The sequence below is a fragment of the Paenibacillus sp. LBL genome (genome assembly GCF_029893715.1).
Taxonomy (GTDB): domain Bacteria; phylum Bacillota; class Bacilli; order Paenibacillales; family Paenibacillaceae; genus Paenibacillus_AQ; species Paenibacillus_AQ glucanolyticus.
This window is the reverse complement of record NZ_JARXYU010000010.1, coordinates 114303-171973: the sequence shown is the minus strand read 5'-3', so window position 1 is coordinate 171973 and position 57671 is coordinate 114303. Positions and strand designations below refer to the sequence as shown.

Sequence of the window (57671 nt, the reverse complement as noted above, 5' to 3'; positions counted from 1 at the left end):
CAACCGGTCAACGTTGACCGTCATCGTATTGGTTGGTCGGGAACCCACCTGGACCGTAGCCATCCCGTTCTGCTGATCCACATGCTCGATCCACACCGACTCCCCTTCCAGGTTGACCTTATGCGTATCCTTCGAGTTGAAAATTTCTACTGCGCGTTGTACATCCATTCGTTAATCCCCCTTCTCCGTCTCTCTTGGCGACTCGTCCACGACCTCCATTGTATCGGTCGTCGAAGGACCAATCAGCCCGTTGTCCAGCGTGACATTGCCTCCGCCAAGACCTTCGTTGATCATCCGGTCAATATCGAACATTGTAGATTCCCGAGATAGCTCGCTCTCCTCCGAGGTCAGGCTGTTCCAATCCACCATTTCACCGTTGACCGGCTGCGCAGCGGAATGATCAGAAGCCCGGTCCTTCTGTATCTCTTCTGACGTATTGGTTTCATTAGGCTCCATCATGATGAAGATTACCTCCTTATGCGGGCAGAGTTCATCGTCAATATGCCTCAAAACAGTTCTAATTATGCAATCCGGGGCTATAACTCATACTAGAGTCTTTTTTTGGGCACACTAATAGAGGTAATTCAAAAAGTCATCTTTTGATCACGAAGCAGCACATGAAGCTTAATCGACATCGAATTTTGAATTCAGACGGGCCTTCCGGTGCTCACGTAGGTTTTGCCTACGCTCCGCTCCTCAGTCCCTACCTTCATCCAACCTTCTCGGTGCTGAAAACCTGACTTTTTGAAACACACCATTTATAGTCGGCGTAAATAGCGTTTACTACACGGTCATACTCAAACATATTAGAATTTGATAGGAGGTTTCATAGAATGCATACGGTATGGAAGGGCGCTATCAGCTTTGGTCTGGTGCATGTGCCTGTCAAGATGTTCTCGGCCACAGAAGACAAGGATATTTCGATGCGTTACATTCACAAGGAATGCGGCAGCCCGCTCTCTTACATTCGTAAATGCCCTGTATGTGAAGAGGAAGTGGCCTGGGAGGAGATTACGAAGGGGTACGAGTATGAGAAGGGCAAGTTCGTGCTCTTCGAAAAAGAGGAGCTGGATCAGCTCGCGGAACAGAACAGTAAAAACATTACCATTCTGGACTTTGTGGATTTGACCGAAATCGACCCGATTTACTTTCAAAAAACCTACTACCTCTCGCCGGACCAAGCCGGCGCCAATGCCTATCGGCTGCTGCTGGAAGCGATGAAGCAGTCTGGCAAGATCGGCATCGCCAAAATCGCCATCCGCTCGAAGAGCAGCCTTGCCGCGATTCGGGTGCTGGACGAATGTCTTTCGATTGAGACCATATTCTATCCCGATGAAATCCGCCCGATATCCCAAGTACCGAACTTGCCTGAGAAAACCGAGGTCAATTCCAAGGAGCTGGATATGGCCAAACTGCTGATTGATCAGCTATCGACTCCCTTCGATCCTGAGAAATATACCGATGATTATCGAGAGCGTCTGCTGGATCTTATCAACAGCAAAGTATCCGGCGAAGAGATCAAGATAGCTCCTGCCCGTCAGGAGACCAATGTCGTCGATCTGATGGCTGCCCTTCAGGCCAGCATCGAAGCTGTGAAGCCGATCGGAACGGACCCCGGCACGAAACCGAAACCGCGTAAGTCCACCCGGAAAACCGCGGCCAAGGAGCCTGCCGCCAAGGTCAGCGGCGGTGAAGCGGATACGGATGCACCGAAGCCGAAGCGCCGGAGCACTAAATCCAAGAAATCCGATTCTGATTCCTGATCGGCATGGGACAGCTGCAGAATATGCTGCCTAAGGAGCCAATGGCCCCAATCTCGACGGAACAGATCACCACGGGTGAGGAGTGGGGATACCAATTGAAATGGGACGGCGTGCGAATTCTGGCCGGAGTAGACCCTAGCGGCGTATCCCTGTACTCCCGTAAGCTGTTGGATAAAACCTCCCTGTATCCCGAAGTCGTTCAGGCATTATCCGGGCTGAATGAACGGCGTCTTCTCCTGGATGGTGAGGTTGTCTACTTTCATCCGGAATTAGGTCGACCCGTGTTCCAGAAGGTTCTCCAGCGGGAGCGATCGCGTGCCATCAGCACGCACGCTCCTCTGTTCACGTATGTCTTGTTCGACATTCTGGTGGACGGCGATCAGGACCTGCGCAAGCTTCCTTATCTTGAACGCCATCACCGGCTGAAGGAAGCCGTTTCCGCCACGCCGGGTCTGCTGATCGCAGATTTGTTTCTTGAGGGCGAGCATTTATGGAATTGGGCCGAGGAACGAGGCTGGGAAGGCATTGTAATGAAGCGCCTCAGCTCTCCATATCGCGAAGGCAAGAAGCATCGGGATTGGTACAAAAAGAAAATTGCCGTTAACATGACAGCCACGGCTGTTGGACTCATCATGAGGGAGGGCCGCGTAGCCAGCCTGGTTATTGCCGATGACGAGGGCAGCTATATCGGCAGAGCATCCCTCGGGCTTAATGAACAGACCAAAAAAAAGCTGCTGCAGTATGCGGAAAGCCACCAGGCTGGGGCCGCTTGGCACGCACTCCATAATGACCTAAAAAAAGAACAGCTTGCCTGGCTCAGTCAGCCGCTGACGGTGCAGGTTACATTTCTCGAGTGGAGTCAGGACGGCATGATGCGCCATCCCAAACTTGTCTCGATTGAGGGGGTGTAAGCAGCATGGCCCGTACCGTCAAAGGAACCTTGAACATTGAAGGTCAGGAGATTCAAATTACCAATCCGGACAAACCGCTGTGGCCGGAGGTCGGCATTACCAAGGCCATGTATCTGCAAAAACTCGCAGCGATATCGCCTTTCCTGCTTCGATATTGCCAGGGAAGGCTGCTGACTACCATCCGATACCCGCATGGGGTGCAAGGCGAATCGTTCTATCAGAAAAATGCGCCGGAGCCGCTGCCTCCTTTTGTGCACACCTATGTGCATGAGAACATTAATTATGTGCTGCTGAATGGATTGCCCGAGCTGCTCTGGCTCGGGAATCTGGCTGCACTTGAGTTTCATCCGTCGCTGCATTTGGCAGGCAGCGATCAGCCCTGCGAATGGATGATTGATCTGGATCCGACCCTGCCAGAGGAACCCCGGATCATGGAGGCAACTGCAATCGTTGGCAATGTGCTGAACTCCTTGGGGCTGAACTCTGTGCCAAAAACCTCCGGCGCAACCGGGGTTCAGATCATCGTCCCGATTCCGGCAGGCGTAACTTTTGATGAGCTTCGCGCAGTCGGTCAATTCGTAGGCCAATATGTGACGGAGAAATTCCCTAAGCTGTTCACCATCGAGCGGCTTAAGAAAAATCGCGGGGATAAAATCTATTTCGATTATCTACAGCACTATAGCGGAAGAACCCTTGCTGCTCCTTATACACCTCGGGCGCGCAAGCTTGCGACCGTCTCTACCCCGCTGACCTGGGAAGAGGTCCATCGGGATGTTTCGCCTACAGAATTCCACCTGCTGAACATTGTAGAGCGTCTGCAAGAAAAGGGGGATCTGCTGCAAGCATTGCCTCCGCAACCGATCGAAAATGTCATCCGTCACCTGACATCCCAAGGAAAGAACGCGTCAAAAAGGAAAGGCTAGCTGCTCAATATCCGGCATCAGTTCCTCCCGGGAAACTGGCACAGCCGGTTGGGGCAGCTTTTTCGGCTTTGGAGATCTAGCCATGTCTGGCTGTGGCAGATGAAGATTATGACCCCCTTCGTCCGATATTTCGAATGGTTGAGAAAAGCCGGAATTCGTCCCATTCGCACCCGTGATGGCAGCAGGCTCCCGCTTGCTCTGACCGCTCAGATCATATTCGCTGAGCAGTCGGGCCGCCATCGACTTAAAAGCATGAACGTAGTGTTCTTCTGCATAGGCGCCTTGCCTATATAATTCGCGATAAGACTGAACCACATCGGGGAACTGGTGTTTAAGCGTCTCGATATACCATTTCTTCACATCGCGAGACAGCCTCAGCAATGAGATCATGGCAAAAGAAATGCCCCTCTCCTTCGACTGGGACAAAAGCTCCTTCAACTCTGATTCATCATCCGTCAGAAAAGGCAGCACGGGTGCAACAAACAGTCCTGTCGTTATGCCGGCTGCCGATAAAGCGCGCATCGCTTCAAGCCTGCCCCCTGGGTGCGGTGATGCAGGCTCCAGCTTCCGGATGATGTCCCCGTTCAGCGTATTCAAACTGATGTTGACCGACACATTCTCCATCCGGGTCAAAATGTCCATGTCCCTCAGCACGAGTGGAGAGCGCGTTGTAATGCTGGTAGAGATACGGTATTTGGCGAGCAGCTTCAAGCATTCCCGCGTGATTCCCTCTTTGCCCTCGATCGGCTGATACGGGTCCGTTGCCGTACCGATCGTAACCTGTCCAATGGATATGCGCATCGCTTCAATATCATGATCAAACTTCCTCGCCGCGCTCAATAGCTGCTTCTCCAGTGCTTCGGCCGCATTTGCCTTCATAAAGATATGATGCTGGAATTCGTCCTCTGCCCCCTTGCCGATAAACGATTGAAAAGCACGGGCATAACAAAAACTGCACCCATGTCCGCAACCACGATACGGATTAATGGACCAATCGAAGGGCATCCTCTCTTCTTTCACCCTGTTTAATGTTTGTTTAGTGGTTATGCGTTCGTATTGCGTATGAGCCATTCCTCTTCCTCCCCTCGGATACTGCCATGATAAAGGTTGGGTATATCCTTAATTTTATCAAACATATGTTCCTATTATAAGTGGAACTTACTGGATTTACAAATAAAACTCCAGTTCACATCGTCAATAAAAAAACGTTAACTGAATTCTCATACTCGCTAAATAAAAAAAGTTCCACCCGCTGTTAAACAACACGGGTGAAACCTATATATCGGTACCATATTAATGGATTGCCTTCTTCTTAAAGCGACCGCCCTTCACATCATGGATGTTGCCGATAGCAACAAAGGCTTGGGAGTCCCAGTCTTCCACAATGGATTTCAGCTTCGCTTCCTCCAGACGGGTAATTACAACAAAAATGACCTTCTTGCTATCGCCCGAGTAAGCACCCTCTCCATCCAGATAGGTAACGCCACGTCCCAATCGCTGGGTCAATGCATCACCAATCTCCTTATGCTTGTCACTGATAATCCAAACCGATTTGGATTGATCAATACCTTCAATCGTAATATCAATCAGTTTAAACGCCAGGTAATAAGCAATGAGTGAATACATGGCATGATCCCATCCGAAAACAAAACCTGCACTGCCCAGAATAAACACGTTGATGAACATCACGATTTCACCGACAGAGAACGGTGACTTCTTGTTGATCAGGATAGCCACGATTTCCGTTCCATCCAGGGAGCCTCCGGATCGGATAACTAAGCCAACCCCAATACCGAGGAGAACGCCACCGAACACGGCAGCAAGCAGCGGATCGATCGTAAGCGGGTCGACTGGATGAAGGAAATAAGTGCCAATGGACATGACCAATACGGCGTATAGCGTGGATAGAGCAAACGTTTTTCCGATCTGTTTATATCCTATAAACAAAAACGGAAGGTTGAACAAGGTCAAGAATATCCCCAGCGGAATTTCTGTGATATGAGAAACCATAATGGATACCCCGGTAATTCCTCCGTCAATAATCTTGTTCGGCACCAGAAATATTTCGAGCCCTATTGCCATCAATACCGCACCGAAAGTTAAGAACACCAGACGGCGGAGAATCTTCAAAGTTGCTGAGCCTGCTTTGGGATTCTCCGGCTTCTGCTGCTCCGCTTTCACTTGTGCAAGAATCTTCACATCAATTGACATAAATCTCCCCCGTTCAACTTATGGAAACTAAGTTAATATATATTTATAAGTGGAACTTATATAAATATTCTATCATATAAATAAAAGCTGGACATCCAAATTTCAAAGTTCTTCCTCCTTTTTACTTGCTTTCTATTAAATATGACATTCGATGTAATATATTACAGTTATAGAAGTGGCGACAGCATGCGGCATAATATTTCCGCTGCTTTCTGCCATCTTCCCCGCTGCCGAAATGCCTCCGCATCAATAGGGCGGCTCTGTCTCAGGTCCTCCCTGAAGTCCGATACCAAGCGCTCTATGGGCTGCTGATCAAACAGCACGGCAGTCAGCTCAAAATTACAGAAGAAACTCCGCATATCCATATTTGCCGTACCTACCGAGCCCAGAAGCTCGTCTACGATCAATACCTTGGCATGAATAAAGCCTTTTTCATACTCATAGAAGGTAACTCCCGCTGCCAGCAGCTCTTCCACGTAAGACAAGCTTGCCATCTTGACCAGACGGGAATCGGCACGATCCGGAATAATGATCCGTACATCAACGCCGCTCACCGCAGCCGTCTTCAGCGCTTCATATATCCCCTCATCGGGAATGAAATACGGGGTTGTGATCCATATCCGTTCTTTGGCTACAGAAATCGCCCCAAAACACATCTCCTGGATGGCATTCCAGTTCATATCCGGTCCACTGCTCAGGATCTGGACTTGCTCATTTCCGGTGCATTCATGCTCCGGATACAGGCCAAAATCAGAAATGCGCTCGCCGGAGGCAAGCTTCCAATCGTGCAGAAATACATTTTGCAGAAAATAGACCGCGTCCCCTTTGACCTCCAGATGCGTATCCCGCCAAAAGCCCATTTTCGGGTACTCGCCCAGATAGTCATCCCCGACGTTGATCCCGCCAAGAAACCCGACCGTTCCATCCACAACAACGATTTTGCGGTGATTCCGGTAATTGATTCTGCGGCTGAACATCGAAACCATGGCAGGCAGAAAGAAATAGAACTCCACCCCCGATTCTTTGAACCGTTGAATGAACGTTCTCTTAAGCTTATAACTTCCCAATCCGTCGCAAACCAGACGTACCTTAACGCCTTCTTTTGCCTTGCGAATCATTACATCCTGAAACCGGGTACCGATCCGGTCGTGGCGAAAGATATAGAACTCCACATGAATGTGTTCCTTGGCCTGTTCCATAGCATTCAGCATCGCATCGTATGTCTCTTCCCCATCCGTCAGCACCCGGCTCTGATTACAGCCTGTGATGGGACTCTCCGACAGGTGATTGAGCAGATTAAACAAACGGTCATTGTGATGAAATCCGGGATTATTCATATCCTCTTTACGCTTAACAACGGCGGCTCGATCCCACAGATGCCCTCTGATTTCCTGGAATAGCCTGGAGCCCCGCTTACGAATCTTCAACCGCTTCTGATAATCCTGCGCCACAAAGAAATAGAGTACGAAGCCGATCAAGGGGAGGCAAAATAAAATAAACAGCCATGCCACAGCCTTGGACGGGTTTCGGAACTCAAGCAGCAGCACCGCGGCCATCTGCAAAATAAAGGTGATTAGTGCAAGCAGAAGCCACACCATATCGGCAGCCTCCTCACGATGAATAATAGTGGTTATTGAATAGAAATGACAATGCACTGGAATGCGAGACCTGCAAAATAACTACACTACATCATTGACCAATTCCTTATGTATTTATTCAATTACCCAATCTGGCACCATAGTGAATAAGTTCTCTTATCTCATCATTTTTGACATAGTTTTCGAAAGAATAGAATACATACTAGATAAGGGGCTGGCCAAGTCTAGCGGATAGCCATTAAGATCCATTCATTATGTAGGGAAGGGAGATGCCATGAAAACCGCACACCGTAAACAACGCTTAACCCTGCTGGTGCTTCGGGATGCCCAGCATTCAGTCAGACAGATCCAGCTGTCCAGACCTCTGATGATAGCGGTGCCTGCGGCCGCTATTTTGTCAATCGCCGGATTGATTGTTTCCTTGCAGATCCAATCAGCCCAAACGATCATGGGGCTGGAGAAGCAGTTAACCCTGAAAAGCCTGGAAGCCATCAAGATGGAAGTAACGGTCACAGACAAGGATGAAGCCATCGAACGCCTCAATAAAGCCATCATTCAGCTATCGGGCGAAGCAGAGCAAACGAAGGTCCAGATGGAACGCGTGCAGCAGCTGGAACAGGAACTTCAGCAGTTCATTCAGAAGCACGGCAGCTTGTCCGGACAGACCTCCTCCATTCCGGATGATAACGACCAACATGTCGGCGGGGAATTCATTGCCGTTCATGAGAATGAAATGCTGAGCCTCGCCCAAGAGACCCAAGATGATTTTGTGGAAATTCAGCAATTGATAGCCAGCATGGAACGTCATATTCCACGCACGCTGGACCAGGCGCAAGAAACCCAGGAAAAACGGGAAGGGACGCCTTCACTGTGGCCGACAGCGTCCAAGCGTCTGACATCAAACTTCGGTTATCGTAGCGATCCTTTCACCGGGCGCTCGGCCTATCACGCAGGCATCGATATTGCCGGCAAAATCGGTGATCCGGTTTATGCCGCAGGCGCCGGTGAAGTAACTGCTGCCGAACGCAGCGGAGCCCGTGGCCTTTATATCATTGTGAAACATCCCAATGGCCTGGAAACCTGGTACATGCACCTGGACAGTCTGGATGTATCGGTAGGCGATCATGTTAATCAAGGAGAAACCATTGGCAAGCTGGGTTCCTCGGGAAGAAGCACAGGGCCTCATCTTCATTTTCAGGTTGTCAAAAACAATCAGACGGTTGACCCGATACCTTACCTGCAATAAGTCCCATCCATTTATTATTCATTAATAGGAGGAATGTAGTATGAAGAAGAAGAACAAGCGACCATCCCACCGGACTGATACGCTGATTGGACCAGGGAGCGAAGTTGAGGGTGTTCTGCAATGCGAGGATAATTTACGGATCGACGGACGCTTTAACGGCTCCATCGAGAGTCAGGGCTGCGTTACCATCGGGGAGAACGCTGTTGCGCGCTCCAGCATCTCGGCCCGGGAGGTCATTGTGGCTGGCAAGATCTACGGGGATGTAACAGCGGAGAATAAGCTGACCATTACGCCTACCGGACAAATGTATGGAGATGTGTGTGCCAATTCCCTCGTCATTATGGAAGGCGGACTCCTTCATGGCGCGAGTGTAATGGAACATCAAGCCGCAAACACCGCTCCTTCAGAATCAACCGAAACCCCACTGCCGCTTCAGCGTCCGGAAGCAGGTTAACCCCGCATATGGACGAATGCCCGAACCCGGCAGTTTTATATAGACCGGCTGCTGCATTCTGCCGGCACAATCAAAGAGCCCCTTCTAAAACCATGTGATCACACGGCAGAAGGAGCTCTTTTCTTATCCTGTCGTTCCCGCTATGCGGCTACATCTCTCTTGGTAAAGACTAACCAAGAGATGAGCATAAACACTAGGCAATAGGCAGCCAGAACGGAAACGGAGAAGCCGATACCCACTCCTCCCGGTCCGATAGGAGACTGGATATACCCGCTCAGATCGGTATGGAGAAAGAGCAAGTATTTGGCCCATTGAAACCGTTCCGGATTGAAAATAAAACCAAATATATCTTTGGTGAACAGAACCAGCAGCGATAATCCAATCGCCAGTCCGCCTGAACGGAATACGGTAGATAGCATAAAGGCTATCAGCGAGATCACAAACACCTGGATCGTATCCGTCAGCAGGAGCAGCAGGGAGTTGTTCATGGCCGATTCCTCAAATCCGCTAGAGAATCCCGTGTTGCCCGAGAACAACAGCATGGAGATAGCGATACCCACCACAGCCGTAATTGCCGCACAGAGCAGATTAAATAGAACCAGGGACGTGAATTTGGACATCAGGATTTTGCCTCGGCTCCACGGGCGGATCAGCAGCAATTTGATTGTGCCTCCTGCAAATTCGCCGGCAACAAGATCCGCAGCGATGATTACCGAGAATATGGCACTCAAATAAATGGTGAAGCTTTCGGTCCAGGTAAACACGGTCCAGACATCCATCGGTGCGTTGGTAAAGTACAGCATGGCAGGCATCGCCACATTAAACAACACCAGGATTGACATCATAACCCATGTCCGTACACGGTAGTAAATCTTCATATTCTCATTGGCGACAAGACGGGTAAAGTTACTCAACGGCGGATCCCCCTCCCGTCATTTCCAAAAATTGATCCTCCAGCGACCGCGTTACCGGCTGTATGGCATACACCTGAATGCCGGCTCCGACCAAAACCGCATTGATATCGGCAATCATGTTCCGGTCCCCACGGACGATAATTCGATGTTCCTGGGCTCTAGCTTGAAAATCCTGGAGCAGTCCTTCGGCAGCGTCCGCATCACTCACAGTAAATGCCGTTTCCTCAAACATCCGCTCCCCTTCAGCCGTCCGAAGTTTCCGGATGTCAATCAGCTTGCCATGGCGAATAATACCAACGGTATCACACATAAGCTCCATCTCAGACAGCAGGTGACTGGATACGAATACCGTCGTCCCTTCCTCCTGCGTCAATCTGCGCAAGTAATCGCGCAGCTCCCGGATCCCCTGTGGGTCCAAGCCGTTTGTCGGCTCGTCCAGAATCAAGAGCTTCGGCCTATGCAGCAGTGCTTGCGCCACGCCCAGACGCTGGCGCATCCCCAGCGAATAGGTCTGCACCTTCTCATGGATTCGGTTGCCCAGCCCAACGAGCTCCACCACTTCGTCGATGCGTTCTTTGGTGATGCCCTGCATCATACGCGCAAAATGCTTCAAATTGTTATAACCGGACAGAAATTTATACATCTCGGGATTCTCGACAATCGCTCCAATCTGGGCGGCTGCCTGCTCATAATGGTTCCGAATGCTGTAACCCCCGACGGTAATATCCCCTTTGGTAATGGACATCAGCCCCACCATCATCCGAATGGTCGTTGTCTTGCCTGCTCCATTCGGCCCAAGAAATCCGAAGATCTGTCCAGGCAGGATATCTAAGGTCACATCATCAACCAGAACCTTGGACGATATTTTCTTCGTAACCCCGAGCAATCTTACCAGCGGTTCCTGCTTCATGAAATCGATTCTCCTTTGCCAAATGACGCACGTTCAATTATCCCTAATTATACACATTACATAATATGAGTCTATTCGTACCCTCACTTGATGTGTCTTATACGACTAATCATTCAACTATCTTGCACTATAAGAAATGATGTATTGGATGTGACAGTGTTACACTCTCTACATATTCCCATCGGCATATCATATCTGTAGAAACCGGTTTTAAACACACTAACACCCTCTATCATCAGCACGATCCGACGGCAGCTGATACAATACATTTTCATTTCATTCTTCACACATGATCCACTCCCAATGAGAAATGGCTTGACATAATGGTTTTCGATACAGAATGTATCCTAATAAATTTGTACCCTTTTGTCAAACAAATATCTTCAATACTTAAGGACAATTAGGTGAACAGGCATCACTTCATACGATCCTTGATCATATTTTGTAAATAAGAATAAACAAATCAGCTGGGAGGAAACAAACATGCCTGTCCTGAATAATCTAGCCAATGTTAAAAATTTCGGAGCAAAAGGCGATGGTGTTGCAGACGATACGTTAGCCTTCCAAAGCGCAATAAATGCGTGTGCATCAGGTTCATACTCGGTCATCTATATGCCTAAAGGCCGATACCGTATTACGCAAACCTTGGTATTACCGAAACAGGAAAGGCCTAATACCAACGCCACACAGGGGATCGGGCTTACGATCTATGGGGATGGAATGTATGACAGCGGTATTATCTATACGGGTACCGACTACGCCCTTTACAGTGATAAAGACATGGCTGAAACCATCTTATTTAGAGACTTTTATATAAACCACGCCCAAGGCGGGGGGATTTATTTGCCCCAAGGTGCACACCAAATGTTCGAGCGTTTCTTTTCAAGTGCATGCGGCGAAGGCAAAATCGGGGTATATATTCAGGGGATGCGAAGCGGTACGAACTCCACTTCAGGTTATGGGGGCTACATGATCTCGTTTCGCAATTGCCGATTCTGGCAGGAGACGGGGTATCTGGGAACAGGTTTGAAATTGGAGGATATCGTATTGTGTACAACCATTGATAATTGCTTTTTTTCAAGATCAGTACGGAATTACCCCCACCTTGAAATTGTGAACTCAGACAGTATTCATATTACGTCAACCGCTTTTGAAAGGAGCGAACAGGCCGTTCCCCCTGCTTCTCCCTCTGAAGGACGCACCGAGGAAGATGTCATGCGAGATGCAATTGCTGCAAATAAAGTAATGACAGCCCCTCTAATCAAATTGAATAACTCCCGAGCCATATCTATTGAAGAATGTCATGCAGAAGCCACCTATGAAAGCTTTGTCGGTATCTACGGGCATACTTCCGGCGTATGGATTGACGGATGCCGTCTGGATCACTATGCTATCACGGATTATAATCCCAATAAAGGTTACATCGTTACCGTTGATCCAGGTTCTACAGCATCACAAGATATCATTCTCGGCCCTCGCAATTACCGAATTCAGGCTAATCATCCCAATACAACACACGGGACACTGGTCAAAGATCCGGTCGGCTGTGTAATCGTCGAGAACATTGCGGATCGAACATCATTTCGGGATTCCTTCTATTTAACGGAACGACGCACTGTACCCTATATAGGCTCTGCAGGGCATAACCTGCTTCGAAATCCGTCATTATATGCCATGTTTGCAAATGATGTCCCTTACTCGGTAGAAGCCGACCCTGGCTTTACCTTCAAACAGGCTGCTCCATCAGGTTGTATTGTCTCGCAGAGTACGAGCAGCACCAAGATCAAGCTCCGAATGAGAACCATAGAGCGATTGCATAAGCATGAATACTACACTTTTGTTATCTCAGGCACTAATCTTTCCGGTATATCCACTCCATTATTTGTTGACATCGGGGGGGACACCAACGATCTGACACTCATACTTCCTTCTGGCTCTGAACGCTTCACCATCACCAAAACGTTTAAGAAATTCTATTCCGATATCGTCGACCTCGTTGTATATGAACCGCTGAACCTTCAAATCCATTCTATTTACGTTATACCGAATATCGTTAATCAAATCCCTTATGGTGAGGAGACGATATCAAGCTCAGCAGTCTTTACTGAACTGATCCGTTCCAGCAGTATGGTCATCAGTCCGCTGCCCGCAATCCCTGCAGCATCTGCCGCCCACCGGGGCCGAATCATCATGGTTGAGGACAGCAGCGGCGTGGATTCCCTATATATCTGCAAGCAGCGTTCAAAAGGTGTTCATACCTGGATCAAGCTGGGATAGTTCAAACGACCTGAGCTTTGAACATTTTAATAAAGAAGCGGGTGAAGACGCACGTCTTCACCCGCTTCGTTTCAGATCAAGAACCCTCTCGATCCATATGCTCTTTGAGCAGCTCATGGATTCGCTCACGCTCCTTATCAGCCACATTATAATACCAGATACCGCCGATATTCTGGCCGCTGCCCTGAATCTCGACCTGCTCGATCTTCTTCATATCCTGCCGATATTCCGTTACAAAAGTCTTCATCTCATCAAATCGTATATCTGTCTTTACGCTTGTGCCTACCTCCTTAAGTAAGGTTTCAAGCTTAAAAGCGGTTGAAACATCAAGCGCATTCTTCAATACCTCTTTCACAATTTGACGCTGACGTGAGTTTCGGCCCAAATCGCCGCGCGGATCCTCATAACGCATACGAGAATAAGCCAATGCTTCTTGTCCGTTCAAATGTAAACTGCCTTCTTTAAAATGATGTCCCTCATAATTAAACGTTATTGTATTATCTACATCTACTCCGCCAAGAGCATCAATAATGTTCGCAAATCCTTCCATATTAACTTTAATATAATAATTAACAGGAAAATGCAGCAGTTCTTCCACCGTCCGGACGGACATCTGAATTCCTCCAAAGGCATAGGCATGATTGATTTTGTCCTCGGTACCATGGCCTACAATTAATGTTCGGGTATCCCTTGGTATGTTGAACATGAGTATGGATTGTTTAGACGGATTGACCGATAGCATAATCATCGCATCCGAACGCCCACGATCATTGGGGCGCTCATCGATGCCCAGCACCAGAACTGTGAAGGGCTCGCGCTGATCAATATCTGCGGAATGTATTTCCTCCAGGACCGAATCGGCTGATATAAAAGCGGGAAGCGATGACGGTTCTCGCTGCTCGTAAATTTGTTCAGCTGTCGCTTTAACAGACTGATACACATATATACCGTAACCGCCTGCCAACACTGTAAGACTTACAAGTGCAGTCCCCGTAATCTTAAGCCACTTTCTCATACCTTGTCATCCTCTCCGATCTAACACTTCCCTCGGTCTCGTTCTTGCAGACCTCCAATATGTATATGCACTAACCAGCGTAATACCGAACAAAGCGGCGATTGAATCCAAAACAACATCCTGTGCTTTAAAGACGCGGTAACCTGATGTACTTTGATGCAGCTCGTCGCTGATGGCATACAGCACGCATAAGCACCACGCAATTGGCATGGCGACCCTGGCCCTGATTCGCAACAAGGTCGCCAGCAGTAGAAACAACAGGCCGCCAAGAACTAGATATTCTCCGATGTGAGCAGCCTTTCGAATGAAGAATTCAACAAATCCAGGCATACCCTTTGCATCGATACTGACAATCTCCCCGGCATAAGTGAATGAAACCCAGGAAAACCAATGTTCAATCGTTGTTTCAGGCAAGTGCCTCTGCAGCCACGGTCTTAGATCCTGCTGCTGATACGACTGGGAGGAGAAGAAAAAAATGATGCTCATCCACATGATTACGATGATGATGATCAACAGGCGCTTCTTGCTCCTGTAGCTGCTTCTCTTTCTGCTCACGATATCCTCCCCGTTACATTATCGCCTATACCCTTAGACGAACTGAGTCATTTCTTCCCATTGAAACGTTAGCCTTATCGTATCTTCCTCTGATACCTCAGTACCGGATTGAACCTCTATAAATTCAAGATCCTCCAGGGCACGAATACCATGCAGGGTTCCCGCTGGAATTTTGAGCACATCTCCGGCTTTAACGGGTTGCACCTTATCTTGAATGCACACTTCTCCAGTACCGCTCGTAATGGTCCAATATTCTTCACGGTGAAGATGATAATGATAACTGGAGTTCTTCCCTGCATCTATCCGAATTCGCTTTGTCAGAACCTCCTGCCCATTCTTGTGCTTTTGCAGGTCCAGCACCCGATACCACCCCCATCGCCGTTCCTCGTACATTGGCCGCTGTTCGATATGTGAAATGAATTCTTTCAATCGCGGACTGGATGATTTCTCCGTAACCAAAATACCATCAGCACCTGTAGCAACTACTACATTAGAGAGCCCCAACACGGCTACCGGAATATCCAATTCATTAATTAAATGCGTGTTCTGGCAATCATCGCTGATCATTCCCTTTCCGTTTATGGGCGAGGGAATCTCTTCTGTTAGCGTGTTCCATGTCCCAAGGTCCTTCCAGCTGCCTTCATACGGAACAACCACTACGCGCTGAGCCTGCTCTATTACCTCATAATCAAAGCTGATCTTGGACAATCGCGAATATTGTTTCGACATCTCCTCATATTGAATCGGCAGTCCCTTATCAATCAACAGCTGAATTAGATAATCGAGCTTGAAAGAAAACACACCGCAGTTCCAATAAGCAGACTGTTCCATGTATTCCAGGGCCTGCTCTTCGCTTGGTTTTTCTTTAAAGCTTTTTACTTTAAGGAAGGCGACCGGTCCGGCTTTGGCTCGCTCTGGCAGAATATAACCGTATTTCTCCGAAGGATAGGTTGGTTTGACTCCCATCAGAGCGATATCTGCTCCTGAATCGGCTAAAACTCGATCTAAGGAAGACAAGGTCTGAAAAAAAGGTTCTTCCACAAAAGGGTCTACAGGCAATACTGTTATTGTTTCCTTCAAATCCACATTGGCAATCGAATACAAGTATACGGCAGCGAGCGCAATAGCCGGGAAGGTATCCCGCCGCTGGGGTTCCACGATAATGGGCACTCTGCCAGGGAGCTGATTTCGAATAATTTCAATCTGCGATATGCCTGCGGCAATAAAGGATGAATCAGCCAAATTGGTCTTCTGCAGCTGTTTCCAAACCCGTTGGACCATAGATTCAGACTGTCCCTTATCTCCTGGGAGCACTTTGAGGAACTGTTTGGAACGAAGTTCGTTGGAGAGAGGCCATAGACGTTTACCTGAACCACCGGACAATAAAATAATTTTCATCTTACTACTTCCCTCCATCCTTCACACAGAAATTATATGGATTGCAGAAGCGTTCGGTATTTATCGATGGACTGAGATTTGGCAAGATAACGTTCCAAATATAACCTGCCGCCTCGCCCTGTCAATTCCAACGTCTCCTGACCGCAGGCGTACATATTCGCTATATGCTCGGAGATTTCATGGTATTGTTGCGGCTCTATCACAACTCCGCATCCGCTCTCCTTAATTAGAACAGCAGCCTCGCTGCCTTGTTCCAGGACACCGAGAATTGGCTTTCCAGCTGCCATAACACCGTATATTTTGCTCGGAACAGAGACACCCTTGATTCCCTTTTGATTGACTACCAGATGAACATCTGCTGCGCACAGGGAGTATTTGATATGTTCCTTAGGCTGAAAAGGAAGGAAACGCACATTCTGTAATCCCTTATCCTTCACATACCGCTGCATTTCGGGCTTCACTGCGCCATCCCCGATAAAAACAAACAGGATTTCCGGATGATCCTTAAAATCCGAAGCCACTCGAATAATATTCTCCAAATCGTAATACAAACCCAGATTGCCCGAATACATCACGATAAATTTCCCTTGTAAATCATGCTCTCTCACAAACTTCGATACTTGAGCATGACTGCGAGGCAAGGGGATGATATCCTGCTCGTCAGTCCAATTGTTGATGACACTGTTGCTGGGCACCCTGCGCCCGCGAAAACGGTGGTTCAGCGTTTCTTGCATGTCCTGTCCAACTGTGATGATATGATCGGATACGCTACAGCTCAAGTTATCAATTTTCTTCGCCAGACTAAACAGCCATTTACGATTCGTATAACTGATAGCTTCAGCCTGCTCTGGATTAAAATCCATAATGTTATACACGAGTTTGCCCCGTTTCAGAACCTTACCGATTGCTCCGACCAATCCCCCGATAATTGGAGGCGAAGATATTGTATAAATCACATCCACCTTCTTAATACGCAGCAGAGCAATAACAGCCAATATAAAATATGACAGGATAAACATGACACGGCTGAATTTGCTTCGTTTATCCACTTTGGGTGTACGCAGACGGATAACGCGTATTTGTTCGAGCTGATCGTATTGGAACAGCTTATTTCTCTTGCCTAGATCTACATTTTCCGGCTGAACAGCGATAACTGTCACATCAAAATCATGCTGAAGTTCAAGACAAAGCTCAGTCAATAATTGCCCTGAGGAAGCATAATCCGGATGAAAATAATTAGCTACAAACACAATTTCTTTTTTCATTTCATGACCCCTTACTGTCTTGGAATGTTCTTCTGGTCATTTGTATGAACCTTACCGACATCCTTATGTATCAGGCAAATCAGGGTAAGGATCATTCCGTACGACAAGGTTTTGTAACTGACCTGAAACAACAGGCCGATGACTACAGGTACAAACGCTGCCAGCATATAAGGAAGCATGACCATCGTAAACCGCTGTAAAGCCCTGTACATGATCCAGCCAAGATAAGACATCAACACAGCGATGCCAATCAATCCACCCTTCAGCAAGAAAAAGCTGACAGCTGAATGGGTATAGGAGACAAGAATGTTGTTCACCGCCGGATCATGAAACAACCCTCCCCAGCCCACTCCAAACAACATGGAGTAGGGAGACGCTGAGGTTTCAGCCAATACGGCAGCGAGCTCATCCGTTTTTCCGTTGGCGCCAAAATCCTCCTGCTTAGATACCAACAGTTCAAATGAATTGGAGATTTGTTCTTGGGCAAAAATTCCTGCTGCAACAAGAACGATCAGCCCGATGATCAGCTTATTCATTGATTTGCGTGAACTTACCAGGAAATACACAGCAAAGCACAGCACGGCAAGTGCAAGAGGTGCACGCTGGGCAACGGCCATGAGCGAGCCAAGCGCCAGAAAGCCTCCAGTCAGCATCGCAATGCTGCCCAACCATCGAAATGGGCTTGCACTTTTCCACGTATGGACCGCCATGATAGGAAGAAAGACTCCCGCAAAAGAAACGCTCGGATCATAAGGTAGATATAAAAAGTTGTCAAAATAGTACATTCTGCCCACTTCAAGCGGGGAAATCTGTACAACGAGGTAAAATCGAATAGATAGAATGACGCCCATTACGGATATGATCCAGGGCAATATGGCAAGCCAGTTAAGCGTTGAGCGTTTCATCGCAGGCAGAAGCAATAACGGAACGAACAGATACACACATGGGATCAGATCGCGGATAATATCCGTCATATCCCAGCCATAAACAACCCCGCCATTCAGGAGTCCAATCCACAATAAGAAGAAAAAACCCGCGTGAATAATGACAGGGACGGTTCCGTAATGCCGATACAACGAGAAACCTCCACCCAAGACGATGATTCCCGTTGGAACGGATACAAATAAAATCAAAAGAACGGCAATCAAAGCTTCTGGAATACCTGGGTCCGCTGGAAAAGGGGAACTAAACAGCGCATATAACAGCAGCGCCGCTATAAAACCGAATCCTCCCCAGTTGGCCACTGAGCTTCTGCCTCGACTATGCAATGTATCAGCAGGTAAACTCAGATTGTGATTCATGAGATTGACTCCTTATCTTTTAAGATCAGAACAGTGAGGAGCATTCCATAGGAAAGAGTCTTAAAACTGGGCTGAAAAAACAATCCGATCATAATCGGAACTCCAGCTGCAAGCATATAAGGCAGATTGTTCATGTTTACCCGTCTTAGGCACTTCAGTGAGATCCAGCTAAGATAAGCCAAGAAGACAGTCAGGCCGATAACCCCCCCTTTTAAAAGCAGAAAGGTAAATGCCGAGTGCGTAAACGAGACTTCCGACATATAAGTAGGATCAAAGAATAATCCCCCCCACCCGATGCCGAGCAGCAAGGTGTACACCGATTTGGATGTTTCCTGAAGAACAGCTGCCAGTTCATCTGTCTTACCGTTCGCTCCATAGTTCACTTGCTTGGATAACAGCAAATCAAACGAACTCGATATCTGTTCCTGTGCCAGCATTCCAGCTCCAATCATGATCACAAGGATAACGAGCAACTTGCGTACGGACCTTCCAGAACTTAAACCAAAATATACCGCAAAGCATAGGACAGCCAGCCCAAGAGGCGCCCGCTGTGCCACTGCCATTAGGGACCCTAACGCCAAAAACCCTCCGATTAACATAGCAAGACTGCTTAGCCAACGGAGTGGGTTTGAGCTTTTCCACGTGTGTACAGCCATGATTGGAAGGAAAACCCCTGCAAAAGAGACACTCGGATCATACGGAAGGTATAGAAAATTATCAAAATAATACATTTTTCCTATATCCAGCGGTGAAATACGAACTTCCATATAAAATCTGATGGATAAAATAACACCCATTACTGCGACTAACCAAGGAAGAATAGACAACCACTTTAATTTGGAACGGTTCATCGCTGGAAGAAGGAGCAAGGGGACGAATAAATACACACATGGGATGAGATCACGCAATATATCCGTAGAATCCCATCGGTATATTACGCCTCCATTTAGTAGGCCCAGCCACAGCAGCACAAAAAAACCCAAATGCAGCGGCATGGGAACTGTGTCATATCTGCGATATAGCGTGAAACCGCCGCTTATGACAAAAATTCCTGTAGGAAGTGATACAAACAATATGAGCAATACAGCAATCAGAACTTCTGTCATGCCTGGATTGGCTGGAAATGGAGCGCTGAATATAGCGTAAATCAAGAGAGCCAGGATAAATGCCAGCCCTCCCAAAATCCCTCCTCCGGTCGGAGTTGGGACTGAGGACAACGGATTACCGATAGCACTACGGCTGTTCATGTGCCCTGACTTACTTTCCGAAGTTCCGACATCTTGATTCCAATCTGCCAATAATAAACGGAACGAGCAAAGGCATAGTGGAAACCGGCGGATCCATCAAGAAAGCCGAGTTTAACAATGTATGAGTGTATAAATGCAACGACCCATTTCAGCGGCATTCGATCAAAAAGCTTTTTCTGAAGACTGCGGATAAAGATTTGGGATTCGTTCAGATTACGGAAACCACCATTAGAGCGGACAACAGCCTCCCAATCCGAGTAGCGATTATGCTTCGCAAAATAGTCAAACAGGGAATCATGATCATAGTGCACCATGCAGTTGCCCAGCACCCCGGTACCTCCATCGATTTGAGGCTGATAATGCCCTTCCACTTCCCACATATTCGACGCAGACAGATCGTTATGATCCAAAAACCTGCCTTGGCTACGGTGAAACAGTACAAGCTTATACATCCTGTGCCCATGCTTGAGCACTTTGTTCATGAAAACATAGTCGTATGCTACGAAGTAACCTGCGGCCAATGTCTGCTTACTCTGAAACATATCCATCATTTCGGCAACCAGCTTTGGAGTAGCTTCTTCATCAGCATCAACATAAAACACATAGTCGTTTCGGAATGGCAATTCCTCAAGGCACCATTGCTTCTTCTTGGGGTACTGACCATTCCAAGTGAAATTGATTACATGAGCACCCATTTCCCTTGCTATAGTACAGGTTCGATCCGTGCTGTTGGAATCGACGACGAATATTTCATCAAAAGCAGATACCGAAGCCAGACATTTCGCGATATTTTTTTCTTCGTTCTTTGTCATGATAATGACGGACACCGGAATTTTATTTTTCATAAGAAAAGCGCACCTTCTTATAGAATTTAGGAAAGCTATGTTTAACCAAACGAACACCCCAATGCAGCGATGCAACGGCAACACGAAGGATGATCGGCATCCCAAGAATAGTCTTGCGGATAAACCATTGATCCCTCTGACCTTGCCTATGCTGCATTTGTGAGACTCCACCCTGTTCAAAAATACATAAGGGCTCCGGAATGTATGCTGCAGTTCCACCTCTTACCAACAGTTCTGCCGTCAAAGCGTAATCGGCTCCAATGGGATATTCAAGGCGATACCTGATGCTGTGCAGGCTTCCCAGCCTGAAAGCCATGGATTGATGATGCGTAAACATGCCGTACCACATTCGCTTATGACTGCGGGCTGCTTTGTATAACAGTTCACCGAAGGTTGTTTCCTCAAGTGCATCGCCATACAGCAAATCGGGTAGGTGATTTCGTAAGGCCTGCACTTGAAGCAAGTCTCCAGTCAAATGATCATGAAACTGATCCCCGGAATTCATGAAGACAACGTAACGACCTTTACAATGTTCCAGCCCTTTATTCATGGCATCGTAGATGCCTTGATCTGGTTCACTGATAAAAGACAACCGTTCATCTTCAATACTCTGAAGAAAAACCAGCGTACCGTCGTCTGATTGTCCATCCACTACGATCCACTCCAACGAGATAGATTGGGACCTTACGCTCTGCCAAGTTTTGATCAGACCCTGCAAATTATTCCTGCAAACCGTGACTACGGACAGAAATACTTCAGATCTGTCTTCTACCCACTGAGTCCGTATCATTTGTAACTGGCTCCCTTTATTCGAACTTGCTGTTCTAAGTTTTTGTTTCTGCCTGCAAGACGTATCAACTGACGAACCAGATCAACGGGATTGAAGTGAACCGAAATACCAAGTTTTCTTCTCACTTCTACCCACATCCACCCGTTCTGTGCAAACAAACCGCATACCATCACTATCGCAAGCGCAAAAGGTCCCCATAGATAAACAACTGTTACAGCTGCTATTACCGTGACAACACTCGTAATCAGTGTAATCTTCAACATGGTACGCTCATTACCGGTTAAGGTCAGAAGCAGGCCTGATGGACCTGCAAACAAATTAATTAACTGCCCCACCGACAATACCGCCAGTATCGTTTGACCCGAACCATATGTAGTTCCAAAAGCCAGATTGAGTACTTGCTCGCCCATTACAATAAAAACAGCTCCAATAACAATTGCAGGCAATGTGGAGATCCCCACTATAATTCGTCCATAATTCTGTATTTTGGGGAACTGAGCACTGCCGAAATATTTGGAGATGATACTCGTCATCAATGTATTCATCAACACCACAAAAAAATTAAGCACCGCCAATAAGCGAACTGCTGCCCCGTAAATCGCCACTTCACTCTCGCTGTAAAATACACCTAAAATCCAGATGTCGCTTGAGGTCAGCATAAACAGAGCTACATTGGATGCCATCATTGGCAATGAGACAGCCAGCAGTTGCCGTGCCCTTGGCTCATTGCTCATTGCCGCTTCATTCGTTTGCTGCCGGTTTCTTACCTGGAGGAGCTTTAACAATCGCCAACCGGCTATGAAGCAGCTTGCCCCCATACAGACTGTCACGAGCAGGAGCGCTTCCTGAAGCGACCAAGACGAACGGCCCAGCCACATCATCAAACCCAAACCCACAAGCATGCAGAAATTGGACAATACGCCGCTAAATAATGTTGCCTGTTTGACATCACCATGACCCCGAAAGGTTTCAGCTATTAAATTCTGCAGCACCGTCAGCATAATCCATAGCCCTGTCCATAGTGCAGCGGAAGCCATAAGTTCCGAGCCTAATACGCCTTTAAGGAGCGTGAGCTGCAAAAATATATACAACAGTCCCGTACCCGCCGCTCCAATAGACGCTAACTTTAAAGACAGCAGCGCGGTATTCTTGGCCCTCCTCCACGTTCCATTTTCCCTGTGCTCAGCCATAAAACGAATAATACTCTGATTCAATCCGAGCGTACCGAACACACCACCGAAAAAAGCGATGTTAAAAGCCATCAAATATGCACCGAAAGCTGCCGTATCCAGGACCCTTGATAGTAAAATGTTAATAAGTAAGGCGGACCCCGCAAAGAATGCCCGCCCTACAAATATCCACAAACCACCATTCACAGTTTGATTACGAGTTAATTCACGAAGATGATGGAGTCCATGCTTTCCGCTCTGTTTTCTTGATGAGCGTTTGCTTCTCACACCAATGCCGCAGACAGCGCTTCTTGGTATTTAATCTCTGCTCGCACCCGCTTCATGTCCTCATCCACCATCATTTTAATTAACTGCTGAAAACTGACTTCAAGTTCCCACCCCAGCTGCTGTTTAGCTTTCGTACAATCCCCGAGAAGCAAATCAACCTCCGCAGGTCGTACGAATTCTGGGTCCATAACTACATAATCCTCATAATTTAAGTCCACATACGAGAAGGCTACTTCAAGCAGCTCTCTGACTGTATGCATTTCACCCGTCGATATGACGAAATCGTCCGGTTGCTCCTGCTGGAGCATTAACCACATGGCCTTAATATAATCCCCTGCATATCCCCAATCCCTCAACGCATCAAGATTCCCCATACGCAGCTCTTGCTGCAAACCATGTTTGATCCTGGCCACAGCATCTGTCACTTTCCTGGTAACAAACTCCAACCCCCGCCGAGGGGATTCATGATTGAATAAAATGCCGGAGCAAGCAAACATCCCAAAGCTTTCTCGATAATTCACCGTGATCCAATGACCATATACCTTAGCTACACCATAAGGACTTCGCGGATAAAATGGAGTGGTCTCCTTCTGCGGAGTTTCAATCACCTTGCCAAACATCTCGCTACTCGATGCTTGATAGAAACGCGTATCCGGTTTAACGAGTCGGACCGCCTCCAGCATATTGGTAACGCTGATGGCTGTCATTTGACCTGTCGCCAGAGGCTGAGGCCAGGAAGCCGCTACATAAGACTGGGCTGCCAGGTTATATACTTCATGAGGATCCGCAATACGGACAGCCTCGATTAGTGATGCAAGATCGGTAAGATCGCCAGATATCCAGTGAATTTGCTCCTTGATATGCTGCACATTCTCATAATTGGGCGTGCTGGTCCGACGTCTCAGTCCATAGACCGTGTAGCCTTTGCTGAGAAGAAATTCAGCAAGATATGAACCATCCTGGCCGGTAACACCGGTAATCAATGCTCTTTTCATATTTATCCTCCAACAGGTTTACTGAAGATCTGATGAGATTCCAAAAAATGATCGTACGTTCGGGCTAAGCCATGCTCCAAAGTAATCGAAGCCCTCCAGCCAAGCTCAGTCAGTCTGCTAACATCAACCAGCTTCCTTGGTGTTCCGTCAGGCTTCGAAGTGTTATAAACAAACTGTCCTTCGTAACCAATAATGGAGGCAATACTTTCGGCAAGCTCACGGATCGACACATCCTTACCGCATCCGATATTGACAATGTCATTCCCCTCATATTGATTCATCAGGAATACACAAGCATCGGCAAGATCGTCAGCATGGAGAAATTCCCGTTTTGGCTGACCACTTCCCCATATTTCTACTTCTTGTCGGCCATTCTCTTTAGCTTCATGTATTTTCCGCAGTAAAGCCGGAAGAACATGAGAGGTTTCCAAATCATAATTATCATTCGGACCGTATAAATTCGTAGGCATGGCCGATATAAAGCGAGTTCCATATTGCCTGTTATATGATTGACACATCGTGATCCCGGCTATTTTGGCAATGGCATATGCCTCATTGGTAGGCTCTAAAGTGCCTGTCATGAAATATTCTTCTTTCATCGGCTGTGGCGCCAATTTGGGGTAAATACACGTAGAGCCAAGAAATAGCAGCTTCTTCACTCCGTAGCGGTAAGAAAGATCAATAACATTATTCTGGATTTGAAGATTATCGCGTATGAAATCGGCAGGATAATCGCGATTAGCAACGATGCCACCGACTTTCGCTGCAGCGAGAAACACGTATTCGATTCCTTCACTGCAAAAGAATTGCTCTACGCGATCATGTTCTCGCAGATCCAGCTCTTGACTGGTACGGGTAACCAGATTATGGTATCCCTGTTGTTCAAGAGCTCTTACAATAGCAGATCCCACAAGACCGCGATGACCGGCCACATATATCCGGGAATCCAAATTCATATCTGCCATCTCCTTCATTAAAAAGCATCTTTGGACCCTAGAAACACTCGGACTGTCTTTAGCATAATCCGGATATCCTGGGTCGTAGATTGTTCGCGGATGTACTGCAAATCCAACTCCACCATTTCATGGAATCCAAGCGCGTTTCTCCCGCTTACCTGCCACAAGCCGGTACAGCCAGGTACTACACTTAACCGCTGCATATCATATGGTGTATAGGACTCTACCTCTGTAGGCAGCGGCGGTCTCGGGCCAACAAGGCTCATTTCGCCCCGGAGTACATTCCACAGCTGTGGAAGCTCATCAAGACTCGTTCTCCGAAGAATACGTCCGACCTTCGTGATCCGAGGGTCGTTCTTCATCTTGAACATAGCACCCTCAATCTCATTTAGATGAATCAGTTTTTGTTGCAGCTCCTCCGCGTTTACAACCATGGAACGGATTTTGTACATTTTAAAGATTCTCCCGTTCTTTCCTACGCGGGTCTGAGAGAAAAACATGGGGCCATGGGGATTTTCGAACTTCATACACAGGAATATGATCATAAATAGAGGCAAGAGCAGAATAAGACCAACTGCAGACAGAATGGCGTCCCCTACCCTTTTCAGTCGGGAATACCCGATATGGGGCTTCGCTGGAACAAGGTGTACCCCTGTCATCATCGGATATTCTTCTGCTACAACACTCTCCAGCGTTCTCGTTTCTATCGTCGTCTCTACATTCATGGCTTGACCTGGTCTCCTATCTAGCCAACGTTCGATTCTTATGTATCATTTGCTCAAGTCCATGCAGTAATGGAAGACGCAGCTCATCTTTCATCAATGCGAACTCAACCGATGTAAGAATAAACCCGAGCTTCTCTCCAACGTCATAGCGGGTGCCTTCATACTGGTAGGCGTACACTTCTTCAATGTCAGTCAACTTCTGTATGGCATCCGTCAGTTGGATTTCCCCACCGATTCCTTCCTTCATTTGCTCAAGGTATGAAAATATGGCTGGAGTCAGGATATAACGTCCCATGATAGCCAAATTCGATGGAGCTTCATCAGCTTGCGGCTTTTCCACCATTCCTTGTACTCGGGATAATCCCCCAATGGTGGGTACAGGGTACGGATCAATGATTCCATATCGATGCACCTCTTCGGGAGATACGTATTTCACGCCGATGACTGAACTCTGTGTCTGTTCGTACTGCTCAATCAATTGTTTGATGCACGGCTTATCGGCACGAACAATATCGTCCCCCAGCAGAACGGCAAACGGTTCGTTGCCTATAAACTTTCGTGCGCACCATACAGCATGACCCAGCCCTTTGGGTTCCTTCTGACGAATATAATGAATGTCCGCCATTCGTGAAGGACGCTGTACCTCATGAAGCAAATCAAGTTTCTTGGTTTGCCTCAACTTATGCTCTAGCTCAAATGCATGATCAAAATGATCCTCAATTGCCCGCTTGCCTTTACCTGTGACGATAATAATGTCCTCAATACCTGACTCTATTGCCTCTTCCACAATGTACTGGATAGTTGGTTTATCCACGATCGGAAGCATCTCTTTGGGCATTGCCTTGGTTGCTGGCAAAAATCGAGTACCCAGTCCGGCAGCAGGTATGATAGCTTTTTTAATGGTTGCCATTGTACTTCCCTCCTCTATCCTTATCATTTCGTGTGTACTGGAAGATTGGTTGTCGTGTATGCCGAGTGCTTAAGCGAGGGCATCTAACCCTGCCTCACTTTATGCCCTTGACGATGAACGTCTAAGGCATCCTTCATTACGGATGCCCACAGCATAATCGAGTGCCTACGGTGGTAGAGGTTCAGTAGGCATCACCTGATGTATGCTATCTTAAAATCCTATCAATCAGACGCGTTAACGATAGCTTTACCAGACCCTGGAGGTTCTACCGGGCTGCGTCTGGAAACGGATCCGCCTCTCGCTTTGAAATCACTTGATTTGAAATGCTGTATGACAGCAAGAGTTGGAAGTCCAAGAACCATCTCGACCTCTTTGTCAGTACGGATAGAATCATCCAAATATTCGAGCAAGAAGCAGAAGCCAATCGACAGCATAAGTGACACTACGAAAGCAATCACCACATACAGCAATGGGCTTGGAGTGACTGGTTTGGGATCTGCATTATTTTCATACAGAATCGTTATGTTTCCACCCGGAATGATAGAGGAGATTTCGGATTTAAATACATCAGCAACGGCCTTTGATACTTTAAGGGCACCTTCATAGCTATAATCTCTGACAGATATCGTCATAACCGGTGTATCCTGCACCGAATCAACCACCATCATATCCATCAAATCTTTCACAGTGAGTTTCAATTCCGGATGCTGCTCAACGACCTTCTCCAAAATCACGCTCGTTCCGATAATTTCCTTGTATGTATAAACCAAGCGCATCCCCATATCCATGTCATCTGAACTAAGGACAGACTTTTTCTCCTCTGTTTTGTTTGTCACAATCATCTTGTTGCTTGCTTCATATTGAGGTTCAACCATTCGATAGCTGTAAAATCCAACGAGTACGCAGACCACAGCAACAACAAGGAGAATTAGCCATAGTCTTTTTTTCAAAACGGTAGCATACTCCTTAAGTTCAAGTTCCACTAAATTTCCTCCGTCCATAAGCAAATGTTCTTTTCCGATACAATTCGTATCATATAGCATCTTCAATTTACGATACAATTCGTATCATGTCAATACTGAATTGGTCTTATTTACCTATTAACGATACATTTTGTTACACAATCAGAAGATATCTCACAATATTTCAGCATATTTTCTAGGCATGAAAGCGTACACAAATATAAATACAGGATAATAAAAAAAGAAAAACGCCTCCTTTCGGCAAGCGTTTACATAATTTGGTACTCTTTTCATTTAAATTGTGAGTCCATATAACTAAATGATTTTATTCCAAAATAGCTTGCTGCGTTTGTCGAGGCGCGACACATGTAGAGCAAATCGCCTTCCATCGGTATCTCGAATGATGTATGTTTCGTTTGATAGTATGTCTATATTCTCTTGGGGTTGGTTCGTACGAAACGCAACCTTGCCATAACTGGTCTCCACATCCCATAACCAATGGTTACCCTGACGTTTGATCATCTTGATTGCAACAACTTTAGGAATCATATAGCGGCGCTCAAGATCCTCCCGTACCGCAGCTTGGCTTGATATATCTAACTCACTTAACGAATGAATTAGGTGAATCTCTTGATGCGATGCGGTTCGCACAGAAATATACCTCTCCGGCTCTGTAACTGGAAATGTGAGAACGAGGTATATATCACTGACCGGCTCTCCATTCATAACAGCCTCCAGTACCCCTTCCTCATTCCGATAAAACCGAAGCCCTGAACCCTTATGTCGTATTCCCCTGCTTATTCTCACTATCTCGCAACCTCCTGCATCGGTATCCATACCTCTCTGCCTGACGCCCCTGTGCAGCATGAAGCAAACGATGGTATACCCCTCCGCGATTGAGCAGCTCCTCATGACTTCCGCTTTCGACAAGTCTTCCTCCTTCAAGAACCAAAAGCCGGTCTGCGCGCTGTAGGGTTGACAGGCGATGGGCAATCACAATGGTCGTCCTCCCTTGAATCACCTTATCCATTGCTTCCTGAATGACCGCTTCGGTCTCAACATCTACGGAAGATGTTGCTTCATCCAGAATGAGGATCGGTGGATCGAGTAATACAGCTCTTGCAATCGCTATTCGCTGCCGCTCTCCCCCAGACAGACGGTGTCCACGCTCTCCTACCTTTGTCTCATAGCCATGAGGGAGTCGGCATATAAAATCATGTGCATTTGCGGTCATTGCTGCCTGTATAATATCCTGTGCTTCAGCTTCAGGATTTCCGTAAGCGATATTCTGTGCAATCGTACCATCAAAGAGGAAGGTTTCCTGAAAGACAACACCGATATTTTTGCGCAGTTCCTCTTGTCTGATGCTGCTAAGGCGACGGCCATCCAGTAATATCTCCCCCTCATCCGGATCATAGAAGCGGCATAACAGATGAATCAAAGTCGACTTGCCCGCCCCGGAGGGACCGATTAAGCCTATCATTTCACCAGGTGCAATATGGAGATCGATTCCATGCAAAATCCGTCTATCTTGCGCATAACCAAACCCCACATGGTTGTATCTAATCTCTCCCCGGACTTTGCTAAGTGGCTGCGCTTCCTCGTCGTCCGTCACTTCGGCTGGAGTATGGATCACCTCAAAAATTCGTTCTGCGGATCCAAGCACCTCATTTATCCAGCTTGCGGACTGCGCCAACCATTTAACAGGTCCGAAAAACATGATCAGATAAGTTGCATATGCACTCAAGGTTCCGACAGTCATGCCACCTTCCAGAACTTTTCGTCCTCCGGCAAACCAGATAAGCGCAACAAATAATGAAATAAACAACGTCAGTACGGGTGTCATGAACATCCATAAATTCTGTATGGATATCATGCGGTTTACAAATCGAGAATTTGCCTTATCAAAACGCTCTTTCTCATCATTTTCCTTAGAGAAAGCTTTAATGATCCGTATTCCCTGAAGGGCTTCTCCAACCATATTTTGAACATGAATAGACGACTGCCACTGGGAATACCACATTTCTCTCACCTTGGGCCACAGACGCATCACGAATAGTCCAAGCGGTGGAAGCGGTATTAGAATCATCAAGGTCATACGCCAATCCAAATAGAACAGCATCCCCAGAATAAAGAGGGCTGATAACAATTGCGATGTCAGATGAACTATGCCTTGGGACATAAAATCCTTGATGGTATCGGTATCCTGGTTAATGCGTCCAATATATTGAGAAACCTGACGGTTATCAAAAAAACGCATGGATTGCTTCATCAGGGCATGAAACATATCTCTCCGAAGTTCACCCAGAAAACGCCCACCGATCGAAATCGCAGTATAGCCTTCAATCATTTGCAGCAGGGCTTGTAAAATGTAAATCCCCGCTAGCAAACCAGACATCCATAATAAATGAGAGGAAACGCCACCCATACCGACAGGTGCTGATATCCCGTCAATAATCCATTTGATTATATACGGAGGGGCAAGTGATACAAGAACCGTAAGGATAACGATAATTCCCATCACAATCATAGAAGCACTATAGGCTCTACTCCGCTGAAGAAGATGAGACACGGTACTCCATTTACGGTTACAACGCATACAGGAATCCTTAGCAGATCTCATAACGCGCCCACAATGGGCACAGGTTTTATTTCTATCCTTCAAATCGTTGCGTTTATCCGTGGTGAATGAATCTTTCGATACCCACTGTTCAACCCGTGATAGAGCCTTACGACAGGAATCGAGATGCATTTCCGTGAACCGAAGAATTTCAACCGGACCTTTAGCTGTCGAAGCCACAAGATAGCCACCGCCCAGAGCCTCAATCAATCTAATGTTTTCAACATTCTGCTTGGGAATGTGCAGGATTTGTCTCCCTTCACGATCCAGTACGAGAAGCTTGGAAGCAGTAAACAAAACCTGTAATTGTTCAAACTGCATATTGCGGTTCAAGTCTCCCTGTAATGTCAGCCATGCTTCTTCCATGCCAAATAATCCCGAATTACCAGATGCGCTCGATTCTCGTCTTCTTATTCCCCTCATAATCAACACAACTTTCTATTTATAGCCTTCTGAACGACAAATACCGCCTCACCATCTTTGGCCACAGCGGTATGTTAAGTGTTATCCAGGTTAGCAATGACAACTTCCAATGATGGGCCGGAATCCAGCCTTTTTTCTTATACGTGCCCGTGAAACACCCCAGAATCCGAGCGGCATTTACCGGTTCATCAGGGACAATATTCGTATCCCCTTTAAATATGTACTGTTTCGAATCGCCTTCCCCTTGAATATCATAAAGACGATGACAGACGAGCTTCCCCTCTGTGGTAATGAAGAGATATACTTCACCGATCCGGAGTCCGTCATGGCTGAACGCCTCAAAGGAGCTGCGCTCCCCTTCCATCATGAAGGGAAACATACTGCGTCCCCAGGAGGGAAGCTCGATCCCTCCGCGTCTAGTCAACCATTCGGTCACGATTTTGGTCTCATCCATCATATTTCAGCAGACCGCTGCCTAACAGCTGCTCTATAAAGGAGTTCACATCTTGTTCAGCAGTATGACGATCAATCTCATACTCTTCGGCAATTTTCTCAATGATCTCATCAATGAGTCCATATTCAGGGATGATGCTCCATATATAACCTCCAAGCTCATTCAACTTGGTCGCCACATGCTCCTTCATATTTAGCAGAATCCATTCACTGCCAATCATTTCGCTCTCAACATGTTCATTCCTTCTCAGCAGCTTCGTTTGTGTTTGACTCATGAAATCCTCTCCCAAAACGTATCATTTTTCTGAAAATAGAGCTGGTACGATGGAACCTGCTGTACCACTTTCTTGCATAAAGCGATCATGTTTCTTGTTTCCTCTGCATCGTGGCGCCAATAAAATACCTTATCCAACATAAGAGCGAATCCATCTAACGGTGTAATTGAAATACGCTCAACGTCAGGTGATTGAATAATATAATGAATACCGTATAATTTCGCCTCTTCAAGTTCACAGGGATTCTCCATCTCGCTACGAAATGGAGAATCGTAAACGGTCACACGTCCGTTTTCTTCTATGTACAGAAACGTAGCTTCATCAGATAAAATCGGACGCGGACGCGACAACTCAGCTACAGTAGACTTCCCTGCACCGGATTGGCCTGCAAACATCCATGCTTTGCCTTCATGAATCACACAAGAGGAATGGATCAGCAGCCCGCGCGCTCCATGGATTAGCCATGAGCTATACAAGTTAATAAGTGCATGCTTCAAGGCAAACTCATCATAGATATGAATTTCCGCCGAGCTGTAATCCCGGGATGAAACCATATGATAGTCGCAGCGCTGGAAAGTAACCGAATGGTCGGATGCGGAAATATGGACAGGTCCTTCATCAAAGGGCTTTCCGTACCCATCCTGAATACGAACATACAGGTCAGCCTGCGGCTCCTGATGTTGAATATTGGATATCCTGAACCGCCGCTTGACAAATTCAGCCATTCGTTCTGATTGTGTTTTGAAGGATATCCGGGACTTTCCGACTATTGCAGTAGCTACAAACATATGATCAACCTCAACTTCCACTTATAATAATTCAATTCGAGCGAAAACTGTGCATGGAGTCATTAATAAATAAATGTATACCTGTTACCAGATAGGATTCCCGCCTCCACCCGGGTTGCTGGGACGAGTTGTGCCGAACTCCACTTTGCCTTGTGCCAAAATCTTGGGAGCCTCATACGTTTTTTTCATACTTAACACCTCCTTCTTGAGGATTAGTTTATGATACAATATGTATCATGTCAACTGATTATTGTTACACATCGTAACTTATAAATAGTAAAAAGAACCTATCTGAAGATTTCACGTTTTCGGATCCACAATAATGGAAGATTCCAAATCAGGAACCCTAGCTGGGACCAACGCTGCCCCCATGTATCGTGAACCGTAAATGCAGTCACAATTCGAAACCAGGAGTAACTGAAACCTTTACGACCCAGCATTACCTTGCGTGCTTTTTCAAGATTCCATCCAGGATACTTAAACTTGTAAGGAAGCATGGGCATCGGCTTCAACCTTTGAAGATGTGGAAGCATATCATAAGCTAAAGACAAAGCAATCCATACCTTAGAAAGATTTCGATCTGCGGCGGCAACATCTAGTAATTCAGCATACTCGAGCCTGCTATCCATCACGTGAATAAGGGTTGCTATATCCACAAAATATTTCATCGACATCATATGATGATTCATACCATGCAAGCATATATGATAGAAAGTGTGCAAGGGACTCAGCTCATAGACATAATGGCAGCCACTCATTAAGGAAGCATCTCTCCACAAGCGCGAGACATCAGTATTCGTAAAATCTTCCCTGATAATATTCCAATGCAGTTCTACGGTTAATGAGGGGAAACTGGCATTATTCAATGGTTTGACGTATTCTTCATGGAAATGGGTCGGATCGCCTGTCACTTTATCAAATCCAAGGCTGATCAACAAATCGCTTGCCTGATGTAAGTCCTTCTTACCAACAAGCAAATCAATATCCGTCGTTCCACGAGCTGCAAGACCGCCGAAATAGCGTTCAGCAAGCTGTGTCCCTTTTAAAGGGATTACCTCTATACAGGACGCTTCGAAGGTCTGAAGTATCATTTTCAGTTCGGTTTTAATGAGGAAGTTCTGTATCAGGACAATATCTGCTTCAGAGCTTAACTTGAGCCGGACCTGTTCAGGTACTTGATGAGACAATCCTTTTTGTCGAAGCTCAGCGAACACCTGTGGGGCGATATCAAATAAATCGATATCCATCATAAGGTTGACATATTGCATCTCATCAAGAGAGGGCAATCGTCCCTGATATAACTCATCAAGAAACGTAACCAGGACATCTTGGTTCTTCATTTCAGCCATGTACTGCCATAATAAAGCTGTTCAGCTTCATTTTCGCGAATGGTGATATTGTTAAGCACTACCCCAAGAAGACGTGCCTTAACATGCTCGAGTTGAGCCTTTGCCTTTTTGACCTGGGATTTCTTTACTTTCCCCCCTAGCACAACTAAAACAACACCATCACACAAAGCGCTGACAATAAGCGCGTCACTGACTGCCAATACCGGAGGCGTATCAAACAAGATCATGTCATACTTCTGCTTGAGATCGTGGATTAACACTTGCATATTTTGAGAACCTAACATTTCGGAGGGGTTGTATGGAATAGAGCCTGAAGGAATAACGGAGAGATTAGGAACAGCAGTCTGTCGTATCACATCTTCAACATCCATCTGCTGGGCCAAAACATTTGTTAATCCAGTTTCATTGGAAACGCCGAATACATGGTGTAACGATGGTTTGCGTAAATCTGCTTCGATTAATAATACATTTTTACCTTCATGAGCATAGGCAACAGCCAGATTACTTACCGTTGTGGTTTTGCCTTCATTCATTTGGGCCGAAGCAACCATGATGACCCTTACTTGCTTGTCATGAACAGAAAATTGAATATTAGTCCGCAGTCCTCGATAAGATTCTGCTGCCGGAGATTTTGGATTAATGACGGTAACCAAGGGGTTTTTGTATTTTCTTGCCATATTACCTCACCTGCCTATTAAAATAGTCCGTTCTCTATGCATGAGTGCACGGATTTAAGGTAAAAGAACTAATGACCAAGCAACTCAAATATAGTAAAATGTCTGTATCACTGTATGATTAGCTTTTTATTATATTGGCCTTGCGAACTATGTATGTAATTTCTATAAACGGAGTGATTTAGCGCCATATGACTACTGATCATTCGGTTAAGCATTCCTGTTATCCGTGCTTTTTGATCGCGGTCTGTACATATTTCAACCTGATATAACTGATAATCATGTAAATGCTCTTGAATCTGGATCCTGCCAAAAACTTGAATATGATCATAAGTGTCATCAATTTCGTAGCTTAGTTTTATCTTAGGACTTATCGGGATGTCCCAGGGACACAGGAAAACAAGCTTCTCCGGGCTAAGCTCAACCGGAGTTACATTGTGGCTTCTGCCGTGCACACTCAGTGCGCCAATTTCCATGACTCTAATCCCAAGCGTTATAAGATGCTTCGTTTCACTTGACATCAGGAATTTAATTCGCTCCTTTATTTCTATAAATTCTGGTATGGGACATTTTATCCATGGATAAAATGATACTAAGTGTTACTTCTTTTGAATTATCCAGATACATTATGTATCATTTTATTTTCCAATTTTACGATACATATTGTATCAAGTCAACAGGAAAATCGTCAGTTTCTACCTCCTGTGTGTGAAATTAGCATGTTTCGTAAAGGTACAACCTCTCAGGATAAGACTGAGTTAAAGTACCTTAGGCTGATTGATATAAATTTTGGACAAATTTATTTTTTTACACAACAGGTATTGCCAGCAATTGAAAGGGGGATCTAGCATGAACTACGGAGTACGAATTTCAGAACTACGTGAACAGCGCGGGTGGACTCAGGAAGAACTCGCTACCTCTGTCGGCATTACTCGTGCTGCACTATCCCATTATGAGAAAAACCGGCGCAAACCGGATTTCGAAACATTGACCCGCCTGGCAGACCTCTTTGACGTATCGATAGATTATCTAATCGGGAGAACGGCACAGGAGAAAGCGGTGCTTGATCCGGAGGTTCGATCATTTGTGGACGGACTTGAACTCTCGGATCAAGACCTGCTGGAGCGATTCAATCTCACGGTGGATGGTCGCAAGCTAACGGAAGAGGAAGCCAGACGGTTTATTGCATTTGTTCGCATGGAACGGTCTATGAAGTAATCATGGCAACGAATAATGGAAATCCCCGATAATCACTGATGAGAAGTTCTCAGTGATATCGGGGATTTTCACTAATTGTCATGTATAAGTGATGACAAATGATTTAATCTTTATGAAGTTCCTCCATTTGCAGCCATTTATCAGGATGGATTCCCATTTGAGTCATGAGCTTATAGATGTCTATATTCGTCTTCTGCTGGTCAAGCTGCTGCTCGGTGCTTCCAGAGCCTCTCTCCTTGTCCACACTCATTTCCACAACTACCTCGCTTATCTATAATTTCCTCTCCATCCCCAACTCCGCAAACTCGTTGTCATTATTTCTCATCCGTACAAAAACTTACTCGCTAAACCAATTTACTCACCAAACTTACTTACCAATATTATAGCGAATGTATTCACACGATACTGTCGTCTTGTGGAACCATTGTCCTATGCTTCGGGTTCTAATTTTGTCGAATTTTATATGGGGAGATGATGTCACATATTTTAGATTATTGATGATTTCGATTGTATCTTATTTATATATAAAAAAACCACATTGGATTCATTTAAGAATACAATGTGGTTTGACGCAACTTGAGCCCGGTTCTAGTTCCCTGTACGAGCCAGTTCTTTCATATTTGCCTCAAATGCAGCGAGGAGCGCCGCTTCGCCTGTCAGGCCTTGGTCTTGAACCTTCTCGATATGCAGCAGCATCCGTTTATAATCCTTCGGAATGATACGAACAAAGCGGCTTAGCGCCTGATCCCAATCCGCAAGAATTTGCTGTGCCGGCGCACTGCCGGTATACCGCTCATGCTGCTGAACCAGACGAAGGAGTGCTTCCGCTTCTGATGTTTCCTCTACACGCTCGAGGAGCACCATTTCCAGGTTGCAGCGATCTACAAAAGTACCTTCCGGATCATAGACGTATGCAACGCCACCGGACATGCCCGCTGCAAAGTTGCGCCCGGTTTCCCCGAGAACAACCACCCGGCCGCCCGTCATATATTCGCAGCCATGATCGCCGACACCTTCAACCACGATGTTCGCACCCGAGTTACGAACGGCAAAGCGCTCGCCCGCGATGCCTCTTACGTAGGCTTCGCCTCCTGTAGCACCGTAGAATGCGGTATTACCCGCAATGATGTTCTCTTCTGCTTTGAAGGTCGCTTTCGGTGAAGGCTTCACGATCAGCTTGCCACCGGAAAGTCCTTTACCAATATAGTCATTGGCGTCCCCTTCTACCGTCAGGGTCATCCCTTTCGGCACAAATGCACCAAAGCTCTGACCAGCGGAACCAATGAAGCTGAATTGAATCGTATCTTCCGGCAGTCCGGCAGCACCGTATTTACGTGTCACTTCACTGCCCAGAATAGTACCAACCGCACGATCCACATTCGTGATCGGGAACGTGCCTTCAACAGCTGCTCCCGATTCCAATGCAGATGCAGCGCTGCTCAGCAGAGAGCGCATATCCAGCGTTTCTTCCAGACCATGATTCTGCCTTTGCGTGCGGAAGCGTGTGCTGCCTTCCGGAAGCTCCGGCGTATACAGAAGTGCGGAAATATCCACGCCTTTCTTCTTCCAGTGATAATCGGCTTGAACGGCGTCCAGGCAATCGGTGCGTCCGATCATATCATCAATGGTACGGAAGCCAAGCTCCGCCATAAGTTCCCGCATGTCTTCAGCAACAAAACGCATAAAGTTGACCACATGCTCCGGATCGCCCGTAAAGTTCTTGCGCAGCTCCGGATTTTGCGTGGCTACGCCAACCGGACAAGTATCCATTTGGCATACACGCATCATGATACAGCCGATGGCAACCAGTGGTGCAGTCGAGAATCCATACTCTTCGGCTCCAAGCAGCGCCGCCACAACCAAATCGCGTCCGTTCAGCATTTTGCCATCGGTTTCAAGCACAACGCGGTCACGCAGATTGTTCATGATGAGGGTCTGATGCGTTTCGGCAAGTCCAAGCTCCCACGGCATACCGGCATGGCGAATGGAGCCTTGCGGTGAAGCGCCTGTACCGCCATCGTAACCGCTAATCAAAATAATATCTGCACGGCCCTTCGCAACACCTGCTGCAATGGTACCTACACCGACCTCGGATACAAGCTTCACGTTGATATCCGCACGCGGATTCGAGTTCTTCAGATCATAGATGAGCTCTGCCAAATCCTCAATGGAGTAAATATCGTGATGCGGTGGTGGCGAGATCAAGCCTACACCCGGCGTTGATCCCCGAACCTCAGCTACCCAAGGATACACTTTACGTCCCGGCAGCTGTCCGCCTTCACCCGGCTTCGCCCCCTGCGCCATCTTGATCTGGATTTCGTCTGCGTTAACCAGATAGTTGGAGGTTACGCCGAATCTTCCCGAAGCAACCTGCTTGATGGCACTGCGGCGGGAATCGCCGTTAGCATCCGGCACATAACGTCCCGGATCTTCTCCGCCTTCGCCCGTATTACTCTTGCCGCCGATGCGGTTCATCCCGATTGCAAGACTCTCATGCGCTTCCTTACTGATGGAGCCGAAGGACATCGCACCGGTCTTAAAACGCCGCATAATGGAAGCTGCAGATTCAACCTCATCCAGCGGAACCGGTTCGCCGACCGGCTTGATTTTCAAGAGGGAACGCAGTGTCAGATGCTGCTCATTCTCACCCTGTACAAGCTCGGCATACTTCTTGTATGTTGCATAATCATTCGTCCGAACAGCCTGCTGCAGCAGATGGATCGTTCTCGGGTTGAACAAATGCTCTTCCCCGTCTGCTCTCCATTGATACTCGCCGGCTGAATCCAGCGCTTTATCATTGCCATCTTTATCGGTAAAGGCACGGTCGTGGTGGGCCAGCGCTTCCTTGGCCACTTCCTCCAGGCCGATGCCGCCAATACGGGATGGTGTACGTGTGAAATAACTTTCCACGAAATCTTCCTTCAGGCCGACAGCCTCGAAGATCTGAGCGCCACGGTAGGACTGGATTGTAGAAATCCCCATCTTCGACAGGACTTTAACAACGCTCTTGCTTGCTGCTTTAATGTAGTTCTTCACAGCCTTCTCATGTGAAATGCCGCGCAGCATGCCTTCCTGAATCATATCGTCCAGCGTTTCGAACGCGAGGTACGGATTGACTGCACTCACACCGTAACCGAGCAGCAGCGCGTAATGATGCACTTCGCGTGGCTCACCGGATTCCAGCAGGATAGCCACCTTCGTCCGGGTTCCTTGACGGATCAGGTGGTGATGGAGCGACGAGACGGCGAGCAGCGAAGGAATCGCAGCATTGTCTTTGTCCACACCCCGGTCCGATAGGATCAGAATGTTATGGCCCTTGGCAATCACTCGATCCGCTGCCTCGCACAGCGTATTGATTGCTTTGCGCAGACCTTCAGCCCCTTCCGCTGGCGGGAAGAAGATCGGAATCGTCATGGATTTGAAACCGGGACGGCGAACATGGCGCAGCTTCGCAAATTCTTCATTGGACAGCACCGGCGAATCCAGGCGGATGTGGCGGCAGCTTTCCGGTTCCGGCTTCAGCAGGTTGCGCTCCGGACCGATGGTCGTTGCGGTTGAAGTCACCAGTTCTTCGCGAATCGCATCGATCGGCGGGTTGGTAACCTGGGCAAACATCTGCTTGAAGTAGTTGAACAGCCGCTGCGGCCGGTCGGACAACACCGCAAGCGGTGCATCGTAACCCATGGACGCTATGGCTTCCGCGCCGGTGATCGCCATCGGCTCCAGCACTTTGCGCAGCTCCTCATAAGTGTAGCCGAACGCTTGCTGGAGCTGGCGCACATTCTCGTGCTTCGGATCCGGCAGTTCCGGCGCTTCAGGAAGATCATGAAGCTCTACCAGATGCTCATCCAGCCAATCCGAGTAAGGAAGCTCGGCTGCAATGCTGGCCTTGACCTCTTCGTCGGAGATGATGCGGCCTTCCTTCGTATCAACAAGCAGCATCCGTCCTGGACGCAAGCGGTCCTTGTACAACACATTTTCCGGCGGAACATCGAGCACGCCCGCTTCGGAGGACAGGATGATCAGATCATCCTTGGTCACATAATACCGGGATGGACGCAGTCCGTTCCGGTCCAGGGTAGCCCCGATCTGGACTCCGTCAGTGAACGCCATGGCTGCTGGACCGTCCCATGGTTCCATCAGCGTACTGTGATATTCGTAGAATGCTTTTTTGGTTTCATCCATGCTCTCATGATTGCTCCATGGCTCGGGAACCATCATCATAGCCACATGCGGCAGGGAACGACCACTGAGATACAGGAATTCAAATGTATTATCAAACATACCGGTATCGGAACCGTCCGGATTGATTACAGGTTTCACCTTCTCGAGGTCGCTTCCGAACAGCTCATGCTCGAACAGCGACTGGCGTGCGTGCATCCAGTTCACATTACCGCGCAGCGTGTTAATCTCGCCGTTGTGAATCATGAATCGGTACGGATGCGCCCGTTCCCAGCTCGGGAAGGTGTTCGTGCTGAAACGGGAGTGAATCAGCGCGATTGCGGATTCCAGTCCTTCTTCCTGGAGGTCAAGGTAGAACTCCCCGACCTGTTCCGTCGTCAGCATGCCTTTGTATACGATTTTGCGGCAGGAAAGACTGGATACATAGAAGCTGTCACCCTCGGGCTTGCCGCTGTAACGGATAGCCAGCTCGGCACGACGACGGATGACATACAGCTTGCGCTCGAACGCAAGATCATCCTGAATGTCGGCGCTGCGTCCAATGAACACTTGGCGAACATACGGCTTTGCCGCTTTTGCGGACTTGCCGAGCATTTCATCGCTGGTTGGCACATCGCGAAACCCGATCAGGGTCTGACCTTCCTCAGCAATAATGGAAGCCAACTGGTCCTCATGTGCCGTGCGAACGGCAGGATCATGGGAAAGGAACAGCATGCCCGCACCATAGTGCCCGGCCTCGGGGAGCTCAAAGCCCAGTTTGGCCGCTTCTGCGGAGAAAAAAGAATGAGGAATCTGCAACATAATCCCAGCGCCGTCACCGGAGTTCGGCTCGCTGCCCTGACCGCCGCGATGCTCCATATTGGCAAGCATAGTCAGCGCGCTGCTGACGATTTCGTGGGATGGCTTACCCTTGATATGGGCAACGAAACCCATACCGCAAGCATCTTTTTCAAACTGCGGATCATAGAGGCCCTGTTTCTGGGGAAAATCAGTATGTTTCATAAGATGCAACCTTTCTTTTTATAGAATAAAAAACTGCTGATCAATAACAGAAAAAACATAAAGGTTGGACATCAATCCTCACCTGCAGTGGACACACTGTCTTGAGGTGATGCAGTATTGTGCAAAAGCGCCAAAGGTTGACATTTACCTAACACGTAGATTAATTAGTTCTATATATTTTATCACCCTCATACAATGCAGGCAATTCAAAGTTTTTATGAATTTGATAAGAATTGTTTTTGTGAGAGTAATCACAACAGATCACTTATTTTTATGTAGAATAGTGCAAAAAAACATGCAAATAAAACATTCCGAACAGGTCGATGTATTGACTTTTTTTGCAAAATGAATATATTCGGTTCAGCTTTGCCATTCCCCATTCTACCGAAATCAGACTTCAGGGATCTGTTCGGACCAAAAACCTCGTCCAAATGGATCCGTCTTTAGAGCGTGCTCAAGTATACATTGCCAAGCTCATCTGGTCATTAAAAAAAGGACTTCCCCCAGATCCGATCGACCTTTGGGGAAGTCCCTTTGTTTTTTGCTTACATATAAATGTGATCTTGCTTAAGCAGTCACCGCTGCGTCGCTCTCTGCCGCCTTCTTGTTATTTCGGGCAGCCAGGAAGTATACGGCGGTCAAAACCAGGAATACCAAACCGAATCCGGCCAGTACGCCTGCGCTGGCCCACATGCCGTCGAAGCTTCCTGTGGAAATGACGTCCTTGTAGCCTTTGACACTGTATGTCATCGGCAGCAGCGGATTTAATGCCTTCATCCAGCCTGGAATGAGCTCCACCGGGAACGTGCCTGCGCTCGTGGTCAACTGGAAGATCAGAATCACAATGACAACAAAGCGTCCAGGCTGATCCAGCCAGGTTACGAACGTTTGCACCAGGAACATAAACGACAAACTTGTAATGAAGGAGAAGAGATAGAAGAGCGGAACGCTCTGCACCTCAAGCTTCAACCCGTACAGCATGACGACCACAGCCAGTAATGCCTGGATCAATCCCATACCGGCGAAGGATAATGTACGGCTGACAAACCGGTTCCATCCGGATGCATTCGGAACAGAAGCATCGCGAATCGGCAAGATAATCGTAGAAATCAATGCCCCGACAAACAAGCCGAGCGACAGGAAGTATGGTGCGAAGCCCGTACCATAGTTCGGCACTTCATTCACTTTGTGCTCTTCAACCTGTACCGGTCCGGCAAACATGGTCACCGTTTCGTCGGTTGTCTTAATGTCGCCCGTCTTGCCGGCAGCCTCGTTCAGCTTGCCTGCAAGCTCCCCGCTGCCATCCTTCAATTCATTCATTCCGCTCACCAGTTCTCCGGCGCCGGAATCCAGCTGCTTCGAGCCGTCGGCCAGCGTAGTTACGCCGCTTCCAAGCTTGCCTGCTCCGCCGGCCAGCTGCTGCGTCCCTTGCGAGAGCGTGGCCGCACCGCTGGCAAGCTCCTTGCCACCGGCTGCCGCTTCGCTCAGCTTCGTGCCGAACAGCTTCATGCCGTCAGCCAATTGGCTTTGGCCGGCATTCAGCTGCTTTGCACCCGCCAGCAGCTCTTGGCCGCCGGCTGCAAGCTGCTTGCCGCCTTCAGTCAGCTGAGCCGCTCCTGCGCTCAGCTTGCCTGCGCCTTCCTGCAGCTGCTGCGTGCCCTGGTTCAGCTCCGCTGCACCTTGTGCCAGCTGCTTCTGGCCCGCATTCAGCTCGCTCGTGCCGGATGACACGGATTGGCTCGCTGCCAGCAGCTGCTGAACCTCGGGACTCTGCGCAAGCTCCGGATTCCCTTCTGCCAGCTTCTTCAATCCATCCGCAACAGCCTGAGCCCCTTGCTCCAGGGCAGCCGTAGCTTCCAGCGATTGATTCAGCCCCGCTTTAAGGCTGCTGCTGCCTTCATGAGCGCTCTTCGCTCCTGCCGCAAGCTGGGAAGCTCCGGCCTGGTTGGCTTGCAGCCCTTCATGGAGACCGGTGCTGCCCGCTGCAGCAGATTCAATCCCTGCTTGCAGCTTCGCGCTGCCCTTGCTTGCTTCCTCAGCACCTGCCTGCAGCTGGCTGTGACCCGCTTTAAGCTGATCCAAACCGGAGGCGAGGGTGCCTGCTCCCGTGTTCAGCTTGCCAGCACCGTTATTTAGTTCCTGCACCCCTTGGGTTAAAGGCGCAATTCCGTCCTGCAGCTCTTGCGTGCCGCTGACCAGCTTAGCCAGATTTTCCTTCAGCTTCACGGCGCCATCGTCCAATTTAACGGCACCTTCGGACAGCTTGGTTGCGCCGTCTCCGGCTTCGCTTAAACCATCGGATACTTTGGCTACTTGATCAAACAGCGTCTCCGTGTAGGCTTCCGTTACCTTCGCGGACACCTTGGACTGAATCTGCTTCACGGCAGATCCGCCAATTTGGGCTGCCAGGAAGTTGTAGCCTTCATTCGGCTCAAATACGATCTGCGCAGGCTGCGGATGTTCATCCATTAAAGTTGTCGCCTGCTGCGAGAAATTCTCCGGAATGCTGATGGTCATGTAATACTTATTATCCTGCATGCCCTGCTCAGCTTCATTCCGGTCAACGAACTGCCAATTAAAATCTTTTCCCTTCTTCAGTTCGGCGACCAAATCCTCGCCAGCCTGAAGCGTCTTCCCTTCAAAAACAGCGCCCTGGTCGTTATTGACGACCGCTACAGGCAAATCCTCCATCTTTCCATAGGGGTCCCAGAAGGCCCCCAAGAACATACCGCTGTACATGACCGGTATGAACAGCACCGCGATAATCGGAATCAAGATTTTTTTGTTCCGAACGGCAGCGCCAAGATCCTTTGCAAATACAGATAATGACTTCATCCAGTCTCTCTCCTTTTTTTCTCTAGATACAGCAGCTATTTTGCCGACATGAATCTGCATCACAGGCAGATAACATTTCCAAACCAGTACATAATGACCAATTCTCTCATTCGGTCAGTTTAAACCAAAAAAAAGCGATCGCTGGCAAGGAAGACGATCCCTCAAGCCAAGAGAGTCCGCCTTCCTCATCACGAAGGAGGCTGCATTCTTACCTCTTATGAAGAGGCCTTCAACCCGTCAGCCAGGAACACCATCATATATTCCTTGATCTGTTCCTTGCTTAATGGCTCATGAAGCTGATTAAAGTCGGTCGTGAGCGCAACGTACAGCTTCAGCATCACGAAGGATACCACTTGAGCATCCAGCGGTTTGATCTCACCGATCGATATGGCATGCTCCACAATCCCCTGGAGATAGCCGACGATCCCGTTCTCCACTTTCGTCAATCCTTCATGCGCCTTCGGCGTGCCGATATCCCGCACTTCCTGAGACAGCTTGATGAACAGCTCATGCTCGCTCCGGAATTCAAGCAGCGCATCCAGCACGCGATACAGATTGTCAAAGAAATCCCTGTCCTTCTTGATCTCCCGCTCCGCAAGACGCTTCATCTCCATAATCGCCGAGAGCAGAATTTCGTCAAACAGTTCATCCTTATTCGTGAAAAACGTGTAGATCGTACCTTTCCCAACATTCGCAATCTTCGCCACCTGTTCCATCGTCGTCGCTTTATATCCGAACAAAGCAAACGACTTGGAGGCAGCATCTAGCACCTGCTTCCGACGGTCCACAGCTGGCATGCTTACCCCTCCTTCTATGATCTTCTTAAGATTGGTCTTACCCTCGAAACTGACCATAATACAATTCTGGTCATTCGGTCAAAAATCACTTTATCAGATTATCGATTCCATTGCAATATCTTTCGTTAAATTTTTAAATAATTCCAAGTGAAGTGTTCAAATCTTATTATAACGTCTAATGAAAGAAAAACGTCGATCAACGAATATGGGGCCGCAAAATAATTGAAATGCTTTTCCCTTTTGCGCGTATACTTAGGGTGCATACTCTTTTTTTTCGCGCCGCTCTTCAAAAAACGATTCCTGTTTTGTAAGATAGAGGGAGAAAGAAGTAGGTGAAACCATGCGATATACAAGAGTGCTCCTCTTTTCCGAGGGATTCGGCACAGGACATACGCAAGCAGCGTATGCGCTGGCTGAAGGTATACAACGGATGAGTCCCGGCATCCAATGCCGTGTCATTGAGCTTGGCAATTTTTTAAATCCGACCGTAGGGCCGTTAATCTTGTCCGCTTATCGAAAAACCGTCAGCACCAGGCCGCGCCTTGTCGGCATGCTGTACCGTTCGCAATATAAGAAATCGTTAAACCGTCTGACGCGGCTCGCGCTTCACCGGATTTTCTATGCACAGGCCCAGCGGGTGATCGAGGAGCTGCAGCCGGATCTTATCATATGTACGCACCCGTTTCCTAACGCCGTGGTCTCACGCCTGAAGCGTCAAGGACTTGAGGTTCCGCTCTATACACTCATCACCGACTATGATGCACATGGCACCTGGGTTAATCCGGAAGTCGATGAATATCTCGTATCCACTCCCCATGTGAAAAAGATGCTCATGCTCCGGGACATTCTGCCGGAATACATACATGTGACCGGCATTCCCGTGCATCCGAAATTCTGGGAAAGGGGCGATCGCAAGGCGCTTCAAGCCGAGCTTCAATTAAAAAACATGCCTACAGTACTGATTATGGGCGGCGGATGGGGTCTCGTATTCAATAAGGAACTGCTCAGTAAGCTGGCAAGCCGGGCCGGTGATATCCAGCTTGTCTTCTGTATGGGACAGAACGAGAAGCTGGTGGCCAGCATGCGCGAGGATCCGATCTTTCAGCACCCCAACATCCACGTCCTTGGTTATCGTGAGGATATACATAAACTCATGGACGTGTCGGACCTGCTCATTACGAAGCCCGGCGGAATGACTTGTACGGAAGGAGCCGCCAAAGGGATTCCCATGCTGTTCTACGAGCCGATCCCGGGACAGGAGGAAGTGAATTCCCACTTTTTTGTTAGCGAAGGCTATGCGGAGATTCTGGATTCTGCTTCCGTTATCGATAAATGGTTGAATCTGCTGTCGGATCGCTATGATCAAGTAACGAAACACCGTAATGATGCAGGCAGGCGGCGCATTCGGCATTTGGAGCCGGATCACTGCGCAGGCCAGGTGATGGGGCTGCTGAACGAAGGACGCATACCCGGCCATCAGGAAGAAACCATCAAGATATTGGCGGACCAGCCCTAATATCCATTCTAATTCTTACATTGTCTATTCAAACAAAAAGCTTCCCTGTCACGGAGGACAGGGAAGCTTTTTTTGCATTAACCCATCTATATTTCGAGGCTTTCTCCCGCTTTCAACGGATGACCCTGAATACCGGTTTTGGCCAATTCGGCGCAGAAGGCCCCTGCATCCTGTTTAATGCCCGGGAAGGTGTCATAGTGCACTGGAATCACATGCCTCGCACGAATCCACTGTGCGGCCAGCAGAGCGTCCTCCGGACCCATGGTCAGCATGTCACCGATCGGCAGCGCAGCTGCATCGATGTGATTCATCTCCCCGATCAGGCGCATATCCCCAAACAGACTCGTATCACCCGCATGGTAGAATGTTTTGCCGCCCATCGTCAGAATGACGCCACCAGGCTGCCCTGCATAGATCCAGGTGTCCCCTACCGAAATGGATGAAGAGTGAAAGGCCGGGGTAAACTTCACCTTAAAGCCGTCAAACTGTGCGCTTCCGCCGATATTCATGCCATGGGATTTGACGCCCTGGGTACCGCAGTACACCGCGAGTTCATAAACCGCGATAATCGGACAATCGTTCTGCTTGGCAATCTCGATGCAATCGCCAAAATGGTCGGAGTGCCCATGCGTCAGCACAACCGCATCAACTTTCACATCGCTTGGTTTAATACCGGAGCCTGGATTGCCTGAAAGCAGCGGATCGATGATAACACGAACTCCGCCTTCTTCCACCAACATGCTAGAATGGCCGTAATACGTAATATTCATGGTTAAACACACCTCCTACATACTAGTTTACCCGTATGGGCACTACTTGTAAAAAGAGTGGTTCCCTATTTTTTTCACGAACGTTCTTGAATGATGAACCGTCAGGTCCTGAGCAAGCTTTAGAGACAGGAAAAAATACGTGTCGTCCTTTACTTCCTTTTGGCCGTGAAGTGCCGCATTCACAGATTTGATCGTCTCCTCGTTTGGCTGGACACGTTTAAGACGCCCGTTCGCTACAGGACTAAATTGGTGCTTTTGATAGATTACATCGGTAATAGTATCGGGAAAATTGGCTGACCGCAGCCGGTTTAAGACAACATTAGCAACTGCTACTTTGCCTTCGTACGGTTCGCCTTCCGCCTCTGCCATGACAATCTTCTGGAGCAGAAGCAGCTCTTCAGCTGACAAATCATAGGTCCAGGTTGCTTTATCTTTCTGAGCCTGGGTTAACGTATTTGTTCTTGTGAAGAATAAAGTTGTGGGGGGTGTTAGGCTTTTAGCCTGTGATTTGACGACATGTGTCCCCTTTTGTTTTGCCGGTTTCCCGTCTGCATCCTGAGATTTGGATTCTTCCTTCTTCTCATCTGCAGTCTTCAATGTTTTTTGTGAGTATAAGTTCCCGGGATCAGCCAAACCAATACCCTTTGAACTTGAAAAAGCGTCCTGCTTGCCACCCGGCTTATTCCACTCATGGAAAACAATTGAAGACAAAATGTTGACAGGTTCCCTATCCTGCTTTGTACTCGCTTTTACCGCTAATGTATCAGGGTCGCCTTCAGGAGCCAGGGCAGCCATCACAAACTTCGGCATGTCCTGCTGCTGTTCTTCCCCTTCAGTTGTTTCTGCCTGCATTCCAAGCAAACTTATAAGAGACAAACTCACAAAGAGCGCTCCGATGAGCAGCGCAACCCAGCGATTTTGCCGAAGAATTTTCATAACCATATTTTTCCTCCTATGATGTCGGCACATTTCCTACACTATGTAACCACATTTTTAGGCGTTGAAAACATGGTAATTTTATGAACATTTTATTTTCAATTTCAGAAAAAGGTTTAAAGCCGCGCCACACCTACAGTTTCGTACATCGGAATCGACTGCAAATTTGTACGGAAAAGAACAAGCTCCTGCACGTTCCACTGGATAGGATCGGGTCCTCTTCCGATTTCATCCAATGAAAATTTTTCGTTTCCTTGAAATTTCCGGGCGATGGTAATATGTGGACGATAGGGACGATCCTCCGGCGCAAATCCGAAGGATTGCATTTTGGACACCACCGATTGCTGAAGATGGGCCAACGCATTCAAATCTCCGCCGACCCCTGTCCATAAAATCCGGGGTGAGCTGCTTGTCCCAAACACGCCGGCATCCTGTATGCCAAGTTTGAAAGGCTTGTGCTCCCCGGCTACCTGCTGAAGCCCCTTCGTCAATTCCTCAATGCGATGAGTCGGTGTATCACCTAGAAACTGTAAAGTAATGTGATAATCCTGCGGATGAACCCATTTTTTGAAATTCACATGCTCTGCCAGCTTGTCCGCCCACTCCTGAATCCGGGAAGATACCTCGGATGGCAGATGAACGGCAACAAATAAACGATCCATAGCTCCCTCAGCCGAATGGCTCAACTAAGACACTTCCTTCCTAATCATCATCAAGCAGCCATCGGCTGCTATAAGCACCATGTTTTCGCAGTTCGTTTATAGTGTGAGCAATAGAGCCTGAAAATAAATATGAGGGGTACATCATTTCGCCTAAAAATATGATGAAGCTTCAATTTACCATAAATCGGACAATAATACATGTATAAATTTGTTAAGCGGACGGGTTCCGCCATGCGCAAAGCCATGATTTCTGATAATATGTTCCAAAGAGAGTATCGCTTTTATTCTGTATTATCATCACATTCCCCAGGAGGTAGTACCATGCCGAAAATCGTTGCCATTCACGACTTAACCACCGAGCAGCAGCAAAAAATCAAGGATATCGCCCCCGGCTATGAGCTGATCGTTACAAAAGCCAAAGAGCTTACGACAAGCATAGTTCAGGATGCCGAAATACTGATCGGCTGGTCGCGCTCCATCCAGGAGGATGTCTTGTCTGCGAACAGTAAACTCAAGTGGATACAAGCATGGTCCGCTGGCGTGGATAAAATGCCGCTTCCAGAGCTTCAGGAAAAGGACATCCGCCTCACCAATGCCAGCGGTGTACATAGCGTTCCGATTACGGAGCATATTTTTGCCATGATCCTGGGCTTCACCCGCAACCTGCATCTTTCCATCCGGCAGCAGTCGAACAAGAAATGGGATACTTCGGGTACCTTCACAGAATTGGCAGGCAAAACGATTGTCATTGTCGGCGTCGGCCAGATCGGCAGCCACACCGCACGTGTCGCGCAGGCGTTCGGCATGCGGACGGTCGGGGTTCGTCATTCCGGTAAATCAGATCCCCATATAGAAGTGATGTATAAGGTCGATCAGCTTGATAAAGCGCTGGCGGAGGGCGACTATGTCGTGAACATCCTCCCGCTGACGGATGAGACCCAGGGCTTATTCAATCAAGCACGATTCTCCGCTATGAAGGACACCGCTATTTTCATCAACGTGGGTCGAGGCCAGACCGTGGTAACCGATGATATGATTCGGGCGCTTCAGGACGGGTCATTGGCGGGTGCAGGCCTTGACGTCTTCGAGGAAGAGCCGCTTCCGTCGGATCATCCGCTGTGGGCGATGGACAACGTTATCATCACGCCGCATACGGCGGGCGATACGGATCGCTACAGCGAGCGAGCCGTGGCTATTTTCCTGGAAAATTTAAAGAACTATGTAAACGGCGAGCCGCTATCCCGCAATGTGATCGATTACAGCAAGTCGTACTAGGATCAGAGTGCAAGAAGTCTGAACATTCGTTTGAAGCGATCTTGAAGCAAATAGAAAGGTGTCCCGTGATCTGTATCCTCGGGACACCCTATTCGTTTATATAATAATCCCAATGCCGGCAGGAGTGAACATGTATGCAGCCATTTACGAAACGCGTGATCGAAGTGATCCAGAGCATCCCCGAAGGATATGTGGCGACTTATGGACAAGTAGCCCGATTGGCTGGGAGTCCGCGGGCCGCACGCCAAGTCGTTAGAATACTTCACACCCAAAGTCATATTCATAAGCTTCCATGGCATCGGGTTGTTAATGCCAAAGGCGAAATTGCCATCAAGGACGATGAGTCCAGATTAATGCAGGAGCTGTACCTGCAGGACGAAGGCGTTACGGTTAACCACCTGGGCATGATCGACTTGAAGAAATTTGGTTACGATCCTGCGGAATAGATACACACAGCCAGATTTCTCTTACAAAACTCCCCTTGCGGGTCGTGCTATGACGAAGCACCTTCCACCCCGTCTCCTGCAGATGTCCCCTTAATGGTTCCGTGCTAATGATAACCGCCCGATCTGCCAACCCGTGTAAGCTATGCAGCATCTTCAACTTCTCTTCCTCTGGGAAAACGGAACACACATTATAAGGAAGATCCAGAATAGCCGCGTCATAATGTCCTTGCCATGTATTCATATCATGAATGGCAACTATGTTGTCATCATAACCGTAATGCTTCAGGTTCACCCTTGCTCCCCGCACCGCAAGCGGGTTAATGTCACAGCCCTCGACCGAAATTCCCATCGACAACGCCTCGATCAGAACATTTCCCATTCCACAGCAGGGATCCAGCAGCATGACCCCATCGGGTTCAGGTGCAGCGATGTTAACCAATGCCCTTGCTAACCGAGAGCTAAGACCTGTGGAGTAATTTTGCGGCTTCTGCTTATGCTTCAGCCAGGCACGCGCTGGCTCTTGCAGTATGCCCAAGCGCCAGATGCCGTCTATGGATATCATCCCAAACGTGATATCGGGTGATTTCATCTGTGCTGTTCCTGCGATTCGGCGGCCTACCCTCCGCTCAAACTCGCGTAATTGATCATAAGTATAAGGATCTCCCGCCTTTAGGGAAACAACTTTGAAGGTGGCGTTCCTAAGCTGAATTTGGCCTGCTTGCTCTGCCATTTGTTCTATCGAATTGCCAGTCACCCTGACATCCAGGCAAGCGGACAGGAATGGGCTGCGATCCGGATCCACCCATTGCTCGCTTTCCAGCCAGTCCTCTCCATCCGGCATATGTCCGAACAGCTCGGCCAGCTCCATGAAGCACAGCTCACGCTCTGTTTCATGACAGGCGTAAGTATACAGATATGATGACTTATCCCTTATGGAAGAAGGGCCCCATGCAATGTCATCTTGAACGAAATTCGTCATTTATTTCTACTTCCTTCTATTATATAGGTGAGTACCCTGCATCAGCTTAAACGTACGCATTAATACATATGTGGCAGGATAAATGTTGTATGGAAATAAAATGCTGCGCAGTTTAGAATAGTTTCTTCTATTATAAAGAGAACTATATGGATTCTACTAATAGACGATAAGATGCCAGCCGCGCAGCATAATCACTCACCGGTGTAACAATCAAGAACTCGTCACATTCATACTGCTCTGCCATATTCTGCAGCCTGAGGTGCACGCTTGCAGGCGTACCGACAATAAGTCGACTAGGGCCTGGCGTCCTGGAAGCAGCCGTATCCGGACTTCCTTGTCTGGATTTGCCTGCCGGATCTCCGTTGTAGATCGGATCTCGGCTGCGGCTCCCCCCTTTATCGCGATCGGCCGATCCATAAAACTCAGCTTGTCCAATCCTGGTTGAAGCAGAGCTCTGTTCGGGAGCAGCTGCCCCCGTGTCCAAGCGGTCCGAGGGCAGCGGGCGCTGTCCGAACCCGGAAGCTTCAGCAGCAAGTTCGCCTGCTCGTTCCTCCGTCTCTGCACACACAATGCTTACTGCCACCATCGTGTGCGGTTCTCGCAGACGTGCGCTGGGCTGAAAACCTTCACGATAAGAGCGCAAAACCTCGGCACCATCCGTGTCGCTCATGAACTGGCCGAATACATACCCCGTGCCGAATTCCGCCGCATAACCGGCACTCTTCGTATTCGTGCCGAGCATCCACATAACCGGCTCCGTTACAGGAACCGGTTTCGCTGCCACCGGCACATCCTCGTAGCGATACCGGTCTTCGAGCAGTTCGGTAAGGGCCCGAATCCGATGAGGCAAATCTGCCACGTGGCCCAGGAAATTTCCGTTAAGCGCCATGCTTGTATGCGCGGAACCTCCCGGCGCCCGCCCGATCCCGAGATCGATGCGTCCGGGATACAGCGCCGCCAGCATACGGAAATTCTCCGCTACCTTCAGCGGACTGTAATGCGGCAGCAGCACGGCCCCGGAGCCGAGGCGAATACGTTCTGTCCGGGCGCCGATATGGGAGAGCAGAATCTCGGGCGAAGCGCAGGACAAGTGCTCCAGATCATGATGCTCCGCCGCCCAGTAACGACGGTAGCCCCACGCTTCCGCATGCTGTGCCAGATCCACCGCATGCAAAAGGGCCTCCTCGAAGGTGCTCTCCCCAAAACGCGGAACAAGATCAAGCACGCTAAGTTTCAATGGGTTGTTCATAAGCTCCCTCCTTCTCCTGACCCCTAATCCAGATCGTAGATCGAGCCAACCTTCAGGCCATATAACTCGTTGTATATTTTCTCGGCAAAGGCATCCGTCATGCCCGCGATATAATCAATCACCATATGCTCCCATGTCCAGATCGGGTGCGCCCGCTTCTGATCCGCTTCATAACGCTGAAGCCAATCCGATGGAATGATGGCCGTTGAGGCAACAGGATCAAGAAAAGCGTCCCACAGGCGCTTAATAATCCACTCACTGCGTTTTTGCAGACGCTGGACCCGCAGGTCGCGAATCATGGTCACCCAGGCGAAACTTTTCAGGACGCTGACCGTGCGCAGCATATCCTCGTCCTCCGCACCGTCTCTGACAAACGTCACCTTTTTCCAGTCCCCGTTCGTGATCACGCCCAGGCTGCCTACAAACAGACTCACCCAATAGGCCTTTACCTCGCGCCGGGTACGGGAATAGTCATTCTCACAGGTCGGCATCTTCTCATTCCAAATCTTGAGGAACTCATCCAGCACCGAATCCACCTTCGGATGAATCTTCTCAGGGGTCCAGCCCTTCCACACCTCGTCCTCCAGCGTCATGATCTTCTCCACGATCAGCTTGTTCAGATGACTGTCCCGCAGAAAATGCTCATGGACCTCAATCTTTCCGGCTTTAATGCCATCCTCCAGATCATGCGCGGAATACGCGATGTCATCACAGAGGTCCATCAGCTGCGCTTCGAGCGTCCGATACGCGCCAGGAATTTGCCAAGCCTCCCGGATGTGGGAGATATATTCCCATTCATGCCGGTACATCCCTTTCGGATTCACCAAACCGGAGAACGGATATTTATTAATTCCAAGCAGAACCGCATCGGACAGGTTGAGCCCGTTCACGTTCTCTCTTTTCTCCAAAAACATGATCAGCCGAAAATTGTGCGCGTTCCCTTCAAAATGCTCATATTTTCGACGCATCGCCCGCTGCACTTCAGCAGCCTGCTCCGGTGTCGGTGTACCCGGCTGACGCGTCAGCTCCTTCTCGGTTCTGCGGTCGATGAGTTTCTCCAGAATGCCCTGGAGTACCTCTTCACCCTTATGACCAAATGGAGGATGTCCAAAATCATGGGCGATTGCCGCACATTCCACCACCTCGGGATCAATCATCAGGCCCGCATTCTCGGCTTGTTCCGGCAGCACTTCAGGATAATGACGGGTCAGGCTTCGCGCCGCTTCCCGTGCAATCTGCGCAACCTCCAGTGAATGCGTTAAGCGCGTTCGGTAGTAATCGCCGGTGCCTGCACCGAATACCTGTGACTTCCCCTGCAGCCTGCGGAACGTCGGCGAATGGATCAGGCGGGAATAATCCCGCTCGTATACTGCGCGCGAAGCATCGGACTTCGTCTGCTCCGGGTATTGGCGATGCTCTCTAAGCTCCCTCAGTCTCATTTTCCCCACTCCTGTTTATCTGTTTATGGTCGATTCTGAATTGTTCGTTCCTTAGATTATATGCCATCTCGCTTCTGAAAGAAAAAGGTTATTCCTTCTGTACCCGTTCCCTCATTGTATACCCCTATCGTAACGCCTGTTATCCGCTGTGGAGGATTTTCCTTCATATACCAAGCTTCAAACACCGACACGGTGAGCAGACTCTCCCTCTGCCAAGCATTTCATGTTATGTAAAAAGGATGGATTGGAGCGTAATAAAGCTTACATTATGTAAAGCACCAGATGCTTCTAGGATCACACAAAACCCGTACCGAATGAAAAGGCCGCCTATTGGCGACCCCAGTGTTTCACAATAAGTTTTTTTCTGCCAATACGGCTGTTAGATGCTGCAAAATTAGCGACGTTTCGTATGTCGTAAAACAGTGCTTGTCACTTACTCTCGTTATTAAAGACCCCTACCCGGTGCAGGACAGTCATGATTCGGTAAAAATCGAAGCTGCCTTCCGGGTCATTCAAAACCTCTGCCTGCTGAGCAGCCTGTATCGCGGGTTCTGCCCAGCTTGGAACTTTTGCAGACTTTCCACTCTCTATGTCCTTGAGCCTGGAGTTCATTTGCTTCATGGTATTGCTCTGTTCTGTTAACATTTTCAATGCGGAAGCATACTGCTCGTTAAGCTGACGTACCTGCTCTTGTGTCTTTTGCAGCTCCGCTGTTAATTGTTCGATTTTCATGCCTTCCTCCTCCTCCGGACTGGGTACATCATACTGATGAAGTGTGTTTTGCTCCATAAGGGAGATCAGCTTTTTCGGATAATTGGGATCTGTAGCGTAGCCTCCCTTCCATATCTCCGTAGCTGCCGTTTTATAGTCCGCCCATAACACGCCATGGTAACGCATTGGCTTGTCTCTCGTTCCATTCAGGATGAGGCGCGTATGATCAGCAACCGATTCGCTCCAGCTGTTATACTTGCGGAACTGGGCGTTGGTTGTATAAGGTGTCTGCCCCCGGTATTCCGTTGTCTGCATGGTGACACTTCCCGCCGGACCGGTTCCCTTGATACCGAACAGATTATTTGCTTTTTGCGTGAGACCGCTCGTTCCCCAATTCGACTCCAAAATAGCCTGGGCCAGCGTAAGTGAAGCCGGTACCCCGTATTTACGCATGTCCTGAACAGCAATAGGGGCAAGTCGGGCAATAAATTCAAGAGGCTTCATTCTTTTTCTCCTCCTTTCCTTCGGTTTGCTTGTCCCCTTCTTCGGATTTGATCTGGAACACCTGTACCACATTACGCAGGGACTGAGGGATCGGTACTCCCATTCGCCCAACGTTCTCAATAATAGACAGCAGCTCATTCGCAAGATAGAAGAAAATCACGGTATTCTGAAAATAATTCATCTCTCCCAGCACCCGGTCCACCAGATGCATCAGGGCGATGATGAGAAAAATGGTCATTTTTCGTGCAATACCAGTATAACCAATGCGGCTGCGCAGCTCACCGTTCATCCAGGCCGCGCCCCATCCAGTCAGCCAATCGATCACCACGAACCATAACAACAGATGCAGCGGCAGCGACCACCCGCCCCAGACGTACCCTGTCACGGCCCCCGTCCCCGCCACCAGCATCTTAAAAATCTGACCGATGTGCTCATACATAATTGCTCCTCCTTTATATGGTTTTGAGGGTGTGAAAAAGCCCTCGGTGAGCCGAGGACTGGATTGAAGTTAGAATTGAAGTTATTCATAGCTGATCCTAATAGAGATCACCTTTTTAGTATGTGCACCACTTCGCATGCGGATCATGCTTCCGATCGCTGTTGCCCCCAGATTTTCTTGTAACTTTATCGATAGGGTTAAAATCCGTGGACAAAGGCGACCGCTTCGCTTCTCCAGCCTGATTCCGCCTTCTCCGTTGAAGTCTGGTTTACTGTAGAGTCATTCAAAGCAGCGTTTAGTAGACCTCGCCAGTAATAACTTCGAATTCTTCTGGCGTGATTACACCGAATGAAACATACAGTCTCAATTGGGGCTTCTGCGCCCATTTTTTTTCATAGTAGTATTTCAATCGTTCAAAATCGTTCTCAAACATCGTCTCCCGCTCCTTTCGTTCAGCTATTTTCAAGTGACAGCAGCCGCAATTCAAGCCCTACGATTTGAGCGCCCTGCGCCTCATTCTGCTGACGCAGTTCCAAGGCTTCCAGTTCTCGTGTCACCATCTCGCTGCCTAGGCGATCCACTTCATTGGCTTCCTGCGGTTGAGGTTTTGTTAGCTCCTCGATTTCTTCCGGGGTTAAGCCTTCAATCCATAGAGTCGGCTGAGGTGTGGACTCCAGAACCGGCATTTCGCCGCGTTCTTCCTTCGACAGTGCTTGCCACTCCGAAAGGACTCGTTGGTATGAGTCTTGAGCTGCGCTTATGGCAGACTGGTATGCACTCCAGGCTGCGAGATCAAAACACGGGCGGTACAAGCCGGGAGTTGTCGGGATGCCTACAATGTAGCCCGAGAGACTGGAGTCAGGGTCGTTTGACGACTCATCTTCTGGTTCTGTAGCGTCTACTGTTGTAGAAACGTCAGGTTCAATGTGGGAATAAAAAGGGACGACACCGGAAAAGGCATCGTCCACAAGTGTGTCCTCTAAATAGAGGCCGTCTGTATTTACTTTAGGTACGGCTTTCATGTGATACCTCCTTATCATTCTTCCAAGAAGACTATATTATCCAATGATATTGAAATACTACTAGTTAGTACATCAATAACTAGACGACCATCAGCAAGCAACGCTAGAATGCCCGTGTTTCCACTGGAATAAACCACAAACAACTTACGTTCTTTAGGTCGGTAGCCCTCTGGTAAAGTTAATATAGTTGTTCCGTTTGCTATGGCCCCTGCGGTGATTGTTCCCTTTAAAATAACGAATCCGTGCGTTTTTATAAACCCGGCAGCAGCATTGCCACCACCGAAATTCACCCACCCGTTCAACAACGTAGGTGTAATCCACCCCGGTGCATCGTTATCCGCCTTTTTGTTCATCAGCACAGATACAGTGGTCGCATTCTTCTGCACGGCGTCGGTCAGTTCATGGAGCATGGTTTTCTCGCTAGCTGCGTAGGATCCGGTGAGTGGGGAGATAGGCAACTTGTCTAGCATCAGGTATGTGGCGGAGTAGGCTGCGGATTGATTGAAATCTGACGGTAAAAATCTTACGTGCTGTTTGCCATATGCATTAGCATCATTTTCGATCTTTACGGAATTATCAACGTGCCCATTGCGGTAAACCCTCAATATGAGAGACACCTTATTCTTTAGTAAGCTTCCACTTACTGCTGTATTGTTGATATAGTAATTTCCATTAGCCGAATAGTACGTAGGCTTCGCTGACTCCCGCAGCACAATCCCCGTCCCCACCTCAATCTGATTTTCGCCTACATTAAACGTCAGCATGCCTTCGGAAACGATAGGCTCGACGATTGACGTTGCGAGTTGGTATACGAGTTGGTAAAATCCAAAATCTCGTATAAATTCAGGATAGGTATCTTTAGGCACATTCAATGCGACACCACCCCAAAAATCACCATTTAGTGCTCTTTTTGCCCAACATTTTTGAAGTCCATCAGTTCTATTGTAAACACCGTCTCCATTAGGATTTGTCGACCCATCATACATCTTCCAGCCCATAAAATACGCCTTAATCTCGTCGGCTGTCGGCGTGTAGTTATCGCCCCATCCGCTATCGGTGTTGGAAATAACAATGTAAAATAGCCCATTTGTACGATTATTTAGAAACGAGTCAATAATGTCTACACTGCCTATCTCCCCTAGAATTTTCCCGTCATACTTCGCAGCATAATTTCCAAATGAAGTTCCGTCCATAAATTCCGAACAGATTACGCGTTTCATGCCACTTTTGGATAAGGTTTGCTCTATTCTCCAATCATGTGACCCATCAAGCTCGACCTTTTTCCACTTTGCCAGCTTGAAATACTGCCCATCCTTTTCAAACACTTCGTCAGCATTCGCACCCGTCAGCGGATCGGCGTATAGATCCGTTTGCAGCGCGAGCATGGAGTCTTCACGCGGTTTGAACGGTTTGGGAGTGGAGCCGATGTTGAGCATTATATTTTTGACAACATAGTCGCCAACTTCGGCGCTGTCGGGT

53 protein-coding genes (2 of these 53 cut by a window edge) are annotated in these 57671 nt (G+C 48.1%); 10 read left to right on the top strand and 43 right to left on the bottom strand.

All coding sequences use genetic code 11. The annotated features are described in order from the left end of the window. Together M2277_RS20595 and M2277_RS20590 are read right to left on the bottom strand one after the other, a co-directional pair. On the bottom strand, nucleotides 1-168 hold the 5' portion of the coding sequence (locus M2277_RS20595) for an H-type small acid-soluble spore protein (protein WP_006212466.1). The gene continues 15 nt to the left of window position 1, outside the view; only the first 168 of its 183 coding nucleotides appear in the window; it begins with the start codon at nucleotides 166-168; the stop codon falls past the left edge of the window. A 3-nt stretch (nucleotides 169-171) separates the two neighbouring features. Further along, nucleotides 172-459: a hypothetical protein gene (locus M2277_RS20590; RefSeq protein WP_036640687.1), complete on the bottom strand. Its 288-nt coding sequence runs from the start codon at nucleotides 457-459 to the stop codon at nucleotides 172-174. 374 nt (nucleotides 460-833) lie between these two features. Here M2277_RS20590 and ku point away from each other — a divergent pair, with 374 nt between their 5' ends. The 3 genes from ku to ligD are packed head-to-tail and all read left to right on the top strand — an operon-like array spanning nucleotide 834 to nucleotide 3597. Continuing rightward, a complete protein-coding gene (ku, locus tag M2277_RS20585; RefSeq protein ID WP_006212468.1) occupies nucleotides 834-1763 on the top strand; it encodes a non-homologous end joining protein Ku in 930 nt (309 codons plus the stop codon). A 41-nt stretch (nucleotides 1764-1804) separates the two neighbouring features. Further along, nucleotides 1805-2674: an ATP-dependent DNA ligase gene (locus tag M2277_RS20580; protein ID WP_280755463.1), complete on the top strand. Its 870-nt coding sequence runs from the start codon at nucleotides 1805-1807 to the stop codon at nucleotides 2672-2674. Between the two features lie 5 nt (nucleotides 2675-2679). Continuing rightward, nucleotides 2680-3597 carry a non-homologous end-joining DNA ligase gene (ligD, locus tag M2277_RS20575; protein WP_036640689.1) on the top strand — a complete coding sequence of 306 codons (918 nt, stop codon included), beginning with the start codon at nucleotides 2680-2682 and terminating at the stop codon, nucleotides 3595-3597. Here ligD and M2277_RS20570 read toward each other — a convergent pair. The 3 genes from M2277_RS20570 to cls form a co-directional block, all read right to left on the bottom strand. Further along, nucleotides 3580-4668: an SPL family radical SAM protein gene (locus M2277_RS20570; RefSeq protein ID WP_280755462.1), complete on the bottom strand. Its 1089-nt coding sequence runs from the start codon at nucleotides 4666-4668 to the stop codon at nucleotides 3580-3582. The genes ligD and M2277_RS20570 overlap by 18 nt on opposite strands. 222 nt (nucleotides 4669-4890) lie before the next feature. Beyond that, nucleotides 4891-5808 carry a YitT family protein gene (locus tag M2277_RS20565; RefSeq protein ID WP_063477693.1) on the bottom strand — a complete coding sequence of 306 codons (918 nt, stop codon included), beginning with the start codon at nucleotides 5806-5808 and terminating at the stop codon, nucleotides 4891-4893. A gap of 167 nt (nucleotides 5809-5975) precedes the next feature. After that, nucleotides 5976-7406: a cardiolipin synthase gene (gene cls, locus M2277_RS20560; RefSeq protein WP_006212473.1), complete on the bottom strand. Its 1431-nt coding sequence runs from the start codon at nucleotides 7404-7406 to the stop codon at nucleotides 5976-5978. A gap of 274 nt (nucleotides 7407-7680) precedes the next feature. On the opposite strand from cls, the gene M2277_RS20555 reads away from it, so the two are divergent. After that, nucleotides 7681-8652, top strand: coding sequence for a M23 family metallopeptidase (locus M2277_RS20555; protein WP_280755461.1), 972 nt, complete (start codon nucleotides 7681-7683; stop codon nucleotides 8650-8652). Between the two features lie 40 nt (nucleotides 8653-8692). Continuing rightward, complete coding sequence (locus M2277_RS20550) at nucleotides 8693-9106, top strand: bactofilin family protein (protein ID WP_148246530.1); 414 nt, start codon at nucleotides 8693-8695, stop codon at nucleotides 9104-9106. A 140-nt stretch (nucleotides 9107-9246) separates the two neighbouring features. On the opposite strand, the gene M2277_RS20545 is transcribed toward M2277_RS20550, so the two are convergent. Both M2277_RS20545 and M2277_RS20540 read right to left on the bottom strand, forming a co-directional pair. Beyond that, on the bottom strand, nucleotides 9247-10020 hold the full coding sequence (locus M2277_RS20545) for an ABC transporter permease (RefSeq protein ID WP_280755460.1): 774 nt from the start codon (nucleotides 10018-10020) through the stop codon (nucleotides 9247-9249). Next, nucleotides 10013-10930 (bottom strand): ABC transporter ATP-binding protein, encoded by a 918-nt coding sequence (locus M2277_RS20540; RefSeq protein WP_006212477.1) that lies wholly within the window; start codon nucleotides 10928-10930, stop codon nucleotides 10013-10015. The genes M2277_RS20545 and M2277_RS20540 overlap by 8 nt, the downstream gene beginning before the upstream one ends. A 483-nt stretch (nucleotides 10931-11413) precedes the next feature. Between M2277_RS20540 and M2277_RS20535 the strand changes: the two genes are divergently transcribed. Continuing rightward, nucleotides 11414-13207: a glycosyl hydrolase family 28-related protein gene (locus M2277_RS20535; protein ID WP_280755459.1), complete on the top strand. Its 1794-nt coding sequence runs from the start codon at nucleotides 11414-11416 to the stop codon at nucleotides 13205-13207. 76 nt (nucleotides 13208-13283) lie between these two features. On the opposite strand, the gene M2277_RS20530 is transcribed toward M2277_RS20535, so the two are convergent. The 21 genes from M2277_RS20530 to M2277_RS20430 form a co-directional block, all read right to left on the bottom strand. After that, nucleotides 13284-14222 (bottom strand): LCP family glycopolymer transferase, encoded by a 939-nt coding sequence (locus M2277_RS20530; RefSeq protein ID WP_280755458.1) that lies wholly within the window; start codon nucleotides 14220-14222, stop codon nucleotides 13284-13286. A gap of 6 nt (nucleotides 14223-14228) precedes the next feature. Then, complete coding sequence (locus tag M2277_RS20525; RefSeq protein ID WP_006212480.1) at nucleotides 14229-14777, bottom strand: VanZ family protein; 549 nt, start codon at nucleotides 14775-14777, stop codon at nucleotides 14229-14231. 33 nt (nucleotides 14778-14810) lie between these two features. Then, nucleotides 14811-16175, bottom strand: a complete 1365-nt coding sequence (locus M2277_RS20520) for a sugar phosphate nucleotidyltransferase (protein WP_280755457.1) — start codon at nucleotides 16173-16175, stop codon at nucleotides 14811-14813. Nucleotides 16176-16207: 32 nt separating this feature from the next. After that, nucleotides 16208-17440 (bottom strand): glycosyltransferase family 4 protein, encoded by a 1233-nt coding sequence (locus tag M2277_RS20515; protein ID WP_006212482.1) that lies wholly within the window; start codon nucleotides 17438-17440, stop codon nucleotides 16208-16210. Between the two features lie 11 nt (nucleotides 17441-17451). Beyond that, nucleotides 17452-18741, bottom strand: a complete 1290-nt coding sequence (locus tag M2277_RS20510) for a hypothetical protein (protein ID WP_280755456.1) — start codon at nucleotides 18739-18741, stop codon at nucleotides 17452-17454. After that, nucleotides 18738-19922, bottom strand: coding sequence for a hypothetical protein (locus M2277_RS20505; RefSeq protein WP_006212484.1), 1185 nt, complete (start codon nucleotides 19920-19922; stop codon nucleotides 18738-18740). Before M2277_RS20505 ends, M2277_RS20510 begins: the two co-directional genes overlap by 4 nt. A gap of 62 nt (nucleotides 19923-19984) precedes the next feature. Continuing rightward, entirely contained in the window at nucleotides 19985-20833 is an 849-nt protein-coding gene (locus M2277_RS20500; RefSeq protein WP_006212485.1) for a glycosyltransferase family 2 protein, read from the bottom strand. Continuing rightward, a complete protein-coding gene (locus M2277_RS20495) occupies nucleotides 20823-21623 on the bottom strand; it encodes a glycosyltransferase family 2 protein (protein ID WP_280755455.1) in 801 nt (266 codons plus the stop codon). Before M2277_RS20495 ends, M2277_RS20500 begins: the two co-directional genes overlap by 11 nt. Further along, complete coding sequence (locus M2277_RS20490; protein ID WP_280755475.1) at nucleotides 21620-22999, bottom strand: oligosaccharide flippase family protein; 1380 nt, start codon at nucleotides 22997-22999, stop codon at nucleotides 21620-21622. Before M2277_RS20490 ends, M2277_RS20495 begins: the two co-directional genes overlap by 4 nt. A gap of 77 nt (nucleotides 23000-23076) precedes the next feature. Then, nucleotides 23077-24075 carry a GDP-mannose 4,6-dehydratase gene (gmd, locus tag M2277_RS20485; RefSeq protein ID WP_006212488.1) on the bottom strand — a complete coding sequence of 333 codons (999 nt, stop codon included), beginning with the start codon at nucleotides 24073-24075 and terminating at the stop codon, nucleotides 23077-23079. Between the two features lie 2 nt (nucleotides 24076-24077). Beyond that, nucleotides 24078-25031, bottom strand: coding sequence for a GDP-L-fucose synthase family protein (locus M2277_RS20480; protein ID WP_036640757.1), 954 nt, complete (start codon nucleotides 25029-25031; stop codon nucleotides 24078-24080). A gap of 17 nt (nucleotides 25032-25048) precedes the next feature. After that, nucleotides 25049-25756: a sugar transferase gene (locus M2277_RS20475; protein ID WP_006212490.1), complete on the bottom strand. Its 708-nt coding sequence runs from the start codon at nucleotides 25754-25756 to the stop codon at nucleotides 25049-25051. A gap of 16 nt (nucleotides 25757-25772) precedes the next feature. Then, nucleotides 25773-26666: a UTP--glucose-1-phosphate uridylyltransferase GalU gene (gene galU / locus M2277_RS20470; protein WP_006212491.1), complete on the bottom strand. Its 894-nt coding sequence runs from the start codon at nucleotides 26664-26666 to the stop codon at nucleotides 25773-25775. A 221-nt stretch (nucleotides 26667-26887) separates the two neighbouring features. Then, the gene (locus tag M2277_RS20465; RefSeq protein ID WP_152826608.1) at nucleotides 26888-27667 is read right to left on the bottom strand and encodes a YveK family protein; all 780 of its coding nucleotides are present in this window, start codon (nucleotides 27665-27667) and stop codon (nucleotides 26888-26890) included. Nucleotides 27668-27943: 276 nt separating this feature from the next. Further along, nucleotides 27944-28354: a DUF1854 domain-containing protein gene (locus M2277_RS20460; RefSeq protein ID WP_234973106.1), complete on the bottom strand. Its 411-nt coding sequence runs from the start codon at nucleotides 28352-28354 to the stop codon at nucleotides 27944-27946. A gap of 52 nt (nucleotides 28355-28406) precedes the next feature. Further along, nucleotides 28407-30614: an ABC transporter ATP-binding protein gene (locus tag M2277_RS20455; protein WP_280755454.1), complete on the bottom strand. Its 2208-nt coding sequence runs from the start codon at nucleotides 30612-30614 to the stop codon at nucleotides 28407-28409. 76 nt (nucleotides 30615-30690) lie between these two features. Continuing rightward, nucleotides 30691-31128, bottom strand: coding sequence for a S24/S26 family peptidase (locus M2277_RS20450; RefSeq protein WP_006212495.1), 438 nt, complete (start codon nucleotides 31126-31128; stop codon nucleotides 30691-30693). Next, on the bottom strand, nucleotides 31118-31399 hold the full coding sequence (locus tag M2277_RS20445) for a PqqD family protein (protein ID WP_006212496.1): 282 nt from the start codon (nucleotides 31397-31399) through the stop codon (nucleotides 31118-31120). The genes M2277_RS20450 and M2277_RS20445 overlap by 11 nt, the downstream gene beginning before the upstream one ends. Further along, the gene (locus M2277_RS20440; protein WP_063477703.1) at nucleotides 31396-32187 is read right to left on the bottom strand and encodes a hypothetical protein; all 792 of its coding nucleotides are present in this window, start codon (nucleotides 32185-32187) and stop codon (nucleotides 31396-31398) included. Before M2277_RS20440 ends, M2277_RS20445 begins: the two co-directional genes overlap by 4 nt. Before the next feature lie 287 nt (nucleotides 32188-32474). Continuing rightward, on the bottom strand, nucleotides 32475-33527 hold the full coding sequence (locus M2277_RS20435) for a nucleotidyltransferase family protein (protein WP_036640714.1): 1053 nt from the start codon (nucleotides 33525-33527) through the stop codon (nucleotides 32475-32477). After that, the gene (locus tag M2277_RS20430) at nucleotides 33524-34213 is read right to left on the bottom strand and encodes a CpsD/CapB family tyrosine-protein kinase (protein ID WP_006212500.1); all 690 of its coding nucleotides are present in this window, start codon (nucleotides 34211-34213) and stop codon (nucleotides 33524-33526) included. Before M2277_RS20430 ends, M2277_RS20435 begins: the two co-directional genes overlap by 4 nt. 846 nt (nucleotides 34214-35059) lie before the next feature. Between M2277_RS20430 and M2277_RS20425 the strand changes: the two genes are divergently transcribed. Beyond that, nucleotides 35060-35428, top strand: a complete 369-nt coding sequence (locus M2277_RS20425) for a helix-turn-helix domain-containing protein (protein WP_006212502.1) — start codon at nucleotides 35060-35062, stop codon at nucleotides 35426-35428. A 103-nt stretch (nucleotides 35429-35531) separates the two neighbouring features. Here M2277_RS20425 and M2277_RS20420 read toward each other — a convergent pair whose 3' ends face one another. The 4 genes from M2277_RS20420 to M2277_RS20405 form a co-directional block, all read right to left on the bottom strand. Next, complete coding sequence (locus M2277_RS20420; protein ID WP_006212503.1) at nucleotides 35532-35678, bottom strand: hypothetical protein; 147 nt, start codon at nucleotides 35676-35678, stop codon at nucleotides 35532-35534. Nucleotides 35679-36016: 338 nt separating this feature from the next. Then, a complete protein-coding gene (gene gltB, locus M2277_RS20415) occupies nucleotides 36017-40612 on the bottom strand; it encodes a glutamate synthase large subunit (protein ID WP_280755453.1) in 4596 nt (1531 codons plus the stop codon). Nucleotides 40613-41179: 567 nt separating this feature from the next. After that, nucleotides 41180-43447 (bottom strand): YhgE/Pip family protein, encoded by a 2268-nt coding sequence (locus M2277_RS20410; protein WP_280755452.1) that lies wholly within the window; start codon nucleotides 43445-43447, stop codon nucleotides 41180-41182. Nucleotides 43448-43662: 215 nt separating this feature from the next. Beyond that, nucleotides 43663-44244, bottom strand: coding sequence for a TetR/AcrR family transcriptional regulator (locus M2277_RS20405; RefSeq protein WP_006212506.1), 582 nt, complete (start codon nucleotides 44242-44244; stop codon nucleotides 43663-43665). Between the two features lie 340 nt (nucleotides 44245-44584). Here M2277_RS20405 and M2277_RS20400 point away from each other — a divergent pair, with 340 nt between their 5' ends. After that, a complete protein-coding gene (locus M2277_RS20400) occupies nucleotides 44585-45760 on the top strand; it encodes an MGDG synthase family glycosyltransferase (protein ID WP_280755451.1) in 1176 nt (391 codons plus the stop codon). 86 nt (nucleotides 45761-45846) lie between these two features. On the opposite strand, the gene M2277_RS20395 is transcribed toward M2277_RS20400, so the two are convergent. From M2277_RS20395 to thpR, 3 genes are all read right to left on the bottom strand, one after another. After that, entirely contained in the window at nucleotides 45847-46530 is a 684-nt protein-coding gene (locus M2277_RS20395) for a metal-dependent hydrolase (RefSeq protein WP_063477706.1), read from the bottom strand. 42 nt (nucleotides 46531-46572) lie between these two features. Beyond that, complete coding sequence (locus M2277_RS20390; RefSeq protein WP_280755450.1) at nucleotides 46573-47472, bottom strand: cell wall hydrolase; 900 nt, start codon at nucleotides 47470-47472, stop codon at nucleotides 46573-46575. A 110-nt stretch (nucleotides 47473-47582) separates the two neighbouring features. Then, entirely contained in the window at nucleotides 47583-48152 is a 570-nt protein-coding gene (gene thpR / locus M2277_RS20385) for an RNA 2',3'-cyclic phosphodiesterase (RefSeq protein ID WP_036640722.1), read from the bottom strand. 297 nt (nucleotides 48153-48449) lie between these two features. On the opposite strand from thpR, the gene M2277_RS20380 reads away from it, so the two are divergent. Next, nucleotides 48450-49403, top strand: coding sequence for a D-2-hydroxyacid dehydrogenase (locus M2277_RS20380; RefSeq protein ID WP_063477708.1), 954 nt, complete (start codon nucleotides 48450-48452; stop codon nucleotides 49401-49403). Nucleotides 49404-49537: 134 nt separating this feature from the next. Continuing rightward, nucleotides 49538-49849, top strand: a complete 312-nt coding sequence (locus tag M2277_RS20375; protein WP_036640726.1) for an MGMT family protein — start codon at nucleotides 49538-49540, stop codon at nucleotides 49847-49849. On the opposite strand, the gene M2277_RS20370 is transcribed toward M2277_RS20375, so the two are convergent. The 8 genes from M2277_RS20370 to M2277_RS20335 all read right to left on the bottom strand — a co-directional run. Then, nucleotides 49794-50828 carry a TRM11 family SAM-dependent methyltransferase gene (locus M2277_RS20370; RefSeq protein ID WP_280755449.1) on the bottom strand — a complete coding sequence of 345 codons (1035 nt, stop codon included), beginning with the start codon at nucleotides 50826-50828 and terminating at the stop codon, nucleotides 49794-49796. The genes M2277_RS20375 and M2277_RS20370 overlap by 56 nt on opposite strands. A gap of 142 nt (nucleotides 50829-50970) precedes the next feature. Further along, nucleotides 50971-52077 (bottom strand): LLM class flavin-dependent oxidoreductase, encoded by a 1107-nt coding sequence (locus tag M2277_RS20365; RefSeq protein WP_063477709.1) that lies wholly within the window; start codon nucleotides 52075-52077, stop codon nucleotides 50971-50973. 23 nt (nucleotides 52078-52100) lie between these two features. Further along, on the bottom strand, nucleotides 52101-53516 hold the full coding sequence (locus tag M2277_RS20360; protein ID WP_063477710.1) for a deoxyguanosinetriphosphate triphosphohydrolase family protein: 1416 nt from the start codon (nucleotides 53514-53516) through the stop codon (nucleotides 52101-52103). 429 nt (nucleotides 53517-53945) lie between these two features. Continuing rightward, a complete protein-coding gene (locus M2277_RS20355) occupies nucleotides 53946-54731 on the bottom strand; it encodes a glycoside hydrolase family 73 protein (RefSeq protein WP_280755448.1) in 786 nt (261 codons plus the stop codon). After that, complete coding sequence (locus M2277_RS20350) at nucleotides 54718-55170, bottom strand: phage holin family protein (RefSeq protein ID WP_006212518.1); 453 nt, start codon at nucleotides 55168-55170, stop codon at nucleotides 54718-54720. Before M2277_RS20350 ends, M2277_RS20355 begins: the two co-directional genes overlap by 14 nt. A 295-nt stretch (nucleotides 55171-55465) precedes the next feature. Next, nucleotides 55466-55603, bottom strand: a complete 138-nt coding sequence (locus tag M2277_RS20345) for an XkdX family protein (protein ID WP_081742784.1) — start codon at nucleotides 55601-55603, stop codon at nucleotides 55466-55468. 19 nt (nucleotides 55604-55622) lie between these two features. Then, nucleotides 55623-56192 (bottom strand): hypothetical protein, encoded by a 570-nt coding sequence (locus tag M2277_RS20340; protein WP_280755447.1) that lies wholly within the window; start codon nucleotides 56190-56192, stop codon nucleotides 55623-55625. 14 nt (nucleotides 56193-56206) lie between these two features. Beyond that, a protein-coding gene (locus M2277_RS20335) for a hypothetical protein (RefSeq protein ID WP_280755446.1) crosses the window boundary here: on the bottom strand, nucleotides 56207-57671 show its 3' portion. It continues 1190 nt past the right edge of the window; 1465 of the gene's 2655 nt are visible here — the last part of the coding sequence; its start codon lies beyond the right edge, outside the window; it ends in the stop codon at nucleotides 56207-56209.

Coding starts and splice junctions, on each gene's coding strand:
- M2277_RS20440 (WP_063477703.1), bottom strand. CDS start 32,187: ATGTTTGTAGCTACTGCAATAGTCGGAAAGTCCCGGATATCCTTCAAA.
- M2277_RS20395 (WP_063477706.1), bottom strand. CDS start 46,530: ATGAATATTACGTATTACGGCCATTCTAGCATGTTGGTGGAAGAAGGC.
- M2277_RS20495 (WP_280755455.1), bottom strand. CDS start 21,623: ATGATACGGACTCAGTGGGTAGAAGACAGATCTGAAGTATTTCTGTCC.
- M2277_RS20515 (WP_006212482.1), bottom strand. CDS start 17,440: ATGAAAAAAGAAATTGTGTTTGTAGCTAATTATTTTCATCCGGATTAT.
- M2277_RS20500 (WP_006212485.1), bottom strand. CDS start 20,833: ATGAAAAATAAAATTCCGGTGTCCGTCATTATCATGACAAAGAACGAA.
- M2277_RS20430 (WP_006212500.1), bottom strand. CDS start 34,213: ATGGCAAGAAAATACAAAAACCCCTTGGTTACCGTCATTAATCCAAAA.
- M2277_RS20510 (WP_280755456.1), bottom strand. CDS start 18,741: ATGAATCACAATCTGAGTTTACCTGCTGATACATTGCATAGTCGAGGC.
- M2277_RS20570 (WP_280755462.1), bottom strand. CDS start 4,668: ATGGCTCATACGCAATACGAACGCATAACCACTAAACAAACATTAAAC.
- M2277_RS20480 (WP_036640757.1), bottom strand. CDS start 25,031: ATGAATTTGGATTCCCGGATATATGTGGCCGGTCATCGCGGTCTTGTG.
- M2277_RS20580 (WP_280755463.1), top strand. CDS start 1,805: ATGGCCCCAATCTCGACGGAACAGATCACCACGGGTGAGGAGTGGGGA.
- gmd (WP_006212488.1), bottom strand. CDS start 24,075: ATGAAAAGAGCATTGATTACCGGTGTTACCGGCCAGGATGGTTCATAT.
- M2277_RS20450 (WP_006212495.1), bottom strand. CDS start 31,128: ATGATGGATGAGACCAAAATCGTGACCGAATGGTTGACTAGACGCGGA.
- M2277_RS20475 (WP_006212490.1), bottom strand. CDS start 25,756: ATGAATGTAGAGACGACGATAGAAACGAGAACGCTGGAGAGTGTTGTA.
- ligD (WP_036640689.1), top strand. CDS start 2,680: ATGGCCCGTACCGTCAAAGGAACCTTGAACATTGAAGGTCAGGAGATT.
- M2277_RS20530 (WP_280755458.1), bottom strand. CDS start 14,222: ATGAGAAAGTGGCTTAAGATTACGGGGACTGCACTTGTAAGTCTTACA.
- M2277_RS20350 (WP_006212518.1), bottom strand. CDS start 55,170: ATGTATGAGCACATCGGTCAGATTTTTAAGATGCTGGTGGCGGGGACG.
- M2277_RS20555 (WP_280755461.1), top strand. CDS start 7,681: ATGAAAACCGCACACCGTAAACAACGCTTAACCCTGCTGGTGCTTCGG.
- M2277_RS20405 (WP_006212506.1), bottom strand. CDS start 44,244: ATGCCAGCTGTGGACCGTCGGAAGCAGGTGCTAGATGCTGCCTCCAAG.
- M2277_RS20455 (WP_280755454.1), bottom strand. CDS start 30,614: ATGGAAGAAGCATGGCTGACATTACAGGGAGACTTGAACCGCAATATG.
- M2277_RS20465 (WP_152826608.1), bottom strand. CDS start 27,667: ATGGACGGAGGAAATTTAGTGGAACTTGAACTTAAGGAGTATGCTACC.
- cls (WP_006212473.1), bottom strand. CDS start 7,406: ATGGTGTGGCTTCTGCTTGCACTAATCACCTTTATTTTGCAGATGGCC.
- M2277_RS20400 (WP_280755451.1), top strand. CDS start 44,585: ATGCGATATACAAGAGTGCTCCTCTTTTCCGAGGGATTCGGCACAGGA.
- gltB (WP_280755453.1), bottom strand. CDS start 40,612: ATGAAACATACTGATTTTCCCCAGAAACAGGGCCTCTATGATCCGCAG.
- M2277_RS20375 (WP_036640726.1), top strand. CDS start 49,538: ATGCAGCCATTTACGAAACGCGTGATCGAAGTGATCCAGAGCATCCCC.
- M2277_RS20425 (WP_006212502.1), top strand. CDS start 35,060: ATGAACTACGGAGTACGAATTTCAGAACTACGTGAACAGCGCGGGTGG.
- M2277_RS20380 (WP_063477708.1), top strand. CDS start 48,450: ATGCCGAAAATCGTTGCCATTCACGACTTAACCACCGAGCAGCAGCAA.
- M2277_RS20340 (WP_280755447.1), bottom strand. CDS start 56,192: ATGAAAGCCGTACCTAAAGTAAATACAGACGGCCTCTATTTAGAGGAC.
- M2277_RS20565 (WP_063477693.1), bottom strand. CDS start 5,808: ATGTCAATTGATGTGAAGATTCTTGCACAAGTGAAAGCGGAGCAGCAG.
- M2277_RS20590 (WP_036640687.1), bottom strand. CDS start 459: ATGATGGAGCCTAATGAAACCAATACGTCAGAAGAGATACAGAAGGAC.
- ku (WP_006212468.1), top strand. CDS start 834: ATGCATACGGTATGGAAGGGCGCTATCAGCTTTGGTCTGGTGCATGTG.
- M2277_RS20360 (WP_063477710.1), bottom strand. CDS start 53,516: ATGAGACTGAGGGAGCTTAGAGAGCATCGCCAATACCCGGAGCAGACG.
- M2277_RS20540 (WP_006212477.1), bottom strand. CDS start 10,930: ATGAAGCAGGAACCGCTGGTAAGATTGCTCGGGGTTACGAAGAAAATA.
- M2277_RS20460 (WP_234973106.1), bottom strand. CDS start 28,354: ATGAATGGAGAGCCGGTCAGTGATATATACCTCGTTCTCACATTTCCA.
- M2277_RS20520 (WP_280755457.1), bottom strand. CDS start 16,175: ATGAAAATTATTTTATTGTCCGGTGGTTCAGGTAAACGTCTATGGCCT.
- M2277_RS20355 (WP_280755448.1), bottom strand. CDS start 54,731: ATGAAGCCTCTTGAATTTATTGCCCGACTTGCCCCTATTGCTGTTCAG.
- M2277_RS20370 (WP_280755449.1), bottom strand. CDS start 50,828: ATGACGAATTTCGTTCAAGATGACATTGCATGGGGCCCTTCTTCCATA.
- M2277_RS20410 (WP_280755452.1), bottom strand. CDS start 43,447: ATGAAGTCATTATCTGTATTTGCAAAGGATCTTGGCGCTGCCGTTCGG.
- M2277_RS20345 (WP_081742784.1), bottom strand. CDS start 55,603: ATGTTTGAGAACGATTTTGAACGATTGAAATACTACTATGAAAAAAAA.
- galU (WP_006212491.1), bottom strand. CDS start 26,666: ATGGCAACCATTAAAAAAGCTATCATACCTGCTGCCGGACTGGGTACT.
- M2277_RS20445 (WP_006212496.1), bottom strand. CDS start 31,399: ATGAGTCAAACACAAACGAAGCTGCTGAGAAGGAATGAACATGTTGAG.
- M2277_RS20390 (WP_280755450.1), bottom strand. CDS start 47,472: ATGGTTATGAAAATTCTTCGGCAAAATCGCTGGGTTGCGCTGCTCATC.
- M2277_RS20365 (WP_063477709.1), bottom strand. CDS start 52,077: ATGAACAACCCATTGAAACTTAGCGTGCTTGATCTTGTTCCGCGTTTT.
- M2277_RS20420 (WP_006212503.1), bottom strand. CDS start 35,678: ATGAGTGTGGACAAGGAGAGAGGCTCTGGAAGCACCGAGCAGCAGCTT.
- M2277_RS20550 (WP_148246530.1), top strand. CDS start 8,693: ATGAAGAAGAAGAACAAGCGACCATCCCACCGGACTGATACGCTGATT.
- M2277_RS20435 (WP_036640714.1), bottom strand. CDS start 33,527: ATGAAGAACCAAGATGTCCTGGTTACGTTTCTTGATGAGTTATATCAG.
- M2277_RS20535 (WP_280755459.1), top strand. CDS start 11,414: ATGCCTGTCCTGAATAATCTAGCCAATGTTAAAAATTTCGGAGCAAAA.